Here is a 56,732-nt window from a genome sequence, read left to right as displayed (position 1 = left end):
CGACCGACCAACTGGTTAAAGACGGCGTCGATGTATTGCACACGATCGGCGGCGACGACACCAATACCGCCGCGGCCGACCTGGCAGCATTTTTGGCGAAAAACAATTACGGCCTGACCGTGATCGGCCTGCCGAAAACCGTCGATAACGATGTGTTCCCGATCAAACAATCCTTGGGCGCCTGGACCGCCGCCGAACAAGGCGCGCGCTATTTCTTGAACGTGGTCGCGGAAAACAATTCCAACCCACGCATGCTGATCGTGCACGAAGTAATGGGACGTAGCTGCGGCTGGCTGACCGCCGCGACCGCTTTGGAATACCGCAAACTGCTCGACCGCTCCGAATGGCTCCCGGACCTCGGTCTTAGCCGCGACACCTACGAAGTACACGGCATTTTCGTGCCGGAAATGGATGTCGATCTGGCTGCCGAAGCGGCTCGTCTGCGCGCGGTGATGGACAAGGTCGACTGCGTAAACATTTTCGTTTCCGAGGGTGCCGGCGTCGAGGCGATCGTCGCCGAAATGCAATCGAAAGGCCAGGAAGTACCGCGCGATGCGTTCGGCCATATCAAGCTGGATGCTGTGAATCCCGGCAAGTGGTTCGGCGAGCAATTCGCGCAGATGATCGGCGCGGAAAAAACGCTGGTGCAAAAATCCGGCTATTTCGCGCGCGCCGCTGCCGCAAATGCCGAAGACATCCGCCTGATCAAATCCTGCGCCGACCTGGCGGTCGAATGCGCGATGCGCCGCGAACCGGGCGTGATCGGCCATGACGAAGACAACGGCAACGTGCTGCGCGCGATCGAATTCCCGCGCATCAAGGGCGGCAAGCCTTTCGACATCGACGCGCCTTGGTTCGAAAAGGCACTGGGTGAAATCGGTCAGGCTAAAGGCAAGAAAGTCACTACCGCGCATTAAAGCGGACAGGAAAAGGCGAGCACGGGTCCTTTGTGCCCGCCTGATCTGCCGGTCCTTAAATCCGGCCCCAAAAAAGCCGCTCAATCCCTTCGAATTGAGCGGCTTTTTTTATTCCTCGGCCGGGTTAAGACGACATTTCTTCTATTTCAGCGCGGCGCCCAAATACCCCTGCTGCCGCCAAGCTTCATACAACACCACCGCAACCGTATTCGACAAATTCAAACTGCGGCTTTGCGTCCGCATCGGCAGATACAGGGAACGCTCCGCCCCCACCTCGGCCAGCACGCTAGCCGGCAAGCCGCGCGTCTCGGGACCGAACAGCAGCGCATCGCCGGATCGGAATTCGACCTCGCTGAATAGCGCCTTTCCTTTCGTACTCAGCGCGAAAATGCGCTCTGGCCGCACGCTTTCGAAGAACTCGGCCAATGCCGGATAGACCTTCACATCGGCCCATTCATGATAATCGAGTCCTGCACGGCGTAGTTTCTTGTCTTCCAGCTCAAACCCCAAAGGCTCGATCAAATGCAGCTTTGCGCCGGTATTGGCGCAAAGCCGAATGATGTTGCCGGTATTCGCGGGAATTTCCGGCTCATACATCACGATATGAAACATCGGGCTCGGTCAGTCCTTTGCAGAAACCGGCGTCAGTTTCCAGATCTCATTGTTATAGTCGGCAATCGTTCTGTCGGTCGAGAATTTGCCGCTGGCGGCACAGTTCAGAATACTCATTCGTGTCCAGTGCTCCTTGTCCTGATAAGCTTTATCGACGCGGCGCTGCGCATCGATGAAGCTGCGAAAATCGGCAATTGTCATCCACGGATCGTGTGGGCTTTTCAGCGACGCGATGATAGGGTCGAAAATTTCAGGTTCGAAAGAATTGAAATATTTCAACTCGAGCAGATTCATCACCCGTTTCAGATCTTCGTCGGATTCGATGATTGCGACCGGATCGTAGTTGTGTCGCCGCGCCTCGACTTCTTGCTCGGTCAGACCAAACAGAAAGAAATTTTCGTCGCCGACTTCTTCGCGAATTTCGATATTCGCACCGTCGAGAGTACCGATCGTCAATGAGCCGTTCATCATGAACTTCATGTTGCCGGTGCCGGAAGCTTCCTTGCCGGCGGTTGAAATTTGTTCGGACAAATCGGTGCCCGGACAGATCTTTTCCATCGCCGACACCCGATAATTGGGCAAAAACACCAGTTTCAGCTTATCGCCGACTGCAGGATCGTTGTTGATGACATCGGCCACATTGTTGACCAGCTTGATGATCCGCTTTGCCATGAAATAGCCCGGCGCCGCCTTGCCGCCGATCAGCACGCAGCGATTGGTCCAATTGGCGGTGTCGCCGCGCTTGATCCGGTCGTACAGATGAATCACATGCAGTACGTTCAACAGTTGGCGCTTGTACTCGTGAATCCGCTTGACCTGCACGTCGAACAACGCGTCCAGGTTGATATCGATGTCATGCTCTACTTTCTTGAAATCGACCAGGCGCTTCTTTGCATTCAGACGCACTTGCTGCCAACGCTTCTGGAACTTCTTGTCGTCGGCGAATTTTTCGAGCTTCTTGAGCTGCGTCAGATCGGTCAGCCAACCGTCGCCGATGGTTTCGGTGATCAGCTCGGCCAGCTCCGGATTGCAAGATGCCAGCCAGCGGCGCGGCGTAACGCCGTTCGTCTTGTTGTTGAATTTCTCGGGCCAGAGCTCGTAAAAATCACGGAACAGGCCTTGTTGCAGCAGCTTAGAATGCAACTCCGCAACACCATTCACCGAAAAACTGCCGACGATCGCAAGATAAGCCATGCGCACATGCTGCTCGTGGCCTTCCTCGATCAGCGACATGCGCGCCAGACGGTCGACGTCGCCGGGCCAGCGAGCCGATACTTCGGTGAGGAAATCCGCGTTGATTTGGAATATGATTTCGAGCAAACGCGGCAGCAAACTCCTGAACAATGAAACCGACCATCTTTCCAGCGCTTCCGGCAGCAGCGTATGGTTTGTGTAGGCCATGGTCTCGCGCGTAATCAGCCATGCTTCATACCATTCGAGACCGTGTTCGTCGATCAGCAGCCGCATCAGTTCGGCGACCGCAATACTCGGGTGCGTATCGTTCAATTGAAAGCAATTTTTCGCGGCGAACTCGCTGAAATCGTTGCCGTGGCGGCCGACCCATTTTTCTATCACATCCTGCAAACTGGCAGACGCCAACAAATATTGTTGCTTTAAACGCAAGGCCTTGCCGTTTTCATTCGCATCATTCGGATACAAGACCATCGTGATGTTTTCGGCGGTATTCTTTGCGGCAACCGATTCGGCATAATCGCCGGCATTGAATTCGTCGAGATTGAACTCTTCCGTCGCGGTCGCTTTCCATAAACGCAAGGTATTGACCGTACCATTCTGATAACCGGGGATCGGCGTGTCGAACGGTACTGCCAGTACATCATGCGTATCGACCCATGTCACCCGTTTCTTGCCGAATTCATCGATATGTACCTCGGTGCGGCCGCCGAATTTGATCCTTTGCTTGTATTCGAGGCGTTCGATTTCCCAGACATTGCCGTTGCGCAGCCAATGGTCAGGCTTTTCGACCTGCTCGCCGCTGACGATCAACTGCGTGAACATGCCGTATTCATAACGCAGTCCATAACCGGTGACTGGCAGTTGCAGCGTTGCGCAACTGTCGATGAAGCAGGCCGCCAAACGACCGAGGCCGCCATTGCCGAGTCCCGCGTCGGGTTCGTTCTCGACCAGTTCCTCCATTTCCAGGCCTAACTCGTATAAAGCGCTTTTGGCCGTATCGTTCACACCCAGATTGAGCATCGCATTGCTCAGCGTGCGTCCCATAAGAAATTCCATCGACAGATAGTAGGCGCTCTTGCTATCGGCCTGCTTATAGGCGTTATAGGTTTTTTTCCACCGCTCGACCAAACGGTCGCTGATCGCCAATGAAAACGCTTCGTAGGCATAATGCAACGAACAGCAGTTTTCATCACGGCCCAACCGATGTCCGTAATAACGCTTGAAATCGTCCTTTAGCCCATTTGTGTCCATCCCCAAGTCAGGCAGTTTCGTAATGTCGTTTTTTGGTTGACTCTTTTTGAATTGTCTCTTAGGCATTGGTCAATTTGCGGTAAGTTATAAAAAGATGACGGCTATTTTAGGCGTTTTGAATAAAAGTTTCAGCTAAGTTTTCGGATTTTCGCCGATCTTCGGTAAATTTTCACCAACAGGGCCATTTTGGGGCGAAAAACGTCAATCCGAAACGCATACTTTGCCAAGATGCAACTTGATCCGCATCAAAGCCGTTGCTTTGGAAAAATTATGCAACTAGCGTGCCGCAAGATTAGGAATCAACAGCCGATGCGATCCGTTTAAGATTGGACATTACAATTTTGTCGATAACCGGGTAGAATACTAGAGATATTGCCGGGAGAATGACATATAATTTGCGGTTCTTCGATGCGTTTTTAACGAATCGGGATTGACCATGCGGCAAAACACAAAGCCGGACCGCCGGTTTGAGAACATTTCAGGTGAACGAGGTATTGGGGTGGAGTTAAGCGGCGCACAAATATTGGTGCAGAGTCTTAAAGACGAAGGCGTTGAATATATTTTCGGCTATCCTGGCGGCGCGGTGCTGCATTTGTATGACGCACTGTTCCAGCAGCAGGACATCAAGCACATTCTGGTGCGGCACGAGCAGGGCGCGACCCATGCGGCCGACGGTTATGCGCGCGCGACCGGTAATCCCGGCGTCGTGCTGGTCACCTCCGGTCCCGGTGCGACCAATGCGATCACCGGTATCGCTACCGCCTATATGGACTCCATTCCGCTGGTCGTGATTTCAGGGCAAGTCTCGATGCCGGTGATCGGCAGCGACGCATTCCAGGAAGTCGACATGGTCGGCATCAGCCGCCCCTGCGTGAAGCATAATTTCCTGGTCAAGGATGTCAACAAGATCGCCGAAACGGTCAAGAAGGCGTTTTATATCGCAACCACAGGCCGCCCCGGCCCCGTCGTGGTCGATATTCCGAAGGATATTACCGATCCCAGAATCAAGGTGCCGTATCACTACCCGAAAAAGGTATCGATCCGCTCCTACAATCCGACTGTGGTCGGCCATAAAGGCCAGATCAAGAAAGCGGTCGATTTGCTCTTAACCGCCGAACGCCCGGTCATTTATTCCGGCGGCGGCGTCGTGCTTGGTGAGGCAAGCCACGAGCTGACCGAATTCACTCGCCTGCTCGGCTATCCGATTACGAATACCTTGATGGGCCTCGGCGCCTATCCGGCCACCGACAAGCAATTCATCGGCATGCTCGGCATGCACGGCACCTACGAAGCGAACATGGCGATGCACGAAAGCGATTTGATCATCGCTATCGGCGCGCGTTTCGACGACCGGGTGACCGGCAAGCTGGACAGGTTTTGTCCGCACGCGAAGATCATCCATATCGACGTCGATCCCGCCTCGATTTCGAAGACCGTCAAGGTCGATATTCCAATCGTCGGCGAAGTGAAGCCGGTGCTGGAGCAAATGATCGAGTTGATCAAGGAACACAAAAAGAAGCCGGGCAAAAAGGCACTGGAGGCGTGGTGGGAGCAAATCGGCCGATGGCAATCGCTGAAATGTCTGGAATACGACCGTAATAGTCCATTGATCAAGCCGCAATATGTCATCGAACAACTTTACGAAGTCACGAAGGGCGACGCATATGTTACCTCCGATGTCGGCCAGCACCAAATGTGGGCTGCGCAATATTACCGTTTCGACAAGCCGCGCCGCTGGATCAACTCCGGCGGACTCGGCACGATGGGCTTCGGCATGCCGGCCGCGATCGGCGTCAAGCTCGGTTTTCCTGACGCCGATGTCGCCTGCGTAACCGGCGAAGCCAGCATCCAGATGTGCATTCAGGAATTATCGACCGCGTTGCAATACAACACGCCGATCAAGATTATCAACCTAAACAACCGCTACATGGGCATGGTGCGGCAGTGGCAGGAATTTACCTACGAAAGCCGCTATTCGCATTCGTACATGGACACGATTCCGGACTTCGTCAAACTCGCGGAAGCCTACGGCCATGTCGGCATGTACATCGACAAGCCGGAAGACGTCCGACCGGCGCTTGAAAAGGCATTTGCAATGAAAGATCGCACCGTCTTTTTGGACATCATCACCGACCGCACCGAAAACGTGTATCCGATGATCGAAGCAGGCAAAGCCCATAATGACATGAAACTCAGGGTTGCCGCCGGCTCCGCAACAGACGACAGGGAATTGGCCTAATGAGACACATCATCTCCATTTTGATGGAAAACGAATCCGGCGCGTTGTCGCGCGTCGCGGGCCTGTTTTCGGCGCGCGGCTATAATATCGAATCCTTGACCGTCGCGCCGACCGAAGATCCGACGCTGTCGCGAATGACGATCGTGACGCGCGGCAGCGACGACATCATCGAACAAATCACCAAGCAGTTGAACAAACTGATCGACGTAGTCAAATTACTCGATCTGTCCGATGTCGGCGCGCATATCGAACGCGAACTGATGCTGATCAAGATCAGCACCACCGAACAGAACCGGCTCGAAATCAGAAGCATTGCAGATATTTTCCGCGGCAAGATCATCGACGTGACGGCAAGCACTTATGTCGTCGAAATGACCGGCCCGTCCGAAAAGCTCGATGCCTTCGTCGCCGCGATCGCGCCGGAATCGATCATCGAAGTCGTGCGTTCCGGCCCGACCGGCATTTCGCGCGGCGAAGCCGGACTGCACTTATAAGCCGGACACACAGTTTCATTTTCTAAATTAAAAGCAACAACAGGTACAACAATGCAAGTTTATTACGACAAAGATGCGGATCTTTCGATCATCAAATCCAAAAAAGTCGCGATCATCGGCTACGGTTCCCAAGGCCATGCGCATGCGAACAATTTAAAAGACTCAGGCGTCGATGTGGTAGTGGGTTTGCGGCCGAATTCAGCCTCAGTCGCGAAGGCGCAAGGCTCCGGCCTGACCGTCAAGGACGTTGCCCAAGCCGTTGCCGGCGCCGATGTGGTGATGATTTTGACGCCTGACGAGTTTCAAGCGCAGTTGTATAAAACCGAAATCGAGCCGAATATCAAACAAGGCGCGACTCTGGCATTTGCGCACGGTTTTTCGATCCTGTTCAACCAGGTCGTGCCGCGCGCCGACCTCGACGTGGTGATGATCGCCCCAAAAGCGCCCGGCCACACGGTCCGCTCCGAATTCGTCCGCGGCGGCGGCGTACCCGATCTGATCGCGGTACACAAAAACGTTTCCGGCAGCGCGAAGGACTTGTGCCTGTCTTACGCTTCCGCGATCGGCGGCGGCCGTTCCGGTATCATCGAAACCACCTTCCGCGATGAAGCCGAAACCGATTTGTTCGGCGAACAGGCGGTACTCTGCGGCGGTGCGGTCGAATTGATCAAGGCCGGTTTCGAAACCTTGGTCGAAGCCGGTTATGCTCCGGAAATGGCTTATTTCGAATGTTTGCACGAACTGAAACTGATCGTCGATCTGATGTACGAAGGCGGCATCGCTAACATGAACTATTCGATCTCAAACAACGCAGAATACGGCGAATACGTAACCGGCCCACGCGTGATCAACGACGAAAGCCGCCGTGCGATGAAAGAAGCGCTCAATAACATCAGAAACGGCGAATACGCGAAACGCTTCATTCTGGAAGGCGCGACCAACTATCCGGAGATGACCGCGCGCCGCCGCCTGAACGCCGAACACCCGATCGAAGTCGTCGGCGAAAAGCTGCGCGCGATGATGCCTTGGATCAAGGCGAACAAAATCGTCGACAAAGCCAAAAACTGATCCGTTGAATTCGGTTCCGAAAAAAGCCCGTCCCTTGACGGGCTTTTTTTTGCTTTAAAAAATCAGCACTTTTCCATGTAGAGCCCTTCCCTGCCCCACAAGCGAATCACCGAATTTGAACTTTACCTCGAGTCCTGAATTTACCCGCCGATCTTATGGTCAAATTAGGTAAAAGGGTAAGATACCGGCATCGAAATTTTTCGCTTGCTGCCATACCCCCTTCTCATTGATGTCCAGCGGATATCGAGAACGGCGGACAAATCAAGATCCATGTGATCAGGAGTGTAATACCATGAAAATTCTAGTCACCGGCGGCACCGGCTTTATCGGCAAGGCCTTGGTCAAAACCCTGATTGGAAGGGGTCATCAAGTGGCCGTATTGAGCCGGACGCCGAAAAGCGTGGAGCAACAGTGCGGGCCGGAAGCGATAGCGCTCGGCCATTTGAGTTTGCTCGCGCCGGAGATGCCGATCGATGTGATCATCAATTTAGCCGGCGCGCCAATCTTCGACGTGCGCTGGACCGAGGCGCGCAAACAGTTGATCAGAGCCAGCCGGATCGGTTTGACCGAACAACTGAACGATTGCATCGAGCGAATGGCCGACAAACCGAAGTTGCTGATCAGCGGTTCCGCGATCGGCTATTATGGCGATCAGGGCGATGCCGAGTTGACCGAGGAGTCGCCCGTCCGCCCCGACTTTTCGCAGCAGCTGTGCGCCGATTGGGAAGCAGCGGCCACTCGCGCTTCTACATTCGGGGTTCGTGTCTGCTTGATTCGCACCGGTCTGGTGATTGCCGAAGGCGGCGGATTATTGCAGCGGATGCTGCTGCCTTTCCGTCTCGGATTCGGCGGGCGGCTGGGCAATGGCAGGCAATGGATGTCGTGGATTCATCGGCAGGACTGGATCAATATTGTATTGACAATGATCGCGGATGAGTCGATGCAGGGCGCGTACAATGCAACCGCGCCGAATCCGGTCACGAATCAGGAATTTACCTGCACATTGGCGCGCCACCTGCACCGTCCGGCGCTGTTTCCGGCACCTGCTTTCGCATTGAAACTGTTGCTCGGCGAGATGTCCGAACTGGTATTAGGCAGCCAGCGAGTATTGCCGACACGCTTGTTGAAGCACGGTTTCAAGTTTCAATATCCGGATTTGGACGGAGCGCTACGAGCGGCATTGGCGGCAAAAGTGGGATAGGAGGCGCCTCAAACCACCGAGGATATAAAAGCTGCAAGTGGTTCTAGCGCTTTTTACGGGTTCTAAATATCACGAACTTCGGGTTTGCCGCGACAACACGATGTCCGCCAAACAGCCGGTCCAACTCGACATGATAATGAAGATGCCGGTTGCCGATCACCCAGAGTTCGCCATTTTGGCGTAGCACGCGCTTGGCATCCCTGAATAGGCTAACCGCAATCTGGTCGCCTTGCAGATATTGTTGATGAAAAGGCGGATTACACAGGATCAAATCGGCCGATTCGGCTTCGAATGCCTTCAAACCATCGCCAACTTGAAAGCTTGCCTTACGTTCCGTGCCGAAGGCGGCTTCGAAATTTTCCTGTGCCGAGGCGACCGCCATGTACGATTCATCGACAAAATGCACCATCGCTTCCGGATTGCGCTGAGCCGCGATCAGACCGACCACGCCGTTGCCGCAACCTAGATCGACGATCCCGGATGGACCCAGTCCGGAAGGAAGGTGTTCGAGGAAAAACCTTGTGCCGATGTCCAGGCTGTCTCGCGAAAACACATTTGCATGATTGCTGATCCAGAAATCGGTATGCTCCAGCCGATAACGCACCGGATACGGATTCGGCGGCGGGTTTTCGAACGGTATTTCCTTCGCGAAGATCAGCTTGGCTTTTTTGCGCGCCAGGGACGTCGTGGTCGGACCAAGCAGACGCTCGACCGTCTGCCAAACCGAGGCCGGCAGCGTCTTGACCATGCCGGCCAGGACGATTTGGGCATCCGGCTGTAAATGGCCGCGCAGGCTGATCAGCTGGTGCTCCAAGAGGCCGAGCGTCTTCGGAACCTTGATCAGCACCAGATCGTAAGCCTCCGGCAGCGTTTCAAAGCTGTGCAGCAGCCTGACCGCATCCTGGGCCTTGCCGTTTCGCTCCAGATTGATTTGGGTCGCCTGCCGTGACAGGAAGGAGTCCGACAACGCAGCGGGGCGGCGGTCGCTCAAGGCGACCGCGAGCGTCCCGAAGCTGTCGTTCATGATCAAAACCCGGCTATCGGGCTGCGGCAGCCCCTGCTCGGCAAGATGAGCCAACAGATACTCGTCCGCCGCATCGAAAGGCTGCAATAGTTCATTGCTGCGCAGCGGCAGACGGATCAGCTCGAAAACGCCCTGGGGGGCTGTAAACTGCATGAGGGTTCCAGGCTCAAGCGCGCGACATGAATTTTCCGGTTTCGGTATTCACCTTGATCGATTCGCCGGTTTCGATGTATTCGGGCACCTGCACTTCAAGACCGGTATGCAGTTTCGCGGTCTTGGTCCGGCTCGACGCGGTCGCTCCCTTGATCGCGGGCGGCGTCTCGATGATCGTAAACACGACCGATGACGGCAATTCAATGCCGATCAGTTCGTCATCGACCAATAGCGCCACGATGCCTTCCAGACCGTCGGTCAGATATTCGACCTTGCCTTCCAGATCGTCGCTGTTCAGGCTGTATTGGCTGTAGTCTTCCTGATTCATGAAGATGAAATTGTCGCCGTCCTGATAAGAAAACTGCACCTTCGCGCGCACGCAATCGGCGTCCTTGAAAAAATCGTCCCCTTTCAGCGTTTCGTCGAGCTTTTGCCCGGTCTTCAGGTTGTTGAAGCGGACCTTGTACAGGGTCGAAGCGCCGCGCGACGACGGGTTTCTGACATCCACCTGTTTGACCACATGCGGGGCGCCGTTGATCTCGACGACCATGCCTTTTTTTAATTCACTGGCCTTCGCCACGTTTATTCTCCTTTGTCATTGCTTGCCGGAAACGGCGGGTGTTAAAAATTTGGGTCAGATTTCGACGGCGTCAGGTATCCGAATCGCGAGCAAATCGCAGAGCGTATGGTGCAGCACGCCGTTCGCGGTCGAGCCCAATAGCAAGGCCAGGCCGTGCCGGCCGTGCGATCCGACCACGATCAGATCGGCCGCGATCGCTTCGGCGAGGCGCACGATTTCGTCTTGCGGCACGCCCCAAATCAGCCATAGATCGGATTGATCGACGCCGAGTTCCGCACCCAAGGCGATCAGCTTGCCGCGTTCGGCTTCCAGGAGATCATACTCGGACGGCGTGTCGACCGGAATGAGGGTGCCGTAAGCGGTGTCCGGCATCGGAATGTCGTCGAGCACGCGCAGGAGGCTCATTTTAGCGCCAAAGACGCGGGCCAGGGACTTCGCGCGAGCGGCGATCGTGTCGCCGGTTTCCGAAAAATCCGCGGTCAAAAGAATGTGGCGATAGGCCGTCATGGTGGCGTCATTTGATCAATATGAGGGATCGGCTATTTTAGCAAATTAATACCCGGAATTGGGCAACCGAACTTTTACAAAAGTTTAACCATGCTCGTTAGAATTTTTGCGAGGATCAAAGTAATATACCGAATACAAGATCACTCCTTTGAGGAATCCTCATGAACCGTTTCGTCTGGCTATGCTTCATCGCATTTCTTGGTTTTTCTTCGGCCCATGCACTGCCATTGTCGCCGGCGAGTGCACCCGAGCCGCTAAAGCCCTGGATAGACTGGGCTCTACACGACAATCCCGAACATGGCTGCCCCTTCGTGTACAACAGTTACGACGAAAAGCATTGCGGCTGGCCGAGCGAACTGACGCTGGATCTAAACGCTCAACGCGGCGCGTTTTCGATGCGTGTTTCGGTGTTTCAGGATACTTGGCTGACCTTGCCCGGCGACGAAAAACACTGGCCGCTGGCGGTAACCTTGAACGACAGTCCCGCCCAGGTACTCAACAGAAACGGCTGGCCAGCGCTCAAATTGAGCAAAGGATCAGAATCGAAGGCTTATCAAGTCAAGGGTGAATTTTTGTGGGACAGCGTCCCGGAAACATTGAGCGTGCCGGCCGACACCGGACTGTTGAGCCTGAGCGTGAACGGCAGCCCGGTGCCCACGCCGGTGTTAAAGGACGGCCAGCTCTGGATCAAGGCCGCGGAACTGCGTCCGGGCAAGCCGGAAGGCATCGAAAACAAGGTCACCTTGCAAGTGTTTCGCCGTATCGTCGACGAGGTGCCGTTGCAGATGATCACCCGGCTGGTGCTGGACGTGTCCGGCGAACAGCGCGAGCTGAAGCTGGCCGTGCCGTCGCCCGAAGGCTTCATTCCTCTGCTGCTCTCCAGTGCGCTTCCGGCCAGACTGGAGGATGACGGCCGCTTGTTGATCCAGTTGCGACCCGGCCGCTGGCAAATCGACATCACCGGCAGAAGCGGTGGGGCGGTCGAGGCTTTGCCCTTGACAGCCGCTCCTGTCGCAGATAAACAGGAAGTCGCCTGGCCGGCCTCCGAAGTCTGGATCTTCGAGGCGCGTCCGGCGCTGCGTGTCGTCGAAGTCGAGCAGGTCAGCGCGGTCGATGCGAACCTGACCAATCTGCCGGATGACTGGAAAGGCTGGCCTGCCTATCAGGTCGAATCCGGACAGGGGATGCGCTTCAAGGTGATCCGGCGCGGCGACCCGGAACCCGAGCCGAGCCAACTGAATCTGACGCGCAGATTGTGGCTCGATTTCGACGGCGGGGGTTACACGGTCAACGACAAGATCACCGGCAAAATGACGCGCGGCTGGCGGCTGAACGCCTTGCCCGAGATCAAGCTCGGCAAGGTCACACTGGACGGGGCCAATCAGCTGGTCACGCGCCTCGAAGGCTCCGGCAAGGAAGGCGTCGAAGTTCGGCGCGGGATCATCTCTCTGGAGGCCGACAGCCGTTTTGCCGGCGCTATCGGCGAATTGAGCGCGTCCGGCTGGGAGCAAAGTTTTCAACAGGTCAGCGCCGAACTGAATCTGCCGCCGGGCTGGCGCCTGTTCGCGGCGACCGGCGTCGATAATGTGCCGGACAGCTGGGTCGCGCGTTGGACCTTGCTCGATTTCTTTTTGGTGCTGATTTCGTCGTATGCAACCTACAAGCTGTGGACGCGGCTTTGGGGCCTGTTCGCGCTGATCACCCTGGCGCTGATCTGGCACGAAGCCGGCGCGCCGCATTACATCTGGCTGCACATCCTGGCTGCCACCGCGTTGATCCGGGTGCTGCCGGAAGGCCGCTTTCTGAATTTCATGAACTGGTACCGGCGCGCTGCTTGGCTAGGTTTGATCCTGGTCGCGGTGCCGTTCATAATCGATCAGGTGCGCATCGGGCTCTATCCGCAACTGGAACGTCCCTGGCAGAATATCATTGCGCCATCTTATCCTGTCGCCGCGCAAATGCCGGTGGCGCCTGAATCGATCGCAATGAAAGAGGAAATGGCGCCTAGGCAGATGTTGTCCAAATCGAAAATGGCGGATATGGCGGGCAGTGTCGCCGAAAGCATGGGTTATCTCGAAAACAAGCCGGCCGATTTCGAGCGTCTCGATCCGAATGCGAAGATTCAGACCGGGCCAGGCCTTCCCGACTGGCAATGGCATAAAGTACTGCTGAGCTGGAACGGCTCGGTCGACCCGGGGCAGCCCCTGCGGCTTTGGTATCTGCCGCCCGCCTTGACCTTGCTGTTGAATTTCCTGCGCGTCGCGTTGGTTGCGGTGCTGGCGTTGTTGATGTTCGGCGTCGCCGAAGTCTTGACTTTCCGCTTCAAGGCCTCGCCGGCGCTGATGGTCTGGTGCCTGCTGGCGCCGATGCTGTCGCTGCCGGCGCAAAAGGTCCATGCGGATTTTCCGAGTCAGGCCATGCTCGATCAATTGAAAGCCCGCCTGCTCGAAGCGCCCGACTGCCTGCCGGCTTGCGCCGAAATCGCGACGATGCAGGCGAACCTTGGGGACAAGGACCTGTTGATCACCTTGGAAATTCATGCCCAGCAGGGCGTCGCGGTGCCGTTGCCTGCCGATTCCGAGCAGTGGTTTCCGAATCTGCTGACTGTCGACGGCGCCCCCGCGCCAGGTCTCTTCCGTGCCGGCAATAGCCTCTGGCTGCATCTCGGTCAGGGCCGGCATCAAGTCACGATGCGAGGCGTCTTGCCGCAGGTCGCCAAATTTACCGTGCCGCTGCCGTTGAAACCGCATCGGGTGACCGCGGGCGGCAGCGGCTGGGAAGTGATCGGCATCCAGGAAAACGGCATTCCGGGCGAGCAGTTGCAATTCGAGCGCGTGCAGAAGGCCGAGGACAAGGCGCAGGCGGCGGCCTTGACGCCCGGCGTGCTGCCCGCGTTCGTGCAGATCGAACGTACCCTGCAACTGGGTCTGGACTGGCATGTCTCCACCCGGATCATCCGGGTGTCCGAACCGAACTCGCCGGTGCTGCTGGCGGTGCCGCTGTTGCCTGGCGAGGCGGTCACCACGCCCGGTGTCCGGGTCAGGGACGGCAAGGCGGAGGTGAACATGGCGGCCGGGCAAACGGTGATGGTGTGGTCATCGACGCTCGAAAAAAAGGACAGGATCGAACTGGCCGCCGCAAAGACCGAACAATGGGTCGAAATTTTCAAGGCCGATGTGAGTCCGGTCTGGCACATCGAAACCACCGGCATCGCGATGATGTATCTGAACCACGAACAGCGCTGGCTGCCCGAATGGCGGCCCTGGCCCGGCGAAAAAGTCCTGTTGACGGTCTCGCGCCCCGAAGCGGTCGAAGGCCAGACCTTGACGATCGACGAAAGCCGTCTGGCGATCACGCCTGGCAAGCGCACCCGCGATGCGGAACTCGCGTTCAGCATCCGCAGTTCGCAGGGCGGCCAGCATACGCTGATCCTGCCGGAGGGCGCGGAACTGCAAACGGTCGCGATCGACGGGCGTCCGCAACCGCTGCGCCAGGAAGGGCGCAAGCTGGCGCTGCCGATCAGGCCGGGGGCGCAGAGTGTCGCGCTGCACTGGCTCGAATCGCAGCCGGTCAGCGCCAAGGTCACCACACCGGAGGTCGATTTGGGTGCGGACAGCGTGAATGCGAGTCTGAACATCAGTCTCGGCGAAGACCGCTGGGTATTATGGGTGCACGGTCTGAAAATGGGACCGGCGGTGTTGTTTTGGGGCGTGTTGATCGTGATCGTGCTGCTGTCATGGGGCCTCGGCAAAATACCACTGACCCCACTGAAACCTTGGCAATGGTTTTTGTTGCTGATAGGGCTCAGTCAAATTCCGCTCGCGACCGCGCTGATCGTGATCGCCTGGCTGATGCTGCTCGGTTGGCGCGGCGGTAAATCGGCCGCCGACATACGTTACTTCAATGGCATGCAAGTCCTGCTCAGCGGACTGACCCTGTTATCGCTGGCCATCTTGTTCTTCGCGGTCTCGCACGGTCTGCTGAACAGGCCGGACATGATGATCACCGGCAATCAGTCCTCGCCGTACTCGCTGAACTGGTACCAGGACAGAAGCGCCGCGCTATTGCCACAAGCGACCGTCATTTCGGTACCGCTGAAGGTTTACCGTCTGCTGATGCTGGGCTGGTCGCTGTGGCTGGCGGTTGCCTTATTGAACTGGCTGAAGTGGGGCTGGGGCTGTTTTGCCGGAAACGGGCTATGGCATAAAAAGCCCGCGAAAATTGAACCGGATACACTTGAAGAAAAATAAATGCGGCAGTTGCAAGAGAAACTCTTTCGCTGGAAGGTCGGGCAATAAAAAGCGTTTGTCCGACCAATAGCTCGGTTATTTTGTATTAGCGGGCGCTTTCAAATCCGAGTACATCATAATAAGAATCAACTGGAATATAGTGGAAGACCGTAATTTTGGCTCGAACTTTGGCCACGCTGCTTTAGGGTAAAACAGCAGCGCGAGTCCAGTTTATGAGCTGTTAAAATCAGAAAAAGTCAGCTGAGCAGCCAGAGTCAAGAGTGACAGTTTGTTAGGCATGCACCTTACCGGAGCCATCCAGCAGGATAATCAGTTTATCAGGCAATGCTTTGGTGGAAATATTCGCAATAATACAATCGCGATAGCTTGAACCATCCGCCCAAAGCGGCAGGTATTGAGCGATGCAGCCTCCGCATCGGAGATTACGACAATGGTTGCAATAAACAATGCGGAAAGTGTCTTTCCTGCATTATTGAAATCATTTATTGCTCCGTTGGGCATTATGATCAGATTCAGTAGTGCGTAGATCAAAGGCGCGTTTTTGCAAAAATGCGTTTAGACTCAATTCTGATATCGACAATTAATCAAGACGGTACCTACGGTCAGGTGAACGGTCTGTAACTCTGTTGGCGGCGAAGCTAAATGCAAGAGTCGATCGATCATCGTAATCGCGTCATAATTTGGAACGAATGAATTTTGCGGGTAATGAATGCCTGGATTTGCGACGGATGAAAAGCGCAAAGGCCGGAGTAAAACTAAATTTTCAGGCCTGTCTATTATTGGCAATGCGCTCATTTTGAAATTTATGCCGGCTTTTCGTTTTCAGCAATTTGCCATATCCCAGGAACAGGCGGCGATGAAAATCTGCACGGACAGCCTTCTGTTCGGTACGATGATGCCGGTCAAGCCGAAGGACAAGGTATTGGACATCGGCGCGGGAACAGGCTTGCTTTCGCTAATCGCGGCCCAATTCGGAGCCGGCAGTGTCACAGGCGTGGAATTGATGGAAGATGCTTGCCGGGAAGCGGCGGAAAATTTTGAACGCAGTCCATGGTCCGATCGGCTGAAGGCCGTTCGGCAGAGCATCCAGAATTTCGCTGACGAGGAAACCGGTCGCTACAACCTGATTGTCAGCAATCCGCCCTTTTTCGAAAATCATTTACATGCCAAGGAGCCGATGCGCAACGCCGCAAGGCATGATGGCCATCTGAAGCATGCCGAACTCATCAAAATCGCCGAGCAGTTGCTCGCGGGGGAAGGATCGTTTTATGTCTTGCTGCCCATACAGTCGGTCTCGGGGTTTATCCGGATGTGTTTGCAGTCCGGTTTATATTTGCGGCGCCAAACCGCTTTACGGGGCTATGCGCATAGCGCGATCAAGGTGACCGCATTGACGTTCGGCCGCATGCGGACGGATCAGCCGGTATTCGAAACGATGACTATTTATGATGCGCAGGGCGTTTATTCCGCAGCCAGCCGGGCTTATTTGGCGGACTTTCTGTTGCGCTTTGCGGCACATGAAAACCCTAAGGTCTGCGGGTGAAGAGGATAAAGCGCTGAACAAACACTTCCTTGTGCTTGCTCAAAACCATCGCTAGTTAGTTGACCACGCGGTGTCCGCGGTTTCGCATGCAGTTCGAATAAGAACGCTTGAACTCGTCCTCGGAGCTGAAGCCTTGTTTGGCGCCGCCGCCGAAACCGCCAGCCGCCGCGCCGATTGCCGCGCCGGTGCCGGGATTGCCTGCAAAGGCGCCGACGATTGCGCCGCCTGCAGCGCCTATCAAAGCACCAGTGCCTGCGCCGATCGCGGTTTCCTTGGTCGTGCCTCCGGAGGCTTGTTGTGCGAGTTGCTTACATTCCGCTGTATCCTGATTGATTCGATAAGCATTCGGGTCGTTGTAAGGGTCGACGGTCGGCTGCCAACCGCCATAGCTGTAACAACCGGTCAGCAGGATGCTGCCGATGACGACCATGCTTAAAGATGATTTTTTCATGTGATAACCTTTAGTGTTGTATCCAAGTGATGAAGAGTGTAGCTGATCTTTGATGAATAAATAATGAATGAGTTGATCTTAAACCGATAAAATTATATTTCTCTTAACACCCGTAACGGCGGTTTGTTGATCACCCGCCGCAGCCCCCAGAGACCCGCCACGACGACGACCGCTGCGCTCGCCAAGGGTGCTGTCAACCATAACTCGCGATGAAGATGGGACGGGATGTGCATTACCTGTCGGTAGAGTGCGTAGCTCAGCGATTCGGCGATCAATACGCCGATAAACCCTGAGATTGCACCGAGACAAAAAAATTCAATGGCTTGCGTTTTTCTAAGCAAGCGGCGCGAGGCACCGAACGTCCTAAGCAACGCGCTTTCATGGATGCGGTGATCTAGAGTACTGTACACCGCCGCGAACAAGACCGTCAATGCTGCCAGCGAGGCCAGGTAAAACAGATAATTGACGGCCTGAGTCAACTGCTCGAACAGCGTCTGCAATTGCCGCAGGATCCGGTCGACTTCGAGGATGGACATGGCCGGAAATTCTTTCGCCAGAGCGCTCAACGCGTCTTTATTCGCTTCCGGCAGGTAAAAACTGGTCATCAGCGTATAGGGAAAGGCTTCGAGGGTGCCGGGCGAGAAAATCATGTAAAAGTTCGGCTTCATCGATTCCCAGCGCAGCGTCCGTAAATTGGCGACCGTCGCCTCAAACTGCCGGCCACCGCTGTTGAAGACTAGACGGTCGCCCAATTTGACTTTCAGGCTGTCCGCAAGCTTCTGCTCGACCGACACCAAACCCGGTTCGGCGTGATTCCACCACGATCCGGCCGAGAGTGTGTTTTCTTCCGGCACATCCCGGCTCCAGGTCAGGCTCAGTTCGCGATGCGTGGCGCTGTCGCCCTGCGAGCCCTTGGTTACGATTTGTTGCACCGGCGTTTGGTTGATATGCGTCAGCCTGCCCCTAACGATCGGATAAAACGGGCTGCTCTTTATGCCTTTGTCTTGCAGCGATTGTTCAAACGGCGTCAATTGATCCGGAAAAATATTCAGCGCAAAATGATTCGGCGCATTTTCCGGGAGTTGCTGTCGCCAAGTGTCGATCAATTCATTGCGGATCATCAAGCTCAATAAAATCGCCGCCAGCGTGATACCGAACGCGAGAATTTGGCCTATGCTCGCGCGCCGATGGCGCAAAATACCCTGCCAGGCAAAACGCCAGCTCAAAGGCATTCGGGGCAGGACTTTACGAATGGCGGTCAGGAAGCCAAAAATCAGCAAGGCAAGCAACAGCAACGCGGCGAGCGTGATGCCGGCGACGATCGCGGTCATTTTGGCGTCGCCCGTGTAGCGCCAGACCAAGGCGCAGATGATCGTAAGCGCCAACCCGTAAACCAGCCAGGCGCTGCTCGGCAAAGGTTCCAATTCATGACGCAAAACCCTGAGCGGCGGCGCTCGTTTCAGGCGCAGGATCGGCGGCAGGGCGAAGCCGAACAGAATAGTCAGTCCGGTGCTGATCCCGAACGTGATCGAGGCGATGCCCGGCCCTGCCGATTGCGCGGGCAGCAACGAGCGTAGCAACAGGAATAAACCTTCCTGCAGCAGCCAGCCGAAGCCGCAGCCAAAGGCGCCGGCCACCAGACCAAGTATCGCGAATTGCGTGCAATACAGCCGGAAAATTTCGCCCTGAGTGCAGCCGAGGCATCTGAGCAGCGCCGACGCATCGAAATGGCGTTCGCTATAGCGCCGCGCGGCCATTGCGATCGCGACGCCGGCGATGATTACCACGATGATGCTCGACAAGCCCAGAAATTGTTCCGCGCGCGTTAAAGCCGAGCCCAATTCGGGCCGGTCCTCGTGGATGTCCAGGAGGCGCTGCGACGGATTCAGTTGTGGTTTCACGAAGCCCCGGAACGCTGACAAGGCGTCTTCATTGCCGCTGAATTGAAAGAAACGATGCACATGGCTGCCGGGCTGGATCACTTGCGTCGCTTCGAGGTCGCCCGCATTGATCATCACGCGCGGCGAAAAACTGTAAAATCCGCCTTGCTGATCCGGCTCATAGGTCAGAATTTGGCTAATCGTGAGTTTTTTCTCGCCGACTGTCAATTGCTCGCCGAATTTCAATTTCAACGCAGACAGGATGCGCCGCTCTAGCCACACTGTTCCGATGGCCGGACCATGGCTGACGACGGTTTCGGCTGGATGTTCGGCATCGTTGATTTTCAATTGGCCGCGCAACGGATAGGCAGAACTGACTGCCTTGACGCTGGCCAGCAGCAGCTCATTGTTTTCGATCAACATGCTCGAAAATTCGGTCGTTTGTGCATCTTTCAGACCGAGATGCCGGGCTTTAGCCAGCCAATCGGCAGGAACCGGATCGGCGCTTTCGATAACCAGATCGGCCGCCAGAAATTCGGCCGTCTGTGTGGACATCGCGCGCTGCAGGCGATCCGCAAACAGCGACGCAGCGGTCAGGCCGGTCACCGCGATCAACAGCGCCAGAGTCAGTAGCGTCAATTCGCCGGAGCGGCTTTCGCGCCGCAACAGACGCAGCGCAAGTCTCAGTCGGTGCATAGTTGTCTCCCAGCGGCGAGCCGGATCGCACGCTCGCAGCGCCCCGCCAGCGCCGCGTCGTGGGTGACCAAAAGCAGTGTGGTGCGGTTTTCCCTGTTAAGATCAAACAACAGATCGATCACTGTCGCGCCGGTTTGACTGTCGAGGTTACCGGTCGGCTCGTCCGCGAACAAAATCCTAGGGCGGGTCGCAAATGCCCTTGCCAGCGCCACGCGCTGCTGTTCGCCGCCGGAAAGCTGCTTCGGCGTATGCGTTAAACGCCCGGCGAGCCCGACCCGGTCGAGCCATTCGCGGGCGTGCGTTTCGGCATGATAGTCGCCTTTCAGTTCGAGCGGCAGCATCACATTTTCGAGCGCGGTCAGGCCGGGCAGTAATTGAAACGACTGAAACATGAAGCCGATCAATTCGTTACGGACCAGGGCGCGGCCATCTTCATCCAGTTTTGTGAGAGATCGGCCGTCCAGCAGGATAGTTCCGGCACTGGGCGTGTCGAGTCCGGCCAAAAGACCGATCAGGGTCGATTTGCCGGAACCGGATTCCCCGGTGATCGCGACGCTTTCGCCTGCCTTGATCCGTAAATCGATCGACGACAGGATGTGCAAAACACCCTCGGAAGTCGTGACCGATTTGCTTAGGTTTTCTGTTACGATAATGTCCATTATTGATTCGTTGAGCGGATTTTTCATGGGGTCGAGATTGTGTTTATGGCTGGGTGTGGCATTATTTTCCATCGCTGTACAGGCCGAAACGGTCGTGGTGCTGGGTGACAGCATCAGCGCCGCTTACGGCATCGAAGTCGAACAAGGCTGGGTGCAATTGCTGGCATCCCGATTACAAAAGGCCGGCGGCAAGACCAGCATCCATAACGAAAGCATCAGCGGCGAAACCAGCGCCGGCGGCCTTGCCCGCATCGACCGCATTCTGGACGAGCAAAAGCCAGCCATCGTGATCATCGAACTCGGCGCGAATGACGGCTTGCGCGGCTTACCTCCCGCCGAGCTGAAGCGCAATCTGGCCGAAATGATACGCCGCAGTAAGGCCTCAGGCGCAAAGGTGTTATTGCTCAGCATGACCATTCCTCCGAATTACGGTAAACGCTATATCGATATGATTTATAATGTGTACGATGAATTATCCCGGGAAATGGCAGCGCCGGCGATTCCGTTCATCCTTGGCGATATCGCCCTGGTCAAGGAACTGATGCAGCCGGACGGCCTGCATCCGAATGCAAAAGCGCAGCCGCTGATTGCGGACAAAATTTGGCGGCATTTATTGCCTTTACTCAAACTATTACCTGAAAAAAGAGATTGAAGGATGCACATACTGACGTTGGAAAAAGCCAACCTGATTATACAGACTGCGATAGCGAAGGCCAGAGAATTGAAAATGGCGCCGTTGACCGTGGTGGTGCTCGACGCGGCCGGGCATTTGAAAGCGATGCAGCGGGAAGACGGCGCCAGCATGATCCGTCAGGAAATCGCGACTGCGAAGGCCTGGGGCGCGGTCAGCATGGGCGTCTCATCGAGAAGCCTGGCAGGCGTTGCGGTGCAGCGGCCGGATTTCATGAATTCATTGATCACGCTGTCACAGGGCAAAGTGATGCCGGTGCCGGGCGGCGTGCTGATTCGCGACAAGGACAATCAGTTGATCGGCGCGATCGGCATCAGCGGCGATGTGTCGGACCAGGACGAGCGCTGCGCGATCTCGGGGATCGAGGCGGCGGGATTTGTAGCCGGAGTATAAGGCTTCGGCGCAATCAGTTGCTATCCCAAAGAGATCAACCCCGCCCGAAGTTTGGTTGATCGAATTGCCAAACGGCGGTCGATACTTTGGAGGCGCGCCGGCATGCTCGCCGCGTGGCAAAGCCTGGAATCAAGAGGATGCTGATTGACACGGGATGAAAGCGACATCCGCTTCGGATTTGCCAGAAAATCGGTCAATGCGTTGATATATATCGGAACGATAAATGCAGTCAAGCTCGAATGGTAAGGGCACCGATTGCCGGCATCGTGCCGATCTTGGCCGGCACCATATGAGAGGTAATGCATCTCCCGCCTGCGCCGTAATGTATTTTCGTCCTTGAACCGATGGTTCAAGTGGAGGCTGGATCGGTAAATCAGGCTTCCCGAAAAGTACGGGCATGCTCACCATTGCCGGATGTTCGCCCCCGGGGTAAATATAGGTTCAGGAAACACCCAATACATTTCGAACGCTGCAGGAGATACAGGGCACTATTCTAGCGCGTTTATCAATTTTCCAAAACGTTTTCTATCTTTTTAACCAGGTCGGCGAGAGCCGCGCCGAAGCTCAAAGACAAGCTATCATTTTGATTTTTCAAGGTAGAAAGTTCGTGCACAAGGTTCAACGCGGCCATCACCGCGATCCGGTCGGGACCGTTGACCTTTCCCGAGTCGCGGATTAAACGCATTTGTTTGTCCAATTTCTGGGCCGAATCGATCAGGCCCTGGCGCTCCTGCGGTTCACAGGCGATTTTATATTCCTTGCCCATGATATTCAGGACAACCGCTTCCCTTTTAACCATGTTCATGAACCGTGTTCCATTGCTTTCAGGCGAGAAATCATCGCTTCGACGCGAATCCGGGCCTGCGTGGTTTTTTCGATCAGTTTGGCTTTTTCCTTGACCAAGGCTTCTTGTTTGATTTTCAACGAATGATTTTCGTTTTTGACGGCATTAAATTGTTCGATCAGCAAGTCCAGCTTTTCTTCAAGCTCTTTCAATTCCAGGGATTGATTGGTATTAGTATTCATGTCGTCTGAGCTTGGGATTAAGGGTGTTAAGAGATGTTTTACTGCCGCGCATCATCGCAAAAGGCTTTCTGCTAAAATGAACGCACATCAATTAGTTACCGTTAGCATCCTACATTATACACATATTGAGCAGGTATCGGTAAGATGGGCGCGCTTACAAAACCGGGCATTTTTTGCATTGTTGTAATGCCTCGGCAGACTCGGCGAGCAGCGCATTTATCGGCATTTTCTGATTTTCGGTGATAGCATAAAGATACTCATCCAAATTTAATCGACTCATGACCTATCAGCATATCGACAATTTCTTTACGCGCAAAGACGCGGTCAACTCGGCCGCGGAAGCGCACGGTCTGGCGGCCGGCATGTTGTGCATGAACGCACGAGCGCAAAGCAGCGCGTGGATCAAACAATTATTTGAAGGGGATGAGGAACCGAATAGCGAGCAATCGCGGATCCTTTCCCGACTGTTTGAGGAAACCAAGGAGTCTCTAGAAAGCGACGACTATGACTTTGAACCGTTCCTGCCCGAGGATGACGCGCCGCTCCGCGAGCAGATCATCGCCCTAATCGACTGGTGCCAGGGCTTCCTGTTCGGTGTCGGCGCCCTGAATCAGGGCGCCGAACAATCCGGCCAAGCCACTGAAATTCTCCGGGACATCGCCGAATTCACCAAACTGGACCCGGAAGCCGAGGGTGAGGAAGACGAAGCGGCGCTCATCGAAATCACCGAATATTTACGCACCGCGGTATTATTGTTGCGCGCCGAATTCAGCTCGAATGGGCGCACCAGAATTCATTAACAGGCAAACCGAGCATGAAACAAAGTGAATTTAAAAAGCGGCGCAAGCAATTAATGCAGCGCATCGGCAAAGGCAATATCGCGCTGATCGGCAGCGCAGCGGAGAGCGTCCGCAACCGCGACGTCCACTACCCGTACCGGCAGGATAGCGATTTTTATTACCTGACCGGTTTCAATGAACCCGAAGCGCTGGCGGTATTCATCCCCGGCCGCGAACAGGGCGAATACATCCTGTTCTGCCGAGAGTACGACGAGACCAAGGCCTTGTGGGAAGGCGCGCACGCGGGACTCGAAGGCGCAGTCGGGCATTACGAGGCCGACGACTCGTTTCCGATCGACGATCTCGATGAAATCCTGCCCGGCATGCTCGAAAACAAAGGCAAGGTGTTTTACCCGATGGGCCGCAACCCCGAACTCGATCATAGCCTGCTGGAATGGATCAATCATCTGCGCGATCAGTCCCGCAGAGGTGTCAGTGCGCCGGGCGAGTTGGTGACGCTCGAACATATTCTGCACGAGATGCGCCTGTTCAAAAGCCCGGCCGAACTCAAACTGATGCGGCGAGCGGCCGAAGTGTCCGCGCATGCGCATAGGAAGGCAATGCAGGTCTGCAAGCCAGGTATGCACGAGTATCAGATCGAGGCGGAATTGCTGTACCAGTTTTACCAGGACGGTTTGCGCCACGTCGCCTACCCGAGCATAGTCGCCGGCGGCAAGAACGCCTGCGTGCTGCATTACACCGAAAACAAGGATGTGCTGAAGAGCGGCGATTTGCTGCTGATCGATGCGGGCGCGGAGTGCGATCATTACGCGGCCGACATCACCCGTACCTTTCCGGTATCGGGGCGTTTCAGCGAACCGCAAAAACAGCTTTATCAACTGGTGCTCGATGCGCAGGCAGCCGCTCTCGAACAGATCAAGCCCGGCCTGCCCTGGAACGCAGCGCACGACGCGTCGGTCGAAATGATAACCAAAGGTCTGGTAGAACTCGGCCTATTGAAGGGCAAGGTCAAAAAACTGATCAAGGACGAAAAATACAAGCCGTTTTTCATGCACCGGATCGGTCACTGGCTCGGCATGGACGTGCACGATGTCGGCGATTACAAGGTCGATCAGGAATGGCGATTGCTGGAGCCGGGCATGGTGCTGACCGTCGAGCCGGGGATTTACATTCCCGCCGATTACGATAAGGTCGAGGAAAAATGGCGCGGCATCGGCATCCGCATTGAAGACGACATCCTGGTCACCGCCGGCGGTTATGAATGCCTGACCTCCGCGGTGCCGAAATCGATCGCCGAGATCGAAGCCTTGATGCAGGCCGCCTGATGCAGCAGGAATACGATCTGCTGATCGCCGGCGGCGGGCTGGCGGGTAATTGTCTGGCGCTGGCGCTACAGGGTTCGGGCCTGAGGCTCGCGATCATCGAGGCGAACACGCGCACGCAGCAACAGGCGTCCGCCGCCGGCGACCGCGCGCTGGCGCTGGCGGCCGGCACGGTCACGATGCTCGACGCATTGGGCGCCTGGCAAGGCATCAAACAGGCCGCGACGCCGATCAAAACGATTCATGTCTCCGATCGCGGCCATTTCGGCAAAGCCCGGCTGTCGGCCGAACAGGAAAACGTCAAAGCCCTGGGTTATGTGATTACCGCGCGCGATCTGGAAGGCCATGTCGCCGAACGCGTAGAAGCCCTGAACATCGAGCGGTTTTGTCCGGCGCGGGTCGCGGGGCTGCATTCCGGAACGCAGGAGATCGGCGTCAGCCTGAAACTCGGCGACGCGCCGGCGACCGTTTCCGCAAGGCTTTTGGTAGGAGCCGACGGCGGCCTGTCCTCGGTGCGCAAACTGCTCGACATCGAGCAGCGGGTGAGCGACTACGGCCAGACCGCGCTGGTCACCACGGTCCAATCCTCACTGCCCAATCATTTGACCGCCTATGAGCGCTTTACCGCGTCGGGGCCGTTGGCCCTGTTACCGATCGGCGAACGACATTCCGCGGTGGTCTGGACGCGCTGCAAGGAAGACGCCGAGTCTCTGCTTTCGGCGAACGAGGCCGATTTCATCGCCGAATTGCAAAACTGTTTCGGCTACCGGCTCGGCGAATTGGCCCTGTCCGCGCCGCGCCGGGCATTCCCGCTTACATTGATTCGCGCCGAGCGGATGACCGAAGGGCGCGCGGTGATCATCGGCAATGCGGCGCATCAATTGCATCCGGTCGCAGGACAAGGTTTCAATCTCGGTTTGCGCGATGTTACGGCGCTGGCCGAAACGTTGATCGGGCAACACGCGCAAGGCGGAGACATCGGCGATGCGGCGCTGTTGAATGCCTATGCCGAGTCTCGGCGTCAGGATCATGACCGCACGATCCGCTTTACCGATCAACTGATCCACATATTCTCGAACGAATGGCTGCCGCTTGCGGCAGCCAGAAACGCCGGTTTATGCCTGCTTGATCAAATTCCGGCGGCCAAATCATTGCTATCCCGGCATGCGATGGGGCTGTCCACCCGTTTGCCTCGCCTCGGCGCGCGGAGGTAACCCGATGAACGAACGTTTCGAAGTGATCGTGGTCGGCGGCGGCATGGTCGGCGCGGCCGTGGCCTGCGCGCTCGGACATGGCGGCGTCCGGGTGGCGTTGCTCGACAAAGCCGAGCCGGCACGCCAGTGGCCGCCGGTGCCGCTCGACATTCGCGTATCCGCCTTGACCCGCGCCTCCCGGCTAATGTTGGAACAGCTCGGCGCTTGGCCCGGCATGGCGCGGCGCGACGTTTCGGCTTACCGTGAAATGCGCGTGTTTGATGCGCGTGGAGGCGGCGAACTGCATTTCGACTGCGCGGACACCGAGTATAACGAGCTTGGGCATATCGTCGAAAACCGGGTTACGGTCGCAGCGTTATGGGACGTGCTCTCTACCCTGGATAGCGTAGTGTGTATTACGCCGGCCAAAGTCGCCGAGATGGAGACCGATGCGGAAGGCGTGCGACTGCGTCTCGACAATGGACAAATTTTTGCAGCCGACCTGGTCATCGCGGCCGACGGCCACGATTCGGCGTTGCGTGCGTTGGCAGGCATCGGCGTAACCGGCTGGGACTATGGACAGCACGGCTTGGTCGCGACGGTATCCACCGAACTGAGTCATCGCGCGACCGCCTGGCAACGCTTTCTGGATGAAGGACCTTTGGCATTTTTGCCGCTCGCGAACGGCCAATGTTCGATCGTCTGGACCTTGCGCTCGGATACGGCCAAGGTGTATCTGGCCTTGTCCGACGCTGACTTTTTAGCAGTGCTGGAGCAGGCATCGGCTGGCTTGCTCGGCGATATGCTCGCGGTCGGTCCGCGCGCGGCTTTTCCTCTGCGCTTCCAATACGCGAACGGCTATACCGCCGAGCACCTCGCGCTGGTCGGCGATGCGGCGCATGTGATGCATCCCTTGGCAGGACAAGGCGCGAACGCCGGGCTGCTGGATGCGGCCGCCATCGCCGAGATCATTTTGGAGACCCGGCGCGAGCAGCGATCGTTAGCGGGATGCAGCTTACTGCGCCGATACGAACGCTGGCGCAAAGGCGACAATCTGATCATGATGGGTAGCATGGATGTGTTGAACAGAACCTTTGGAATACAAAGCGCCGAACTGACCGGATTGCGTTCGGCGGGTATGAGGGTGATCAACCATACCGAATTATTGAAGAGCTACTTCAACCGTTATGCGATGGGGCTGCGTGACGATTTGCCGTCTCTCGCGAAAGGCAAGCCCTGCTGGTAGCATTCATGCAAATGAAAACGATTATTTTGGCTGTGAAGGTTTACCAGGCTGACCAGCTTCTGGTATATTCGGCAGATGGGAAAACGGCTTGCCGGAAAACCGTTGGCTCTCGATGATAATAATGATGACCGGTATATAAATTCAATAATTAGAGGGGGTTGTCCGTCATGACTGAAGGGTTGTTTATTCTTACTGTTATTTTTGTGGCTTATGTCGTTTATCAAGTAAGGAACGATAAAAAAGCCAACGTGAACGCCGCTGCCAGTGAGGCGAAGCCTGCTCCGGCCGCCGCGCATGCGCCGAAACCCGCGGCCAAACAGGAAGCCGCTCCCGCGCCCAAGCCTGCCGCTCAAGCACCGAAGCCCGTCCCCGCTGCTGCAAGCACAGCACCTGCCCCAGAAGCTCCGGCAAAGCCGGGCCTGCGCAATCCGGAGACCGGAGAGATAACCGCCGTATTCACCAACTACCGTTTCGCCAAGCGCTGGATCAAGGAAGCGCTGGTCTCTGAAGGCTTGCTCGATAAAGTCTACAAGAACAACGAACTGGACGCCGACACCGAAGCCAAAATCAAGAATGCGGTCGCAAAGTTCGAAGCGATGCCCAAATACCGAGCCTGATTTAATCGCTCTTTGCAATCGGCAGTGAAGAATGGGCTGACATGCAGCCCATTCCAGGCATTTTTCTGCTTCTCAAATTCAGATTGCGGCCCGGTTCCGGTCGGGTACTTCCTCTCTCGGCACCCGGCCGGTTGCTCTGACCTTCGAGCGGCATCTCGTTATCCGCAATTCTATTTGCGACAGCCTCCGCTTCTTATCGATGCTATTGCCCGCGCATAAAAAACTTATCCAGTTCCTGGGTCGAAAGTTCAATCCAGGTCGGGCGGCCGTGATTGCATTGGCCGCTGCGCTCGGTCTGTTCCATATCTCTCAATAACGCATTCATCTCGCTGACGGTCAAGCGCCGGTGCGCCCTGACCGAGCCGTGACAAGCCATCGTCGCCAGCACGGCATTCGCTTGCTGCTGAATCCTTTGACTCGCGCCATGTACGGACAGATCGGCCAACACATCGCGAAGCAGCGTTTCTGCGTCGGCTCCCGCCAGCAGGGCCGGCACCGAGCGCAAAACCAGCGTTTCGGGGCCGGAGCGGTTGACCTCGAGTCCTAACGCCGCAAAATAGTCATGCGACTGTTCGGCAAGATCGGCCTCGCGGGTGCTGACTTGAATCTTGATCGGCAATAGCAACGGCTGCTGCGCGACCGCGCCTTGTTCGTATTGCCGTTTCAGACGCTCGTAACTGATCCGCTCGTGTGCGGCATGCGTATCGACCAGAATCACTCCTGTCGGCGTCTCGGACAGGATGTAGATGTTGTGAAGATGCGCGACCGCATAGCCCAATGGATGAACGTCCGTTTTTTCCGGCGCCGGCATCGGTGCGGGAGAAGGCGTCGGAACCGGCGTACTGTGCAGCGCTGCATAAGCCCGGATTTCTTCCTGCACCGACAAAGGCAGGCTCGCCTGCTGCGACGGGCGCGACTGAAATGCAGGCGGCCGGCGCTCCATCTCCTGCGGCCTGATAAACGTCTCCGCCGACAATTCCGCAGTCGGGAGCGTCACGACATTTTGCTGCTGCCCAGGCCGCACTTCGGCCAACGAGCGATGCAGCGCGCTGAATAGAAAATCATGAACGAGCCGGCCTTCCCGGAAGCGCACTTCGAGCTTGGTCGGATGCGCATTCACATCGACCAGCGCCGGGTCGAGCGTCAAATACAACACGAACACCGGCTGGCGGCCGTGATACAGCACGTCCTGATAAGCCTGCTTGACAGCATGCGCGACCAGTTTGTCCTTGATCAAACGGCCGTTCACATAGAAAAACTGCATGTCCGGCTGGCTGCGCGAAAAGGTCGGCAGACCGACCCAACCGGTCAGCTCCAGCCCGGAGGAGGCAAAATCGATCTTGACGCACTGGTCGATGAAGGCCGAGCCGCAGATGCTCGCGATGCGCTTTTCCTGTTCGGCGGGCGTCTCGGCCTGTTTCAGATTCAGAATTTCTTTTTGGTTATGCGTCAGCCGGAAGCCGATATCGAAACGGCTCAATGCCATCCGTTTGACGAGCGTTTCGATATGATCGAATTCGGTTTTTTCGGACTTCAGAAATTTACGGCGCGCCGGCGTGTTGTAAAACAGATCGCGCACATCGACGGTCGTGCCCTGCGGGTGCGGATCGGGCTGCGGATCGAAGTTGCACTCGGTGCCGTCGGCATGGACCTGCCAGGCGCAGTCGGCATCGGCGGTTCGCGAGATTAGCGTCAAGCGGGCAACCGAACTGATGCTCGGCAGCGCTTCGCCGCGAAAGCCCATGCTGGCGACGTGCTCGAGATCCTGTAAGGTTGCGATTTTACTGGTTGCATGACGGGATAGCGCCAGCGGCAAATCGTCTTTGCCGATGCCACAGCCGTCGTCACGAATTTTGATCAGCCGCGCGCCGCCTTGTTCGATGTCGATGTGAATCTGCCGGGCGCCCGCATCGAAGCTGTTCTCGACCAGCTCCTTGACTACCGATGAGGGTCTTTCGACCACTTCGCCGGCCGCGATCTGATTGACAAGTTGGGTTGGGAGTAAATGAATGCGCATCCGCGTAAGCTCAAACAAAATCCTATTTTACCGTTGATCGGCCGGAAAGCGTACAACAGTCGCCCGAATCAAAGTCATACTGGTATAATTGAGCGATTTCGGGTAGTGTGCGCATTTCTATGCCCTTTGGGTATCGCACACCTTCGACATATACCTAACCCAGAAAAGGTGCGCGACGCGCACCCTTACGACTGATGAAATTAAGCAAAATCTTCGGCCTGCATGCCGTGCAATCGGCGTTGCAGTATTCGCCGCACAAAATTACCCAGGCATGGATCGACGTCCAACGGCAGGATCAGCGCCTGGCCCGGGCGATCGACGATCTGGAAGCGCTTGGCATCGTGCCCGAAAAAACCGACCGTAAGAAACTGGATCGATTTGCGGAGGGCAATCAACACCAGGGCATCGTGATCGAGATCGAGTTGCCCGGCGAGTTGCCGGAGCACAATCTGAAAACGGCGGTGCAGAATCTGGCCGCCCCTGCCCTGTTTCTGGTACTCGACCATGTACAGGACCCGCATAATTTTGGCGCCTGCCTACGCACCGCCGATGCGACCGGCGTCAATGGCGTGATCGTCACCAAGGACAATGCCGCCGGCATCACCCCGACTGTCTGCAAGGTCTCCAGCGGCGCGGCCGAAACGGTGCCCGTCTACCAGGTGACCAACTTGGCACGCACTCTGCGCTGGTTGAAGGAACAGGGCATCTGGGTATTCGGCGCGGCCGGCGAAAGTGCACAACCAGTTTACCAAGCCGATTTAAGTGTGCCGATGGCATTGGTGATTGGCGCAGAGGGCAAGGGTCTGAGGCGCTTGACCCAGGAAGCCTGCGACATGCTGGTCGCTCTGCCAATGCGGGGCAGCGTCGAAAGTCTGAATTTGTCGGTCGCGACCGGCGTGCTTCTCTATGAGGTTCTGCGTCAGCGGATGACTGCATGACGGATAAATCGATAGTGCTCGCAGGCGTTGATTTAAGCTGCATACGCGACGATCGCGTGCTGTTCGAGGAACTGAATTTTACCTTGCATGCCGGACAAGTCTTATTGCTCGAAGGCAAGAACGGCAGCGGCAAGACGTCTCTGCTGCGCATCCTGTGCGGCTTTCGCGAGGCGGATGCGGGCCAGGTGTTGTGGCTCGGCGAGCCGATCGACGACAGTCGTTATTACGCCGACATGGCTTATGTCGGCCATCTGGACGGCATCAAAAAAGAGCTGACCGTACTCGAAAACTTGAATGTGTCGCTCGCCTTGGGCCGCCCCGGACGTTTTTCGATCGACGAAGCGCTGGTGCGAGTGCATTTGAATGGCTATGACGATGTGCCGGCGCAGAGTTTGTCAGCGGGGCAGAAAAGACGCCTGTCGTTGGCGCGCCTGTTGACCACAGGCAATCGCTTATGGATTCTCGACGAGCCGTTTACCTCGCTCGACAGGGCCGGCATCGCGCTGATCGAATCGTTGATGCGCGAACACTGCGCCGACGGCGGCATGATCGTTTTAACCTCACACCACGACATCGATCTGCACGATGCGGTCGTGCAGCGTATTCATTTATCCTGATGACACTGACTCGAGCTTTTCTGGCCATCCTCCGCCGCGATCTGGTGCTGGCATTTCGGCGGCGCGCGGAGATGATCAATCCCTTGCTGTTTTTTGTGCTGGTGATTACCTTGTTTCCGCTCGGCATCGGCGCGCAGCCGCATTTATTGCAGGCGATCGCGCCGGGCGTGATCTGGGTCGCGGCGCTGCTCGCGGCGATGTTGTCGCTGGACAGCTTGTTCCGCTCCGATTTTGACGACGGCTCGCTCGAACAAATGCTGCTGAGCCCGCATCCGGCATCGCTGCTGGTGCTGGCGAAGGTGATCGCGCACTGGCTGGTGACCGGATTGCCGCTTTTGCTGGTCGCGCCGCTGCTCGCGGTATTTTTGGGGTTGCCCAGCCATGCCCTGGGCGTGTTGTTGTTGACCTTGCTGCTCGGTACGCCGGTGCTGAGTCTGATCGGCGCAATCGGCGTCGCTTTGACCGTCGGCCTTCGGCGCGGCGGCATGATCCTGTCGCTGTTGGTGCTGCCGCTTTATGTGCCGGTACTGATCTTCGCGGGCAATGCGGTGCAAATGGCCGCTGGCGGTTTGCCGGTCGATGCGCAGATCAGCATATTGCTTTCTATCCTGCTGCTGGCGCTGGTTCTGGCGCCCTGGCCGACGGCGGCGGCATTAAAAATGAGTATAAATTGATAATATCTTTTAGAATAGCCAATCAGGTTCAGAATTATTTATCCTCGTTTTCATGGCGAACGTGGCAACGATGTGGATATATTTAAGTAAGGTAGGACGGATAAGCGCCAGCGCATCCGCCTTCCCGATTTTGGCGGATGCGCTGGCGCTTATCCGCCCTACAGCTTTAACCTTGTACATTGTACCTAGTTTGTTATGTTCCTAGTTCCCGATTCCTTCGTCCGATTTTTTCATCGTATGGCTTCGCCGCCGCATTTCTATGCGTTGACCGAGCGCCTGATGCCCTGGCTGAGCGCCATTTTCATCCTGTTGACCGCTGCCGGCCTGTATGGCGGCCTGTATCTCGCGCCGCCGGATTACCAGCAGGGCGACAGCTATCGGATCATTTATATCCATGTGCCGAGCGCGTGGATGTCTCTGTTCATCTATACCATCATGGCGGTGGCGGGCGCGATCGGCCTGATTTGGAGGATCAAGCTGGCCGAGGTGGTTGCGATCAGCAGCGCGCCGGTCGGCGCCGGTTTTACCTTTGTCGCCCTGGTGACCGGTTCCTTGTGGGGCAAGCCGATGTGGGGAACCTGGTGGGTCTGGGATGCGCGGTTGACTTCGGAGCTGATCTTATTGTTCCTCTATCTCGGCGTGATCGGACTTTACGGCGCGATCGACGACAAGCGCGTCGCCTCGAAAGCGGTCGCGATTTTGGCGCTGGTCGGCGTGGTGAACATCCCGATCATTCATTATTCGGTCGAATGGTGGAACACGCTGCATCAAGGACCGACAGTCACCAAGATGGACAAACCATCGATTCATGTCAGTATGCTGATTCCGCTGCTGTTGATGGCGCTTGCCTTCAAATTCTATTACCTGATCGCGATGCTGCAACGCGCGCGCGTCGAAGTCTTGCAGCGCGAACGCTCGGCGCAATGGGTTCGCAACAAATTTTTCGGGACGGCGTCATGAGTGTAAAGGAATTTTTCGCGATGGGCGGCTACGCCTTTTATGTCTGGACCGCCTACGGCATTACCCTGGCGGTGCTCGCCGCCAACATCATGATTCCGGTCATGCAGCGCAAACAGTGGCTGCGTCGGCAACTCTCCAAAACTAAACGGAAGGAAGGATGAAACCGCATAGAAAACAGCGATTGCTGTTGATCGGCCTGATGGTCGTCGGCATCGGCGCGGCGACATTTTTCGCGCTGAAATCATTTAACGACAACCTGATGTATTTTTTCTCGACGACCGACGTCGTGGCCGGCAAGGCGCCGAAGGACGCCTTGTTCCGTTTGGGCGGCATGGTAGTCAAGGGCTCGGTGTCGCGTCCCGGCGACGGCTTGACGGTGCGCTTCACCTTGACCGACTTCAGCAAGGAAGTGGTCGTCGAATACACCGGCATCCTGCCTGACTTGTTCAGGGAAGGCCAGGGCATCGTCGCGCACGGCAAGTTGAACGACCAGGGCGTCTTCATCGCCGAGGAAGTCTTGGCCAAGCATGACGAGAACTATATGCCGCCGGAAGTGAAGGCAAGCTTGAAAAATCAGGATGCGCCAGTCGATGGTAAATAAAGGCTAGGGTGCGCATCGGGTACCCTACGGCTAAGGCCTTTTTTAATACGAATGTGTTAGTGTAATTCAATTCCATTTGAATCCTTTTTAAAGTCAACGCGCTAAGCAACGCGCATTCAGGTCAATTCCAAATGATACCCGAAATAGGACACCTCGCGCTGATTATGGCCCTATGCATGGCGGTCGTCTTGGCCACCTTGCCGATCACAGGCTCCGCGCGCGCGATAGCCGGCTGGATCGGCGTCGCCCGGCCCGCCGCTTATGCGCAGCTTTTGTTCATGGCGATCTCGTTCGGCTGCCTGACGACGAGCTTTTTGACGCACGATTTTTCGGTCGCCTATGTCGCGACCAACTCGAATACCGCGCTGCCGACCTTGTACCTGATTTCGGGTGTCTGGGGCGCGCATGAAGGCTCGCTCTTGCTCTGGGCGCTGGTGCTGTCGTGCTGGACCGGTCTGGTCGCACGCTTCAGCAAGAGCATTCCGGAGGCGACCGTCGCGCGGGTGCTCGGCGTGATGGGGCTGGTGGCGATCGGCTTTCTGCTGTTTCTGCTGCTGACCTCGAACCCGTTCGAGCGGCTGTTTCCCGCGCCAGCCGAAGGCCGCGACTTGAACCCGCTGCTGCAGGACCCTGGCCTCGCGATCCATCCGCCGATGCTGTACATGGGCTATGTCGGCTTCTCGGTCGCCTTCGCGTTCGCGATCGCGGCGCTGCTCGAAGGCCGGCTCGATGCGGCCTGGGCGCGCTGGTCACGGCCCTGGACCAATATCGCCTGGATGTTCCTGACCATCGGCATCGCGCTCGGCAGCTGGTGGGCCTATTACGAACTGGGCTGGGGCGGCTGGTGGTTCTGGGACCCGGTCGAAAACGCCTCGTTCATGCCCTGGCTGGTCGGCACCGCGTTGATCCATTCCCTGGCCGCGACCGAAAAACGCGGCGTGTTCAAGACCTGGACCGTGTTGCTCGCGATCTTCGCCTTTTCGCTGAGCCTGCTCGGCACCTTCCTGGTCCGCTCGGGCGTCCTGACATCGGTGCATGCGTTCGCGAGCGATCCGGCGCGCGGCCTGTTCATCCTGGTGTTCCTCGCGATCGTGGTCGGCGGCTCGCTGCTGCTGTATGCGGTCAGGGCGCCCACCGTCAAGAGCAGCGCGACTTTCGACTGGGTGTCGCGCGAGTCGGTGATTCTGTTGAACAACATCCTGCTGGTCGTGACCGCAGCCAGCATCCTGCTCGGCACCCTCTATCCCTTGGTGATCGATGCGTTGGGACTCGGCAAGATTTCGGTCGGGCCTCCTTATTTCAACGCGGTTTTCATCCCGTTGACCGCGCCGCTCGCGGTCGCAGTCGGCCTCGGCATGCTCTTGCGCTGGAAGCGCGACCTGTTCGGCGCGCTGGCGCTGCGCGTGCGCTGGATCGCGTTGGCCTGTGTCGTGCTGGGCCTGTTGTTGCCGCTTTCGATGCCGTTTTATTCCTGGGCGGCGGCCTTTGGCCTGAGCCTCGCGTTCTGGACCCTGGCCAGCACCGGACTGTCTTTTTACGACCGCATGGGCGCGAAGGGCTTCTCCTGGCAAAGGCTCAAAGGCATTCCTTCCGGATTCTACGGCATGACGCTCGCGCACGTGGGTATCGCGGTGTTCGTGATCGGCATCACCTTGACGACGTCCTACAGCGTCGAGAAGGACGTGCGCATGGCGCCGGGCGAGGCGCTGGACATGGCCGGCTACAGCTTTAGGTTTCACGGCGTCAAGCAGACGCAGGGCCCCAACTATGTCGCCGAGCAGGCATTCGTGACGGTCGATCATGATGACAAAAGGGTTGCCGAGATGCAGCCTCAAAAACGCGTCTATCAGGTGCAGAAGATGCCGATGACCGAGGCCGCGATCGACGCCGGCCTGTTCCGCGACCTGTTCGTCGCGATCGGCGAACCACTCGGCAACCAGGGTGCCTGGAGCCTCAGGATTTATTACAAATCGTTCATCCGCTGGATCTGGCTCGGCGCGATCTTTATGGCGGCCGGGGGCCTCTTGGCCGCGCTCGACCGGCGCTACCGGATCAACGCGAAAAACAAGGAAGGCGCCAATGCTTAAATACCTGATCCCTCTGATCATCTTCATCGTGATGGGCGTGTTTCTCGCGATCGGCCTGAAACTGAATCCGACCGAAATTCCGTCGCCGTTCATCGGCAAGCCTGCGCCGGCGTTCAGCGCGGCGAAGCTCGACAATCCCGAGCAGAAGCTGTCGCCCGAGGATTTGAAAGGCAAGGTCTGGCTGTTCAACGTCTGGGCGTCCTGGTGCGTGTCGTGCCGCGCCGAGCATCCGGTGCTGAACCAATTGGCGCAGCAGCACGCGGCGCTGATCATCGGGCTCAATTACAAGGATGCGCGCGACGATGCCTTGAACTGGCTCAACAAGCTCGGCAATCCTTACGACATGAGCGTGAGCGATCAGGAAGGGCGGATCGGCATCGACTGGGGCGTCTACGGCGTGCCGGAGACCTTCGTGGTCGACAAGAAAGGCATCATCCGCCATAAACATACCGGCCCCGTGACGCCCGAAACCGTGCAGCAAACCCTCTTGCCCCTGATCGCCAAACTGCAAGCCGAATGAAAATCCTGACCCTGATCACTTTATTGTTGTGGGCCGGCCTCGGCAGCGCCGGCGTCGAGTACCGCGAATTCAAGAATCCCGAACAGCAGGAGGCCTACGAATCGCTGACCTCGGAACTGCGCTGCCTGGTCTGCCAGAATCAGACCATCGCCGATTCGAATGCGGACCTCGCCGCCGACCTGCGCAGGCAGGTCTACGAAATGCTGGAAAAAGGCCAGTCGAAGGACGAAGTCCTGAAATTCATGACCGAGCGCTACGGCGATTTCGTGTTATACAATCCGCCGTTCAAAGTCAAAACGCTGCTGCTCTGGCTCGGCCCAGTGCTGTTTTTTCTGATCGGCGCGCTATTCGTGATCGTGTTGATCCGACGCAAACAGACCAGCCCAAAGCAGGTGCTCAGCGACGAACAACAGCAAAAGATTCGCCGCTTACTGGATGAAGGTGACCGCTCTTGAACATCGTATTTTTTCTGATCGCGGCCGCATTTATCCTGGTCGCCTTTGCGTTTGTCCTGCCTCCTTTGTGGCGCGCGCGCGAATTGCAACAGGCCGATCTCGACCATCGCAACATCGAAATCGCCAGGATTCGCCTGGCCGAACTTAAAAACAATCTGCACGCCGGCGGCATCAGCCAGGCGCAATTCGACGAACAGGTCACCGAACTGGAACTCGCGCTCAACGACGATCTTTCGATCGAAAGCCAGGTCAAGGCCGCCAATACCCAGGGCCGCTGGATGGTTTATCTGGTCGCGGTGGCGGTGCCGGTATTGGCAGGCTCCCTGTATCTTGCGCTCGGACGCTTCGACGCGGTCGAACACAACGCAGAACTCGCCCAGGCCGCGCCTGCGGGCATGCCGACTCCCGCGGACATCGAAAAAATGGTCGCGGGTCTCGCCGAGAAGATGAAGGCGAACCCCGACGACGCCGAAGGCTGGCTGATGCTCGGCAAGTCCTATAAATATCTCGAACAATTCCCGAAAGCCGCCGACGCCTTCGGGAATGCCTACCGGCTGATGGGCGACAAGCCCGACGTGATGCTGCTCTATGCCGAAGCGCTGGCCTTCGCCGCGAACAAGAATCTGGCCGGCAAGCCGTCCGAACTGATCTTCAAGGCGCTGAAACTCGAACCCGAAAACCCGAACGGCCTCTGGCTCGCCGGACTCGCCAAGGTGCAGCAAGGCGACCCGCAGGGCGCCGCGACGCTGTGGCGGAAGCTCGAATCCTTGTTGCCGGAAGGCTCAGAACCACGGAAGGAAATGCAGAACATCATCGCCGGGCTCCCGGGCCAGGCGCAGGCGGCGGCGAGCGAGCCGCAAGCCACCGAACAACCGGCCGCTGCGGCCGCTTCGATTAGCGTCGAAGTCAGTCTGTCGCCGGCACTCCAGCAAGCCGCAAGCCCCGGCGACACCTTATTCATCTATGCCCAGGCGCTGACCGGCCCAAAAATGCCGCTCGCGATCGTGCGCAAACAGGTCTCCGACCTGCCGCTCAAGGTCACGCTCGACGACACGATGGCGATGATGCCGGCGATGAAATTATCGAATTTCAGCGAGGTGAAATTGCTGGCGCGCATCTCCAAGTCGGGTCAGGCCGTCACACAACCGGGGGATTTGATCGGGACGGTAGATAACGCCGCCGTATCAGGCTCGACGGGTTATAAAATCATTATTAGTCAAATAGTTGAATAATCCGCAAAGATCTTGACCTACGTTGGAAGGGTTTTGTAAATCCAACCGCTCATTTTCTTGAAGTCTCCAGGCTGACTTGAAACGTCCAGGCCGGGGTTGCGTACCGCGGCCAGCTGGAAATATCGTTGTACTCACGCCAATTTGTGGTTCGGTATTTTGTGAGGAGCTATTTACCTCAAACACCGCACGATTACGCCGATTTAGTCAGCAAAGACCGTCAGATCAAATCCAGGCTTACATAATTTTTACTCGCCTTGCAGCGTAACAACCAGTTCCCGGCTTCCACCATGATTCCGATGCTCGCAAAGATAAATCCCCTGCCAAACCCCGAGATTCAGCTTGCCGTGAGTCACCGGAATCGTTACGCTCGAACCGAGCAGACAGTTTTTGATATGCGCAGGCATGTCATCGTCGCCTTCGTAGTCATGCAGAAAATAAGGCGCGCGTTCCGGCACGATCTCATTGAAATGGCTTTCCAAATCCTGGCGCACGGTGGGGTCGGCATTTTCGTTGATCGTTAGCGATGCGGAAGTATGCTTGATGAACAGGTGCAGCAAGCCGCACTGGATATTCTTTAGCTCGGGGATTTCACCAACAATCTCAGTCGTGATCAAATGAAATCCGCGTTTTTTCGGCGGCAACGAAAATTCTTTTTGTATCCACATCGAGGCGATCCCTCACTGAAAAAGCGCATGATAGCACGGCCTGAAACCCAAACTAATCGAATTCAGGACCGGTCGGAGGCCAATATTGGCCGATCAATTTCCGACGCCAGATTTGGCCGGTTTTCGCGCGTTGGTCTGGCGTTGCATAGGAATACCGGTATAACATCGCGCGCACAAAAATCGGCGGATGGTCCGGGAAAGGGTTCGCGCGCAACAATGCCAAGACCGGCGGGGATCCTTCCTGCAAGCGAGCCATGAACGCCGCAAACCACGAATCGAGCTTAGGTTTTTCCAGCGCCGCAAACCACAATTGCCAGTCGAGCCGGGGCTGATGCGGAATGTTCCAGCGCAAGCCGCGATTGAGATCGCCGGGTTTATAGTTGAATTCGTAAGCCTGCCAGATTTTGCCGTCATTGGAGCCTTCGATAATGATCTCATGCCGTTCGGTCGTCATCACCCCAAACGGGCCGTATTGATTGACCATTGAAAAAGACGAGGTGAATAGTACCAACGACCGCAACGGTTTCACGGCCCGGCCTTGGGTGTTATGCATCCAGGCGGTTATCGCACAGACGATCAGCACGAGAACGGTCCATGATCCCACGAAAAGATGCGCGCCGAGGCCGGGTCGCGGCTGCATTTTTTGAATCCGGGCGACCAGGCGCGCCGGCAATTGCGCAATCATATCCCGGTCGTCGAATAGCCAAAGGCACAGCAGGATAGTCAACAGATTGAAGAAATTATAATTGCCGGTCAGGATGATCGCGCTTTGCAGGCCGATAAAGCTCCACGCGGCGAACAGACGGAAAGGACGAGGTAGAAACACGAAAAACGGCACGGCCAGTTCGATAAATAAGACACCCGCCACGCACAGCTTGTGAAACCATGCCGGCAGAAAATAAGCGGTGTAAGCCAGAGGCGTGGGTAACGGTTCGGTCAGGTAATGATAATTCAGCGCGGTCAGCTTGGCCCAGGCCGGATCCCCGCTGGCCAGTTTGACCATGCCGCCCATGAACATGAAGCGCGCGATCAGCCAGCGGTACAAAAATACATTGAACCACGATCCCCAACTCAAAAAGATGCCGATAAACCCGGCTTCGAGCAAAAACACGTCCCACTGAAACGACAGGAAATCCTGCCCGGCCACGGTAATGGACAAATACAGCAGATAGCTACATATCAAGGCCGGACGTTGCAGAACATTCAATAGCAGCAGCATTGACGCGGCAATGCCCGCATAACAGGCCGATTTTAGCGCCGGATCGGAAGCATCAAGCCAGAATAGCGTCGGAAACACCCAATATTTGCCGTTGCCATAAAACCGGGCGGCTTCTGCCAGTTTCACATCGATTGGCAAGATGCCGTGTGTACCGATCAAGCCTTCGATTTGCACAGCCATCGAGGCGAAAGCAGCCAGATAAATCAACGCCAGACCACGCAGAAACAGCCAACTGATAACCGCATGCGGCAGGCGGGAGGCAATAAAGCGGGTTAACCGGTGTTTAGGCATGCCAAGAGTCTTGGTGCCGGCCATAAAATAAAATTATCATGGAGTGAACGATGCAGGGGGTAGCTCGCCACGTACGCTCGGATTTCGATAGCTGTTTTTTCATGCCTTCGCTCTTCGGTGCCAAATCATAATCGAAAGTTTGTACATCCTGGATACACTACGGATGCGTCACATTACCCTGGCGATTTTACGCAGTTCTACTATAGAATGTGAAGCTTTTCAGTGATAAAGACTAATGGCTCGCTACAACACTTTCGGCCTGCCTACGGCAAGTCCATCCGTCAGCTTTAGCGGTGCATACCCACTCGTCCGACGTTATGCGATCAGTATACAATTGCTTCGTGTAAAACCGACCGTTGTTGAACTTGAGCGGCTGGCCGATTCATGCTAATATCGATTCAAAACTATTCTGGGAGACCAAAAAGAATGAAAACCGCCAAACTGCTTCTATCCAGCACGCTCGCCGCCAGCATCGCGGCAACATTGTTTCCGTTAGGGGCACAAGCCACATCCGATGATGCGAAAAAATACCATCAGCTTTATCAGGACAATTGCGCGAGCTGCCACGGCTCCGATCACGGCGGCTTCCTGGCGCCGGCATTAAATAACGAAACACTGAAAGGCCGCAGCCCGACTGCGTTGCGCACGATCGTGATGTCCGGCAGCTTCGATACCTTAATGCCTCCGTTCTACGGAAAATTGTCGGACGACGACATTCGCGGGCTGGTCAAGCATCTGCAATCGACGCCCAAGCTGGATAATCCGGCATGGACGATCGACGACATGAAAGCGTCGCTGAAGGTGTTGGTGGCCGACGAAAGCAAATTGCCGGAAAAGCCGACCTATGCGATCGGCGACATGGACGACGTGATCGGCGTAGCGGCGCGCGGCAAATACGGCCGCGGCGAAGGTTCGAAAGCGGTATTCATCAACAGCAAAACCCATCAAAAAATCGGCGAAATCCCAACTAACGCGGCAGCGCACATCATCGACTACAACCCGGTCAATCCGCGCTGGGCCTATGTGAAGAACGACACCGCCGAAATTTTCAAGGTCGATCTGTATTCGATGCAAGTCGTGCGCAGCATCAAGACCGGTTTCAACGGGCCTGGCCTCGGCGTCTCCCGCGACGGCAAATACCTGATGGCCGGTTCCTATGTGCCGCATAACGCAGTGATCCTGAACGCCGACACCCTCGAGCCGCTGAAAACGTTTGAGCTCGAAGGTGTCGATCCGGACGGCAATCTGGTTTCGTCGGATTCGGGCATGGTAATCGGCACGCCGTATGCCGACGTTCTGGTTGTCGCTCTGGAAAATGCCGGCCAGGTTTGGGTCGTCGATTTGAAAGACGATTTCCCGGTAACCAAGATTGAAAACGTCGGCCGCCATCTGCACGATGCGTTCCTGACGCACAATGGCACCAAGCTGATGGTCGCATCGTATGACGACAGCATCGTGACCGCGATCGATCTGAAGGAACGCAAGATCATCAAGAAGCTGGATGCGGGCTGCGTGCCGCATGTCGGCGGCGGCGCGGCGGTCGAAGTCGACGGCCGCACGCTGGGCTTCGGCACCAACTTCGGCGACTGCGACAAGATGGTCGTCAGCGTTTGGGATCTGGACAAGATGGAAGTCGTCAAGCAAGTACCGGTATCCGGCGGCACCGAATCGCCAGCCGCGCATCAAAACGCGCCTTATGTCGCGGTCGACATCATTTCGAAGGACAAACGCGCGCGCACGATTCAGCTGATCGACAAGAAATCCTTGGAAGTGGTCAAGACCTTGGATGTCGGCGGCCATGCCTACTTCCCTGAATACAGCGCCGACGGCAAATACCTGTATGTCAGCGCCGGCTACAATGGCGACGAAGTGGCGGTATTCGACTCGACCTCACTCGAAAAAGTCGCCGCGATTCCGATGGAAAGCCCGGCCGGCATCTTCTCGCACGGCCGCACCAAATACATCACCCGCGGCCTGTCGCCGGAAGAATCGAAAGGAGCGAAACAATGAAAGCGCTGATCATTACCGGTGCTCTAGTTTTGGTTGCTTTCGCCGCGACAACTGCGAACGCCGCAAGCATTTATGCGGGCCAGGCGCGTGCGGCCCAGGTCTGCTCGCATTGCCACGGCCTCAGAACGCCGTCGGCCGATGCGCCGTTTCCGTCCTTGGCCGGACGTGACGTCGAGTATTTGCAGATGGCATTGAAGCAGTATCGGGACAAGACCCGCAAATCGGACATCATGAACGCTATCGCAGGATCGATGTCTGATAATGACATCGAGAATGTCGCGGCCTATTACGCCCGGCAAAAAGCCAATCCATGATCAGGAAACTGCTGCCGCTACTGCTGGTGACATTGCCGTCATGGGCAGGCGAAATTTCGGCCGAGCGGCAGCAGGCGCTCCGCGATCTTTTGAAACAGGATTGCGGAGCGTGTCATGGTCTGACCTTAAAAGGCGGCATGGGTCCTGCCCTGCTGCCGGAAACCCTGGCCGACAAATCGGATGACTTTCTGGCCGATACGATTCTGAACGGACGCCAGGGCACCGCGATGCCGCCGTGGCAGCCGTTCATAAATCGCAGCGAAGCGTTGTGGCTGGTTGGGGTTTTGCGCGGGAAGCCAAAATAAGCATGAGTTGTGTAGGATGAGTAAAGCGAAAGCGATACCCATCCTGCGCTGACCTGCCAATACCATTATTTATTGATCCTTTCATGAAAAAAATTGTTTCTTTCTTATATTTCTCAATTCCCATCAGGGGACGCTCTATGAAGGAAGCAATACTGTCAGTTTGTTTGTTTTCTAGCATTTTCTCACCGTCCTCCTTCGCAGAGCTCCGCGCCACCGGCGACCTCGGTGTCGTGATCGAACGCGAGAGCGGCAGCGCGGTGATCGTCAATACGACCGCCCATCAAGCGCTCGCCAAAGTCGAAGGCCTTGGCGACTTGTCGCATGCCTCGGTGGTGTTCTCGCGCGACCAACGTTATGCCTATGTTTTCGGCCGTGACGGCGGTTTGAGCAAGATCGACCTGCTGCAGGACAAGCTCGACAAGCGCATCGTGCAGGCCGGCAACAGCATCGGCGGCGCGATTTCCCAAGACGGCAAGCTAATCGCGGTGTCGAACTACACGCCGGGCGGGGTGAAGATTTTCTCGGCTGACACATTGGAATTGGTCGCCGACATTCCGGCAAGCTATGCCGACGGCAAGCTGTCGAAGATCGTAGGATTAACCGATGCGCCGGGACAACGCTTCGTATTCAGCCTGTTCGATGCGGGCGAAATCTGGACCGTGGATGTCAAAAATCCGCAAAAACCGGTCATTCAAAAATATCCGAACATCGGCAAGGAGCCTTATGACGCGCTGATGGCGCCTGACGGACACTATTATATTGCGGGGCTGTTCGGCGAACCCGGCCTGGCCTTGCTCGATTTGTGGCAGCCGGAACTCGGCGTCAAGCGCATCCTGCCCGATTACGGCAAGCACGACGAGAAATTGCCGGTCTACAAGATGCCGCATCTGGAAGGCTGGGCAATGGCCGGCGATTACTTATTAGCGCCCGCGATCGGCCGGCATGAAGTGTTGGTAATCGATAAAAAATCCTGGAAATTGATCCAGGCGATCCCGGTGCCGGGTCAGCCGGTGTTCGTGATGGCCCGGCCCGACGCGCGGCAAATCTGGGTCAATTTCGCGTTTCCGGACAACAATCAACTTCTGGTGATCGACGCGAAGGATTTGTCGCTGACCAAACTGTTGACGCCGGGTAAGGGCGTATTGCACATGGAATTCACACCGCGTGGCGAACAGGTCTGGGTCGCATTGCGCGACGACAATCAGGTCGTCGTGTATGATACCGAGACCTTGCAGGAAGTCACTCGCCTGCCGGTGCAAAAACCGAACGGCATTTTTTTCAGCGCCAGAGCCCACAAAATCGGTTTATAAGCATGCTGACCAACCTGCATAAACACCTGTTGAATGATTTTCAACGCGATTTTCCGCTGGTCGAACGCCCTTATCTCGAAATCGCGAATCAACTCGGCGTCAGCGAAGATGAAGTGCTGTCCGCGTTGTCCGAATTACGCGACAGTCAGCTGATCAGCCGCGTCGGCCCGATCATTCCGCCGAACCAGATCGGCGTCAGCATGCTGGTCGCGATGGCGGTTCCGGAGAGCGAACTGCAACGCGCGGCGGACATTATCAGCCATTATCCGGAAGTCAATCATAATTACGAACGCGAGAACCGCTTCAATCTCTGGTTTGTCGCTGTCGCCCCCACGGCCGAGCAGTTGGCGCGGGTTCTCGACGCGATCGAACGGGAAACCGGTTACCCGACGCAGCGCCTGCCGTTGATTAACGATTTTCACATCGATTTGGGCTTCCGCCTGGACCTGAGCCATGCTTGATGCGCGCGATTTTGAATTGCTGACCGAGATCCAGTCGGGTCTGCCGATCAGTCCAAGGCCATACCATGAGATCGGGCAAACGCTCGGCATGCCCGAAGCGGAAGTGATCGAGCGCCTGACATTTCTGAAACAGACCGGCCTGATCAAACGGCTCGGCGTAATCGTCAAACACCGTCAACTCGGCTACCGCGCGAATGCGATGATCGTCTGGAACATTCCTGATGCACTGGTCAAAACGCTCGGCGGCCGGATCAGCCGCTCGACTTTCGTCACGTTGTGTTATCAGCGCCCGCGCACGACCGAATGGCCCTATAATCTCTATTGCATGATTCACGGCAAAGATAGGGATACCGTGCTCGCGCAGCTCGAGCAGCTGAGTGTCGATTGCAATTTAGATCAGTTCGACAGGGAAATTCTGTTCAGCAGGCGCTGTTTCAAACAGCGCGGCGCGCTTTACCGCCCAGTTGTTGCACCCGCTAAACCCCCTGAATTCGCGCATGGATGAAATCGACCGCCGGATCATCAACGCCCTGCAAACAGGTTTTCCGATTTCAGAGCGCCCCTATCTTGAAACCGCTCGGGCTTTAGGACTATCCGAGCAGGAACTGCTCGATCGCCTCGATCGACTGTTAAAGGACCAGACCTTATCCCGTTTCGGGCCGCTGTATGACGCGGAAGCGATGGGGGGCGCGTTGACGCTCGCCGCGATACGGGTGCCTGACGAACGCTTCGAGGAAGTCACCAACATCGTGAACGCATTTCCCGAAGTCGCGCACAATTATGCGCGCAACCACGTTCTGAACATGTGGTTTGTGCTTGCCACAGAAACGCCCGCGCAATTGCAGCAAGCGCTGATCAGCATTGAAAACCAAACCGGTCTGACCGTATACAACATGCCGAAGATCACCGAATATTTCGTCGGTCTGAAACTGGAAGCCTGATGTCGAATCTGGATGAAATCGATTTGAAAATCATGCGCGCGACGCAGTCGGGCCTGCCGTTGACGCCCCTGCCCTACCACGCCGTCGCGGAACAGTTGGAATTATCGGCGGATATCGTGATCGAAAGGATGCGACGAATGCAGGAGCTCGGCGTGATCCGGCGCATCGGCGCGGTGCCGAATCATTACCAGCTGGGCTATCGATTCAACGGGATGACGGTCTGGAACGTCCCGGACGAAAAAATCGACGCGCTAGGAAAAAAGATCGGCAACCTCGACTTTGTCAGCCATTGCTACCACCGGCCACGGCATTTGCCGTTGTGGCCTTACAATCTGTTTGCCATGGTACACGGCAAAAGCCAGAAAGATGTCGATCAACAGATCAAACAGATCGCGGAAATTTTAGGCTCGGATAATCGCGGTTCGGACGTACTCTATAGCACCCGAATCTTGAAAAAGACCGGATTCCGAAGTAAATGAAAGCCCAAAAAGGTACGCAATACCCTTAAAGGGCATAAATGCGTACCTACACCATTTAAAAACGACGATGTTCAGACTCAGCCATTTCATGCGGGAACTGCTCGCTCCGACACCGATCAAACCCGCGCGCAAACCGGCCGCGCCGGTCGTGATCTGGAATCTAATCCGCCGTTGCAACCTGGCCTGCAAGCATTGCTATACGACATCGGCCGACATCGATTTTCCGGGCGAATTGAGCACACAAGAAATCTATACGGTGATGGACGACTTGAGGGCGTTTAAAGTGCCTGTATTAATTCTATCCGGCGGAGAACCGCTGCTGCGCCCGGACATCTTCGACATTTCCCGGCGCGCGAAAGCAATGGGCTTTTATGTCGCGCTGTCGAGCAACGGCACCCGCATTTCGGAACAGAACATCGACGAAATCGCCGACATCGATTATCAATACATCGGCGTCAGCCTCGACGGCATCAAAGAAACGCACGACGATTTCCGCCGCATGCCCGGCTCGTTCGACGAAGCCTTGCACGGCGTCGAATTGTGCCTAAACAAAGGCATCAAGGTCGGCATTCGCTTCACCTTGACCCAGGACAACGCGCACGATTTTCGGGCCCTGTTGCGGTTGATGGACGACTACGACATCGACAAATTTTATCTGTCGCACCTGAATTACGGCGGCCGCGGTAACCGCAACCGCAAGGACGACGCGCACTTCCAGATGACGCGCGAGGCGATGGATTTGATGTTCGACACATGTTATCGGTGGATGCAGGAAGGCAAGGACCGCGAGTTCGTGACCGGCAACAACGACGCCGACGGGGTGTATTTCCTGCACTGGGTCAGAAAGCGTTTCCCAGGGCAAGCCGACCACATCCAGGCCAAACTCGAACAATGGGGCGGTAATGCCTCCGGCGTCAATGTCGCGAATATCGACAATCTCGGCACCGTGCATCCGGATACGTTCTGGTGGCATTACGATCTGGGCAATGTCCGGCAGCGCCCGTTTTCGGAAATCTGGATGGACCGCAGCGATCCGTTGATGGACGGATTGAAGCAAACGCCGCGTCCGCTCGAAGGCCGCTGCGCGACCTGCCATTATCAGGCGATCTGCAACGGCAATACCCGTGTCAGGGCCGCGCAAACGACCGGCAATTTTTGGGCCGAGGATCCGGGGTGCTATTTGACCGATGCCGAAATTACTGCATCGGCGTAATTTGAAAATCGAAATAACAGCCGGTACGCGATGCGTACCCGGTCAAACCGATCATTTCGCTTTCAGCGACAAGCGAGAAACGATCTCCTGCCCTTCCCGCTCCGGGTTGATCGCGGTATCGAGAATGAACACCCGCTCCGGCACAATGCCACCCTGCTTCACGACATACTTCGCAATGGCCTGGGCTCTTTTCGCGGCCAGGTCTTTCAAGCGTTCTTCTTCCGGCTTGATGATCGTGAACAGTTTTTGCTTGGCGACCTCGTAAAAATCACCTTCCTTAGCATCCTTCAGGCGCGGCTTCCCAAACAACGAGCGTTCCGCGAGCAGCGGAAATTTCTCGATGAACATCTGCGCCAGATAGTCCTTATATTCGTCGTCCGAAAGTTCGACATATTCCGCGCGCACTTTTTTACCGCCTTTCTTCGCGGTCGCTGCCACTTTCAAATTTTTCAACTGATCGTAGAGCGCCGCATCCTTCAATGCCGGCCAGTCCTGCTCCTCGTAGGCAGAACCCTTGATTTCAAGGCTCAACGCCGACCGTTCTTTCAAGGCCTTCGCCAAACCGTCCAGTTTGTCCGTTTGCGCTTTATCCAGTTCGGCCTTGCCCGGTTTGAAATCGATATGATCCAAGTCTTCTCCGCCATCGAACAGCGAAGCGATCGCCCTGAAGGGTGAGGTGACGACCTTGTTCAGCACATTCAACAGCGCATCGGCGACGATTGCCCTAATGCTGAATTTAGGATCGTCCAGGCTGCCGGTGACCGGCACGTCCAATTTGATTTGGCCATCGCCATCCTTCAACAAGGCGACCGCCAATTCCAGCGGCAACGACACCGCATTCGGGTTTTCGACCTTCTCGCCAAGTTCGAACTGATCGATCAGAATCGTGTTCGATGAGGTCAGAACGCCCTGCTCGACTTTATATTTCAAATCCAGATTCAATTTTCCTTTTTCGACTTTATAGCCGGCAAATTGCACCATGTAGGGGCTGATCAGCGGCATCGGCAAGCCGTGGAAACTCACCTCCACGTCATACGCGCCGCGGTAAGGGCTCACTTCGCCGCTGACATTGACCGGCGCCAGATCGTAGGCACTGCCTTTCAACGACACTTTGACCTTCGCTTTTTTTTCCGATGAGATGCCTGAGGCACCGCCGTTCAGTTCCTTGATTTCGGCCGCGAAAGGCAAAATCAGCGACAGATCGGCAAAATCTGACGAACCGTCATGCACAATCACTTGATCCAGCTTGAAGAACAACTGCGCACCGGTGTCATCCTGTTTCTTGGCCGTTGCGGCTACAACGGGCTTTTTGCTACCGGCTTTACCGGTCGATAACACGTCATTCATATTGACCGTTTTATCTTTTTTGATCACGACCCGGGCATACGGCTTTTCGATCAAAAGGCGCTTGGCGGTATATCGGCTCGCTCCGAGGTCAGCGTCGATATCGCTCAACGTCAGTTTTTGCCATTTGATAAAATCCTTGTTCTGAAGTTGGTCGCGGGTGATCAATTCATCGACGCCTGCAAGTCCCCGAAATTTGATGTCGGGTTTCCCTGGGTCATCAAGAAGCACATCCAGCTTACCATTGACGAAGAAACCGCCGTCGACCACATCCAGGCGGGCAAACTGATAGACATAGGCTTGAAATTTATCGAGACCGATGTCCCGAACAGCGACATTCAGCCGAGCAGTGAAAGGAGCGATTACGATGTCGCCGTCCAGTTTGATGCGCCCGTCCTGATTGAAATCCGCACTCATCTGCACAGGCAGTTTCGCGCCGGTTTTATTGGTAAAATCGCGCAGTGTGAAATCGATCGGCTTGACCTCTACCGCGACCGGCTTGGCCAGGGTCCGGTCTTCGAAATGCAAACCGAAAGCGGTCAATGCCGCCGACTTGACCGCAAGCGCCCACGGCTCCGAAGTTTTTTCGGCAGGATTCGCCTTTACGGTTGTTGATGGTTTTTCGTTCACCGGCAACAGCGCCTGATAATTGAGCTTTCCTTCTTTGGTGAGCCAGGCTTGAACATCGGCATTTTCTGATTTGATCGCATTTGCGGAAAATGACCGCTGCAATAGATTCAGAGCAAGCCCCTCTCCCGCCAGTCGGCCGATTTTGACCAATGGCTTAACCTGCAATCCATCCGAAAATTCGCTGCCGTTGACCGTCACTTGCCCATCCCGAACGGTAAAGTTGAATGGGCCATCGGCATTGCCGGTATTACAGGCCGCGGTCAACACAATTTCAGGAACTTTCAAAGACGCCCCTGCCAGACCAAAGCCTGCCAGGGCAAGATCACGCATCTTGACCTCGGCTTTCCCTGCCTCTACCTGCCATTTTTGCCCTGCCTGGGTGATTTTATAATCGGCCTCCAGCGTGATCGCGGATGATTTGGCCGCCAGGCTGTGCGGTTCGGTCGCGTAACCAAAATCCTTCAGTTCAAAGCGGCTTTTAGGAATCTCCAGTTCCAGGCCCTTTGCCGAGGAATAATGCAAGCGGTAATCCGCCTCCAGCAACTCACTGCCCTGCAAATCGAAACTCGCCGCATCCTGAAGCGCGATAGCACTCAGGTTCTGCAACTTAAGCTGTTCCAGTTTGATGCGGCCTTGCGAAAATAGCGGATCGATGCCGGCTTCACCCTCCCAATCCAGGGCTCCGCCCGACTTTAGCGCCATCGTCAAATGCAGCGGAAAAGGCTGATTTTGCGCCAGCGAAAAATGTTCCACGGTCAAATCGATCGGATCGATTTCCTCGCTGACCGGCTTTTTGAGATGTTCGTCTTCCCAAAGCAATTTGCCGCCGGACAGTGACAAACGGCCGATCTGTACCGGGAGTAATTTGCTTTCGCTTTTAGGAGGTTCTTGCGCAGCGGGCAAGAGATCGCTGAAATTGAATTGGCCGTTTTGGATTTTGGCCAGATGCACGGATGGTTTAATCAACTGCACGTCATCGAGGGTCAGCGCGGATTCCTTCAGCGACCGCCAAAGCTCGATGTCAGCCGCAAAACGCTCGAAACTGACGAAGGGTCGCCCGTTCGCTTCCTGCATCGAAAAACCCTGAATCGCGAACCGGAACAAAAATGGGTTCAACTCGAACGTCCCGATCGCCGCCTGCCGGCCTGTCAGTTCCTTGAGCATAGCCGGCGCCCTCGACTTCACGAGATAAGGCAGACCATAAAAGCCGGCCAGCGCATAAAAAAGCAGCATGCATCCTGCCACGCCAAATCCTTTCAAAACTTTGATCAATAGCGTTCGAGCCTTCATAAGATTCCTTGAGCCACTCACACGTTTTAGCATAACGCTTCCCAATAAAAAAGGCGACTTGGAAGTCGCCTTTTTATGTTGCCGAAATGCAGCCAGGCCTATAAGTTGACGTAGCCGGTTTCTTCGTGCAGGACCTGATCCAATCCCTGTACTTCTTCATCGGCGGTTACGCGCAGACCGACAAACTTGTCTATCAACTTCAACATCACAAAACTGAAAAATGCGCTCCAGGCTGCTGTGACCACAATCGCCAACGCCTGTACGCCAACTTGACTGCCGATCGTCGCGCCTTCGGCCAACCCCAAACCACCCAAGCTGCTCGAAGCAAAAACGCCGGTCAACAACGAACCGGTGACGCCGCCGACGCCATGCACCGGAAAGACATCCAGCGAATCGTCGATCTTCAACGTGCGCTTGACATATTGTGTCGCAAAGAAACAAATCGCGCCGGCCACTACGCCGATCGCCAACGCCCCGATCGGCCCAACATAACCCGAAGCCGGCGTGATCGTGCCAAGACCCGCAACCATGCCGGTCACGATACCCAACACGCTCGGCTTACCGAAACGGAGCCATTCAATCACCATCCAGGTCAATGCGCCGGCTGCCGCGCCAATATGGGTCGCCAACAGCGCCATCCCTGCGCGTCCATCAGCGGTCAGTGCGCTGCCGCCATTAAAACCGAACCAGCCGACCCAAAGCATGCCCGCTCCGGTCACCGCCATGGTCATATTGTGCGGCGGCATCGGCGTGGTTGGAAACCCTTTTCTACGGCCTATCACTAACGCCGCAACCAAAGACGCGATACCCGCGTTTACATGAATCACTATGCCGCCCGCGAAATCCAGCACACCCAAATCGGCCAGCCAACCGCCGCCCCAGATCCAGTGGCATACCGGCACATAAACCAGACAGAGCCACAGCCCGCTGAACCAAAGCATTGCGGAGAATTTCATCCGTTCTGCGAAACTGCCGACGATCAGCGCCGGAGTGATGATCGCAAAGGTCATCTGAAACATAAAATAAACGGCTTCGGGCAAATCGCCGACCTGCGAGGCGGTGCCGATACTAGGCAAAAACGCTTTCGAAAATCCACCGATCAGTTTCTGCCAGTCGCCGCCATCGACGAAGATCAGGCTATAGACGCCGGCAAGCCACAAAATCGACACCAGACAGGTAATCGCAAAACACTGCATCAACACCGACAGCACGTTTTTGCTGCGTACCAAGCCTCCGTAAAACAACGACAAGCCCGGCAGCGTCATAAACAGGACCAGACCGGTCGAAGTTAACATCCAAGCAGTATTGGCTTGATTGACGGTGTCTGCCTCTGCCGCGAAAGGCAAGAGCAACAGGCTAAAAAAAAATCGTTTGGATGGCATGATGGTCTCTATATTCTTAATTTTAATTAAATGGCGTCTTCGCCAGTTTCACCCGTCCTTATTCGGATGATTTGTTCAAGATTGGTCACAAAAATCTTACCGTCACCAATCTTGCCGGTATTTGCGGCCTTCACGATCGTTTCGACCGCCTTGTCCAGAATATCGTCGGAAACTGCAATTTCGAGCTTGACCTTCGGCAAAAAATCGACCACATATTCCGCGCCCCGATACAGTTCGGTATGGCCTTTTTGGCGGCCAAAACCTTTTACCTCGGTCGCGGTAACGCCGGCAACCCCGATCTCGGACAAGGCCTCCCTGACATCATCCAGTTTGAATGGTTTTATTATTGCTGTTATTAATTTCATAATGTCTCTCTGCCGCAAGTAACGAAAAAAAAATGACTCGTAAATCCTGCAATCATACACAATCTCTATCGATTTACAATTCCCGCATGAATACAAAACAGCCTCATGCAAAGGGCTAACAAAAAAACGGGATCGCCATTTCGAGCCCCTAAACCTGAAGCCATACGTATCATTTCGTGAATCACTACCCGGCAAATATCATTCACCTGTTGAAAAAAATCGCACGCTGGCCAACCAATGGGATCGCACCATCCGGTTGGCCGGCTTGTGAAAGTAACTCTTCTATACCTTATATATGGTATGCCGTTTCACCGTGGCTCGATACATCCAGACCCACACGCTCGGATTCTTCGCTGACTCTGAGACCGACCAGCATATTGACGAACTTGTAGGCAACGAAAGAGACGACGCCCGACCACACGATCGTAATCGCGACGCCTTCAGCCTGGACCAGCAACTGCTTGGCGATCGAAAAATCCTCTGCGCCCGTGCCGCCGAGAGCGGGAGAGGTAAACACGCCGGTCAACAGCGCACCCAAAATACCGCCGACGCCATGCACCCCGAACACATCGAGCGAGTCGTCGGCGCCAAGCAGGTGCTTGAGCCCGTTGACGCCCCACAAGCAAAGAAGACCCGCGCTCAGACCGATGATGATTCCGCCCATCGGTCCGACCGAGCCGCAAGCCGGCGTGATCGCAACCAGACCGGCTACGGCGCCGGAGGCCGCACCCAACATCGAAGCCTTGCCCTTGATCACCGCTTCGCCGGCGGACCAGGACAACACCGCCCCGGAGGTGGCCAATAGGGTGTTGATGAAGGCGAGGGTCGCGCCGCCGTTGGATTCGAGATTAGAACCGGCATTGAATCCAAACCAGCCCACCCACAGCAGCGAAGCGCCGACCATCGTCAACGTCAGGCTGTGCGGCGCCATGTATTCCTTACCGTAGCCGATGCGCTTGCCGACCAGAAAAGCGCCGACGAGGCCGGCCATCGCCGCATTGATGTGCACCACGGTGCCGCCCGCAAAATCCAGCGCGCCCTTGCCCAGCAGATAACCGCCGGCGCCCCAGACCATGTGCGCGATCGGCACATAGCTGAAGGTAAACCAGATCGCGCAGAAAATCAGCACCGCGCTGAATTTGATACGCTCGGCAAACGAGCCGATAATCAGCGCGCAGGTAATTCCGGCGAAGGTCGACTGGAAGGCAACGAAGATAAATTCGGGAATCTTCACATTGTCGGTAAACGTATCGGCCAGCGAAGCCGTAGTGATGCCTTTCAGGAACACTTTGTCGAAGCCACCGATGATCAGGCCCTCGCCGCCAAACGCGAGACTATAACCGTAAATCCCCCACAGTACGCAAATCAGCGAAAACACCACCATCACCTGCATCAGCACCGACAGCATATTCTTGCTGCGCACCAAGCCGCCGTAAAACAGGCCCAGGCCCGGCACCACCATCATGACGACCAGCACGGTCGAAACCATCATCCAGGCCGTATCGCCCTTATCGGTCGTGGGCTGGGCGCCGGCCGTTGTTTCTGAGCTGGCTGCCGGGGCCGCGGCGGGGATTTCAACCGTCACGGGTTTAACCGGATCCGCAAGAGTCTGCGTTTCGACCGCCGCGATTACGGTTTCTGCTGCCGAAAGCCCGGCAAAGCCCAGCAGGGTAAAAAAAGCCAAAGTCGTTATAATGTGTTTCATAATTCCGTCCTTACTTAAATGCTTAGAGTGCTTCATCGCCGGTTTCTCCGGTACGAATCCGGATTACTTGCTCCAAATTGGTCACAAAAATTTTACCGTCTCCAATTTTTCCGGTCCCTGCCGCCTTGGCGATTGCCTCGAGCGCCTGATCGAGCAACGGACTGGAAATAGCCACTTCCACTTTGGTTTTCGGCAAAAAATCGACGACATATTCAGCGCCGCGATATAACTCGGTATGCCCTTTCTGGCGGCCGAACCCCTTGACTTCAGTAACGGTAACGCCGGTAACCCCGATTTCTGAAAGCGCCTCGCGGACATCATCCAGTTTAAAGGGTTTAACGATAGCAGTGATCAGTTTCATAAGTTGCCTCTTGCTGAATAAAAAAACGATTCCACAATCGAGGAAAGCAATGATTATGCCAATAAAAACAACCAGCCCTGCAAGCTTTTGATAGACGCAGCGATACCGGCGAAATCATCACTCGAACCGGCATCGGCGCTGCTTGAAAAGTCAGGAATATCGACACAGACAATATCTTCAACGCCGCTTCCGCCGAAACGCCTTTTTTACCGAAAAATTTCAAGCTTCCGGCGACATTCCGCGGTTTCAGCAAGCAACCGGAGTAAAAATCGTCAACCTTGAAATCCAAGCGCTTAGAGTTGGCCATTCAATACAACGTATTAGCGCACCACTTCAGTTCGTTTTGCCGATTACCGGTCAATTTTGGTGCATTCATTGGAATTCAAGCGCGCCAATTCTGATGCGCCAATTTCAATGACAGATACTCGCAAAACATCGGCGCTGACCCAGACAGGCAAAATTGTCCGCAAGGCAACCGGGCTGGGTGCGTTTTTTTGCCGGTAAAGCACATCGCGAGCCCGGCAAAGACTATCGCCGTAATTGATGGCGAAGCGTGATGGATTTGTCGGGCCGGCAGCAAAAACAAAATGCGCCCTAAGGCGCATTTTGGCAAAGCGTCAACGATTGTATAATGATTTAAAAGCTGACCGTGAAGTCCGTCGAAAACAGGAATTGATCCAGTTTGCCGGTCGTTGTGCTGTCGCCGCCGAAAGGGCGAGCACCATCAGCCCAATCATAGCGCACGTTCGGACGCAAATTCAGCCATTTGACCGGCTTCCAGTTGATGCCCGCAGTCACCGCATAATAGCTGGACGGCGCGCTGGTCGCGCCAAAATTGCCCGCCGCGGCAAAACTGCTGCCGCTGCCGTCGGTGGCAGCCCCTACCCGTCCGGGAGCAAAAACCCGAAATCCGTTTTGATCTCGGAACCATTCGCCGCGGACGCCTGCGGTCAACGTATCGCTGATGTCATAATACAGATGGGTATTGATACCGTACCATTGTGCATCTTCGATACCATTCGCAGTTAAGACGCCATTCGCATAACCATGATCATGTTGCAGGACCCAATGGGTCTTGTCGCCGATATTCTGCTTCAACACGACGCTATACATGCCCCAGGCTTTGCTGCTTTGCTCTGAAGTGCCGCCGTAAGTACCGGTCACGTTCAAAGACGTTCCCGTATCCGCGTTGGTCCAGGTCGCGCCGGCAAGGCCCGCCCAATTGCCCAACTGCTTATCCCAGCCACCGTCCCAACCGCCGGTCGCGCTGCCGGTCACGACACCGCCGATCACGGACCAATGATCATCAACCGTATAACTGCCGAGGATACCGGTATGGGTGAACGGCTCGCCGTATTGCATCGTATAGGCGTGCGTGTAGAAGAAATTATCCGGCGCCGGTACCGTTTCGTATCCGATCGGCGTATAGAAATGACCGGCCTTGATATTGATACCGTTGCCGATCGGCAGATAGGCTTCCAGATAGGCTTGCGGCATTGCCAGATCGTAAAAACGGTTGTCGTTGCTGCCCAGCAGATTGAGGTCCCAGTGATTTCGATTCAACGGCACGCCCGAATTTACGTCAAATGCCGGCACACCGTAGGCTTGCGTGAAGATCGCATCGGTGCCGAACATCACGTCGAAACGAAAGCCTAAATCGAAATTGTCGCCTTCGGCCGCGACCGCGCGTTGTAAGAATAAATTCAATTGATTCAATTGAAATTCCCCCGACCGGTCGCCAAACGTAACCGGCCCGTTGAAATTGTTTTGCGGGCTGATCGAATTGTAGGTAATGCCGGCGTTCGTCCAGCCGCCGACCGTCAAGCCCAAATTTTTCATAACCTTGCTGCCGTTCGGGTCCCCCAATGCTTCAAGTAAGCGATCCGCGTTGGCAAACGTAGCGGCCTGAGTTGCGTTTGCTGCCGAATCCGCTTCACTCAGTTCAGCGGCCTGTGTTACGCCGGCAGCCGAAAAAAGCACCACTCCTAAAGCCAATGGTTTGAAATTGGCGCGATCATTGCTTTGATATTTTTTCATGGTGATAGCCCTGCATTAGATTATCTTGATTTCGAAATACGAACATAATGCCTAAACTACCCGACAACCCGACATTGGGTCGATCAATAGCGCATCATGCACCTGCAAAGAGACAAGCAATATTAATGCCAGTTGCTTTACCGCAATTCTGTTTGCAATAATGCAACAGAAATTCATTATATTGGCGTCTGATGCTTATCACCCCAAAAGCATACCGCACCAATATTGTGCGTTTTTACACCATTATTGCACCAAAAACAAACAAACATTCATACTAAATACCTCTTATTCAAAGATAAGCC

General features: G+C 55.9%; 53 protein-coding genes and 1 other RNA gene (1 of these 54 only partly in view). 33 read left to right on the top strand and 21 right to left on the bottom strand.

The window, feature by feature from the left end; all coding sequences use genetic code 11:
• Positions 1 to 917: the 3' portion of a pyrophosphate--fructose-6-phosphate 1-phosphotransferase gene (locus U2W12_RS17560; protein WP_326501990.1), read on the top strand. 313 nt of this gene lie to the left of the window's left edge; 917 of the gene's 1,230 nt are visible here — the last part of the coding sequence; its start codon lies off the left edge, out of view; the stop codon is at positions 915 to 917.
• Positions 918 to 1,058: 141 nt separating this feature from the next.
• Here the strand turns inward: U2W12_RS17560 and trmL are convergent, their stop codons facing one another.
• Both trmL and U2W12_RS17550 read right to left on the bottom strand, forming a co-directional pair.
• Positions 1,059 to 1,529, bottom strand: coding sequence for a tRNA (uridine(34)/cytosine(34)/5-carboxymethylaminomethyluridine(34)-2'-O)-methyltransferase TrmL (gene trmL, locus U2W12_RS17555; RefSeq protein WP_326501989.1), 471 nt, complete (start codon positions 1,527 to 1,529; stop codon positions 1,059 to 1,061).
• 9 nt (positions 1,530 to 1,538) lie between these two features.
• Positions 1,539 to 4,040, bottom strand: coding sequence for a glycogen/starch/alpha-glucan phosphorylase (locus U2W12_RS17550; protein ID WP_326501988.1), 2,502 nt, complete (start codon positions 4,038 to 4,040; stop codon positions 1,539 to 1,541).
• A gap of 433 nt (positions 4,041 to 4,473) precedes the next feature.
• Here U2W12_RS17550 and U2W12_RS17545 point away from each other — a divergent pair, with 433 nt between their 5' ends.
• The 4 genes from U2W12_RS17545 to U2W12_RS17530 all read left to right on the top strand — a co-directional run bounded on the left by U2W12_RS17545 (position 4,474) and on the right by U2W12_RS17530 (position 8,976).
• Positions 4,474 to 6,213 carry an acetolactate synthase 3 large subunit gene (locus U2W12_RS17545; RefSeq protein ID WP_326502053.1) on the top strand — a complete coding sequence of 580 codons (1,740 nt, stop codon included), beginning with the start codon at positions 4,474 to 4,476 and terminating at the stop codon, positions 6,211 to 6,213.
• On the top strand, positions 6,213 to 6,707 hold the full coding sequence (gene ilvN, locus U2W12_RS17540; RefSeq protein ID WP_326501987.1) for an acetolactate synthase small subunit: 495 nt from the start codon (positions 6,213 to 6,215) through the stop codon (positions 6,705 to 6,707). The genes U2W12_RS17545 and ilvN overlap by 1 nt, the downstream gene beginning before the upstream one ends.
• A 51-nt stretch (positions 6,708 to 6,758) precedes the next feature.
• Complete coding sequence (gene ilvC, locus U2W12_RS17535; RefSeq protein ID WP_326501986.1) at positions 6,759 to 7,775, top strand: ketol-acid reductoisomerase; 1,017 nt, start codon at positions 6,759 to 6,761, stop codon at positions 7,773 to 7,775.
• Positions 7,776 to 8,067: 292 nt separating this feature from the next.
• Positions 8,068 to 8,976, top strand: a complete 909-nt coding sequence (locus U2W12_RS17530; RefSeq protein WP_326501985.1) for a TIGR01777 family oxidoreductase — start codon at positions 8,068 to 8,070, stop codon at positions 8,974 to 8,976.
• 43 nt (positions 8,977 to 9,019) lie between these two features.
• On the opposite strand, the gene U2W12_RS17525 is transcribed toward U2W12_RS17530, so the two are convergent.
• From U2W12_RS17525 to U2W12_RS17515, 3 genes are read right to left on the bottom strand one after another with little or no spacing between them, the layout of a single operon-like run.
• The gene (locus U2W12_RS17525; RefSeq protein WP_326501984.1) at positions 9,020 to 10,153 is read right to left on the bottom strand and encodes a methyltransferase; all 1,134 of its coding nucleotides are present in this window, start codon (positions 10,151 to 10,153) and stop codon (positions 9,020 to 9,022) included.
• Positions 10,154 to 10,166: 13 nt separating this feature from the next.
• Complete coding sequence (gene yeiP, locus U2W12_RS17520; protein WP_326501983.1) at positions 10,167 to 10,733, bottom strand: elongation factor P-like protein YeiP; 567 nt, start codon at positions 10,731 to 10,733, stop codon at positions 10,167 to 10,169.
• A gap of 54 nt (positions 10,734 to 10,787) precedes the next feature.
• Positions 10,788 to 11,240: a universal stress protein gene (locus tag U2W12_RS17515; RefSeq protein ID WP_326501982.1), complete on the bottom strand. Its 453-nt coding sequence runs from the start codon at positions 11,238 to 11,240 to the stop codon at positions 10,788 to 10,790.
• 161 nt (positions 11,241 to 11,401) lie between these two features.
• Between U2W12_RS17515 and U2W12_RS17510 the strand changes: the two genes are divergently transcribed.
• Positions 11,402 to 15,490: a hypothetical protein gene (locus U2W12_RS17510; RefSeq protein ID WP_326501981.1), complete on the top strand. Its 4,089-nt coding sequence runs from the start codon at positions 11,402 to 11,404 to the stop codon at positions 15,488 to 15,490.
• 856 nt (positions 15,491 to 16,346) lie between these two features.
• Positions 16,347 to 17,033, top strand: a complete 687-nt coding sequence (locus U2W12_RS17505) for a methyltransferase (protein ID WP_326501980.1) — start codon at positions 16,347 to 16,349, stop codon at positions 17,031 to 17,033.
• Between the two features lie 55 nt (positions 17,034 to 17,088).
• Here the strand turns inward: U2W12_RS17505 and U2W12_RS17500 are convergent, their stop codons facing one another.
• The 3 genes from U2W12_RS17500 to U2W12_RS17490 all read right to left on the bottom strand — a co-directional run bounded on the left by U2W12_RS17500 (position 17,089) and on the right by U2W12_RS17490 (position 20,719).
• Positions 17,089 to 17,484: a glycine zipper family protein gene (locus U2W12_RS17500; RefSeq protein WP_326501979.1), complete on the bottom strand. Its 396-nt coding sequence runs from the start codon at positions 17,482 to 17,484 to the stop codon at positions 17,089 to 17,091.
• Positions 17,485 to 17,576: 92 nt separating this feature from the next.
• Positions 17,577 to 20,060, bottom strand: a complete 2,484-nt coding sequence (locus tag U2W12_RS17495) for an FtsX-like permease family protein (RefSeq protein WP_326501978.1) — start codon at positions 20,058 to 20,060, stop codon at positions 17,577 to 17,579.
• Complete coding sequence (locus U2W12_RS17490) at positions 20,048 to 20,719, bottom strand: ABC transporter ATP-binding protein (protein WP_326501977.1); 672 nt, start codon at positions 20,717 to 20,719, stop codon at positions 20,048 to 20,050. Before U2W12_RS17490 ends, U2W12_RS17495 begins: the two co-directional genes overlap by 13 nt.
• 25 nt (positions 20,720 to 20,744) lie before the next feature.
• Between U2W12_RS17490 and U2W12_RS17485 the strand changes: the two genes are divergently transcribed.
• On the top strand, positions 20,745 to 21,371 hold the full coding sequence (locus U2W12_RS17485) for an arylesterase (RefSeq protein ID WP_326501976.1): 627 nt from the start codon (positions 20,745 to 20,747) through the stop codon (positions 21,369 to 21,371).
• A 3-nt stretch (positions 21,372 to 21,374) separates the two neighbouring features.
• Positions 21,375 to 21,803 (top strand): heme-binding protein, encoded by a 429-nt coding sequence (locus U2W12_RS17480; protein ID WP_326501975.1) that lies wholly within the window; start codon positions 21,375 to 21,377, stop codon positions 21,801 to 21,803.
• A gap of 301 nt (positions 21,804 to 22,104) precedes the next feature.
• Here U2W12_RS17480 and ssrS read toward each other — a convergent pair.
• From ssrS to U2W12_RS17465, 3 genes are all read right to left on the bottom strand, one after another.
• A non-coding RNA gene (ssrS, locus tag U2W12_RS17475) (6S RNA) lies at positions 22,105 to 22,284 on the bottom strand.
• Positions 22,285 to 22,308: 24 nt separating this feature from the next.
• The gene (locus U2W12_RS17470) at positions 22,309 to 22,608 is read right to left on the bottom strand and encodes a cell division protein ZapA (RefSeq protein ID WP_326501974.1); all 300 of its coding nucleotides are present in this window, start codon (positions 22,606 to 22,608) and stop codon (positions 22,309 to 22,311) included.
• Positions 22,605 to 22,829: a TIGR02449 family protein gene (locus tag U2W12_RS17465; RefSeq protein ID WP_326501973.1), complete on the bottom strand. Its 225-nt coding sequence runs from the start codon at positions 22,827 to 22,829 to the stop codon at positions 22,605 to 22,607. The genes U2W12_RS17470 and U2W12_RS17465 overlap by 4 nt, the downstream gene beginning before the upstream one ends.
• Positions 22,830 to 23,107: 278 nt before the next feature.
• Here U2W12_RS17465 and U2W12_RS17460 point away from each other — a divergent pair, with 278 nt between their 5' ends.
• The 5 genes from U2W12_RS17460 to U2W12_RS17440 all read left to right on the top strand — a co-directional run bounded on the left by U2W12_RS17460 (position 23,108) and on the right by U2W12_RS17440 (position 28,007).
• Complete coding sequence (locus U2W12_RS17460; protein ID WP_326501972.1) at positions 23,108 to 23,629, top strand: UPF0149 family protein; 522 nt, start codon at positions 23,108 to 23,110, stop codon at positions 23,627 to 23,629.
• Positions 23,630 to 23,643: 14 nt separating this feature from the next.
• Positions 23,644 to 24,954 (top strand): Xaa-Pro aminopeptidase, encoded by a 1,311-nt coding sequence (gene pepP, locus U2W12_RS17455; protein WP_326501971.1) that lies wholly within the window; start codon positions 23,644 to 23,646, stop codon positions 24,952 to 24,954.
• On the top strand, positions 24,954 to 26,165 hold the full coding sequence (ubiH, locus tag U2W12_RS17450) for a 2-octaprenyl-6-methoxyphenyl hydroxylase (RefSeq protein ID WP_326502052.1): 1,212 nt from the start codon (positions 24,954 to 24,956) through the stop codon (positions 26,163 to 26,165). The genes pepP and ubiH overlap by 1 nt, the downstream gene beginning before the upstream one ends.
• 4 nt (positions 26,166 to 26,169) lie before the next feature.
• Positions 26,170 to 27,390: a UbiH/UbiF/VisC/COQ6 family ubiquinone biosynthesis hydroxylase gene (locus U2W12_RS17445; RefSeq protein WP_326501970.1), complete on the top strand. Its 1,221-nt coding sequence runs from the start codon at positions 26,170 to 26,172 to the stop codon at positions 27,388 to 27,390.
• Between the two features lie 167 nt (positions 27,391 to 27,557).
• Complete coding sequence (locus U2W12_RS17440; RefSeq protein WP_326501969.1) at positions 27,558 to 28,007, top strand: hypothetical protein; 450 nt, start codon at positions 27,558 to 27,560, stop codon at positions 28,005 to 28,007.
• A 202-nt stretch (positions 28,008 to 28,209) separates the two neighbouring features.
• Here the strand turns inward: U2W12_RS17440 and mutL are convergent, their stop codons facing one another.
• Positions 28,210 to 30,024, bottom strand: coding sequence for a DNA mismatch repair endonuclease MutL (gene mutL / locus U2W12_RS17435; protein ID WP_326501968.1), 1,815 nt, complete (start codon positions 30,022 to 30,024; stop codon positions 28,210 to 28,212).
• Positions 30,025 to 30,218: 194 nt separating this feature from the next.
• On the opposite strand from mutL, the gene rlmB reads away from it, so the two are divergent.
• The 10 genes from rlmB (at position 30,219) to ccmI (ending at position 38,108) form a co-directional block, all read left to right on the top strand.
• Positions 30,219 to 30,962, top strand: coding sequence for a 23S rRNA (guanosine(2251)-2'-O)-methyltransferase RlmB (rlmB, locus tag U2W12_RS17430; protein WP_326501967.1), 744 nt, complete (start codon positions 30,219 to 30,221; stop codon positions 30,960 to 30,962).
• Positions 30,959 to 31,579 carry a cytochrome c biogenesis heme-transporting ATPase CcmA gene (ccmA, locus tag U2W12_RS17425; protein WP_326501966.1) on the top strand — a complete coding sequence of 207 codons (621 nt, stop codon included), beginning with the start codon at positions 30,959 to 30,961 and terminating at the stop codon, positions 31,577 to 31,579. The genes rlmB and ccmA overlap by 4 nt, the downstream gene beginning before the upstream one ends.
• Positions 31,579 to 32,253: a heme exporter protein CcmB gene (ccmB, locus tag U2W12_RS17420; protein WP_326501965.1), complete on the top strand. Its 675-nt coding sequence runs from the start codon at positions 31,579 to 31,581 to the stop codon at positions 32,251 to 32,253. The genes ccmA and ccmB overlap by 1 nt, the downstream gene beginning before the upstream one ends.
• A 195-nt stretch (positions 32,254 to 32,448) precedes the next feature.
• Positions 32,449 to 33,213: a heme ABC transporter permease gene (locus tag U2W12_RS17415; protein WP_326501964.1), complete on the top strand. Its 765-nt coding sequence runs from the start codon at positions 32,449 to 32,451 to the stop codon at positions 33,211 to 33,213.
• Positions 33,210 to 33,374 carry a heme exporter protein CcmD gene (ccmD, locus tag U2W12_RS17410; protein WP_326501963.1) on the top strand — a complete coding sequence of 55 codons (165 nt, stop codon included), beginning with the start codon at positions 33,210 to 33,212 and terminating at the stop codon, positions 33,372 to 33,374. The genes U2W12_RS17415 and ccmD overlap by 4 nt, the downstream gene beginning before the upstream one ends.
• Positions 33,371 to 33,814: a cytochrome c maturation protein CcmE gene (ccmE, locus tag U2W12_RS17405; protein WP_326501962.1), complete on the top strand. Its 444-nt coding sequence runs from the start codon at positions 33,371 to 33,373 to the stop codon at positions 33,812 to 33,814. Before ccmD ends, ccmE begins: the two co-directional genes overlap by 4 nt.
• A gap of 131 nt (positions 33,815 to 33,945) precedes the next feature.
• Complete coding sequence (locus U2W12_RS17400; RefSeq protein ID WP_326501961.1) at positions 33,946 to 35,901, top strand: heme lyase CcmF/NrfE family subunit; 1,956 nt, start codon at positions 33,946 to 33,948, stop codon at positions 35,899 to 35,901.
• Entirely contained in the window at positions 35,894 to 36,421 is a 528-nt protein-coding gene (locus U2W12_RS17395) for a DsbE family thiol:disulfide interchange protein (protein ID WP_326501960.1), read from the top strand. The genes U2W12_RS17400 and U2W12_RS17395 overlap by 8 nt, the downstream gene beginning before the upstream one ends.
• Complete coding sequence (locus U2W12_RS17390) at positions 36,418 to 36,876, top strand: cytochrome c-type biogenesis protein (protein ID WP_326501959.1); 459 nt, start codon at positions 36,418 to 36,420, stop codon at positions 36,874 to 36,876. The genes U2W12_RS17395 and U2W12_RS17390 overlap by 4 nt, the downstream gene beginning before the upstream one ends.
• A complete protein-coding gene (gene ccmI, locus U2W12_RS17385) occupies positions 36,873 to 38,108 on the top strand; it encodes a c-type cytochrome biogenesis protein CcmI (protein ID WP_326501958.1) in 1,236 nt (411 codons plus the stop codon). Before U2W12_RS17390 ends, ccmI begins: the two co-directional genes overlap by 4 nt.
• A gap of 245 nt (positions 38,109 to 38,353) precedes the next feature.
• Here ccmI and U2W12_RS17380 read toward each other — a convergent pair whose 3' ends face one another.
• A complete protein-coding gene (locus U2W12_RS17380; RefSeq protein WP_326501957.1) occupies positions 38,354 to 38,773 on the bottom strand; it encodes a secondary thiamine-phosphate synthase enzyme YjbQ in 420 nt (139 codons plus the stop codon).
• 52 nt (positions 38,774 to 38,825) lie between these two features.
• Positions 38,826 to 40,307: a lipase maturation factor family protein gene (locus U2W12_RS17375; protein WP_326501956.1), complete on the bottom strand. Its 1,482-nt coding sequence runs from the start codon at positions 40,305 to 40,307 to the stop codon at positions 38,826 to 38,828.
• A 402-nt stretch (positions 40,308 to 40,709) separates the two neighbouring features.
• On the opposite strand from U2W12_RS17375, the gene U2W12_RS17370 reads away from it, so the two are divergent.
• From U2W12_RS17370 to nirJ, 9 genes are all read left to right on the top strand, one after another.
• Positions 40,710 to 42,293 (top strand): cytochrome D1 domain-containing protein, encoded by a 1,584-nt coding sequence (locus tag U2W12_RS17370; RefSeq protein WP_326501955.1) that lies wholly within the window; start codon positions 40,710 to 40,712, stop codon positions 42,291 to 42,293.
• Positions 42,290 to 42,607 carry a cytochrome c gene (locus tag U2W12_RS17365; RefSeq protein WP_326501954.1) on the top strand — a complete coding sequence of 106 codons (318 nt, stop codon included), beginning with the start codon at positions 42,290 to 42,292 and terminating at the stop codon, positions 42,605 to 42,607. The genes U2W12_RS17370 and U2W12_RS17365 overlap by 4 nt, the downstream gene beginning before the upstream one ends.
• A complete protein-coding gene (locus U2W12_RS17360) occupies positions 42,604 to 42,912 on the top strand; it encodes a cytochrome c (RefSeq protein ID WP_326501953.1) in 309 nt (102 codons plus the stop codon). The genes U2W12_RS17365 and U2W12_RS17360 overlap by 4 nt, the downstream gene beginning before the upstream one ends.
• A 137-nt stretch (positions 42,913 to 43,049) precedes the next feature.
• A complete protein-coding gene (locus U2W12_RS17355; RefSeq protein WP_326501952.1) occupies positions 43,050 to 44,222 on the top strand; it encodes a cytochrome D1 domain-containing protein in 1,173 nt (390 codons plus the stop codon).
• A 2-nt stretch (positions 44,223 to 44,224) separates the two neighbouring features.
• On the top strand, positions 44,225 to 44,683 hold the full coding sequence (locus tag U2W12_RS17350; RefSeq protein WP_326501951.1) for an Lrp/AsnC family transcriptional regulator: 459 nt from the start codon (positions 44,225 to 44,227) through the stop codon (positions 44,681 to 44,683).
• Complete coding sequence (locus U2W12_RS17345) at positions 44,676 to 45,188, top strand: AsnC family protein (RefSeq protein ID WP_326501950.1); 513 nt, start codon at positions 44,676 to 44,678, stop codon at positions 45,186 to 45,188. Before U2W12_RS17350 ends, U2W12_RS17345 begins: the two co-directional genes overlap by 8 nt.
• The gene (locus tag U2W12_RS17340; RefSeq protein ID WP_326501949.1) at positions 45,181 to 45,624 is read left to right on the top strand and encodes an AsnC family transcriptional regulator; all 444 of its coding nucleotides are present in this window, start codon (positions 45,181 to 45,183) and stop codon (positions 45,622 to 45,624) included. Before U2W12_RS17345 ends, U2W12_RS17340 begins: the two co-directional genes overlap by 8 nt.
• Positions 45,624 to 46,103: an AsnC family transcriptional regulator gene (locus U2W12_RS17335; protein ID WP_326501948.1), complete on the top strand. Its 480-nt coding sequence runs from the start codon at positions 45,624 to 45,626 to the stop codon at positions 46,101 to 46,103. Before U2W12_RS17340 ends, U2W12_RS17335 begins: the two co-directional genes overlap by 1 nt.
• A gap of 67 nt (positions 46,104 to 46,170) precedes the next feature.
• Positions 46,171 to 47,316: a heme d1 biosynthesis radical SAM protein NirJ gene (gene nirJ / locus U2W12_RS17330; RefSeq protein ID WP_326501947.1), complete on the top strand. Its 1,146-nt coding sequence runs from the start codon at positions 46,171 to 46,173 to the stop codon at positions 47,314 to 47,316.
• A 51-nt stretch (positions 47,317 to 47,367) separates the two neighbouring features.
• Here the strand turns inward: nirJ and U2W12_RS17325 are convergent, their stop codons facing one another.
• The 7 genes from U2W12_RS17325 to U2W12_RS17295 all read right to left on the bottom strand — a co-directional run bounded on the left by U2W12_RS17325 (position 47,368) and on the right by U2W12_RS17295 (position 56,430).
• Entirely contained in the window at positions 47,368 to 50,580 is a 3,213-nt protein-coding gene (locus U2W12_RS17325) for a DUF748 domain-containing protein (protein ID WP_326501946.1), read from the bottom strand.
• A gap of 98 nt (positions 50,581 to 50,678) precedes the next feature.
• Positions 50,679 to 51,962 (bottom strand): ammonium transporter, encoded by a 1,284-nt coding sequence (locus U2W12_RS17320; protein WP_326501945.1) that lies wholly within the window; start codon positions 51,960 to 51,962, stop codon positions 50,679 to 50,681.
• Positions 51,963 to 51,988: 26 nt separating this feature from the next.
• The gene (glnK, locus tag U2W12_RS17315; RefSeq protein WP_005372330.1) at positions 51,989 to 52,327 is read right to left on the bottom strand and encodes a P-II family nitrogen regulator; all 339 of its coding nucleotides are present in this window, start codon (positions 52,325 to 52,327) and stop codon (positions 51,989 to 51,991) included.
• Positions 52,328 to 52,616: 289 nt separating this feature from the next.
• Positions 52,617 to 54,032, bottom strand: coding sequence for an ammonium transporter (gene amt / locus U2W12_RS17310; protein WP_326501944.1), 1,416 nt, complete (start codon positions 54,030 to 54,032; stop codon positions 52,617 to 52,619).
• 22 nt (positions 54,033 to 54,054) lie between these two features.
• Complete coding sequence (locus U2W12_RS17305; RefSeq protein WP_326501943.1) at positions 54,055 to 54,393, bottom strand: P-II family nitrogen regulator; 339 nt, start codon at positions 54,391 to 54,393, stop codon at positions 54,055 to 54,057.
• Complete coding sequence (locus U2W12_RS17300; protein ID WP_326501942.1) at positions 54,368 to 54,682, bottom strand: hypothetical protein; 315 nt, start codon at positions 54,680 to 54,682, stop codon at positions 54,368 to 54,370. The genes U2W12_RS17305 and U2W12_RS17300 overlap by 26 nt, the downstream gene beginning before the upstream one ends.
• Before the next feature lie 347 nt (positions 54,683 to 55,029).
• A complete protein-coding gene (locus U2W12_RS17295) occupies positions 55,030 to 56,430 on the bottom strand; it encodes a porin (protein WP_326501941.1) in 1,401 nt (466 codons plus the stop codon).
• Positions 56,431 to 56,732: the final 302 nt, after the last annotated feature.

This window comes from Methylomicrobium sp. Wu6, from assembly GCF_035916875.1.
In the GTDB taxonomy this organism is placed as follows: domain Bacteria; phylum Pseudomonadota; class Gammaproteobacteria; order Methylococcales; family Methylomonadaceae; genus Methylomicrobium.
Note: the sequence above shows the minus strand (reverse complement) of the source record. Positions and strands in the feature narration are given on the sequence as shown.

What these genes read in the sequence shown, in the direction of transcription:
- amt (WP_326501944.1), bottom strand. Translation starts at nt 54,032, where the DNA reads ATGAAACACATTATAACGACTTTGGCTTTTTTTACCCTGCTGGGCTTT.
- ccmA (WP_326501966.1), top strand. Translation starts at nt 30,959, where the DNA reads ATGACGGATAAATCGATAGTGCTCGCAGGCGTTGATTTAAGCTGCATA.
- U2W12_RS17380 (WP_326501957.1), bottom strand. Translation starts at nt 38,773, where the DNA reads ATGTGGATACAAAAAGAATTTTCGTTGCCGCCGAAAAAACGCGGATTT.
- U2W12_RS17320 (WP_326501945.1), bottom strand. Translation starts at nt 51,962, where the DNA reads ATGCCATCCAAACGATTTTTTTTTAGCCTGTTGCTCTTGCCTTTCGCG.
- U2W12_RS17525 (WP_326501984.1), bottom strand. Translation starts at nt 10,153, where the DNA reads ATGCAGTTTACAGCCCCCCAGGGCGTTTTCGAGCTGATCCGTCTGCCG.
- mutL (WP_326501968.1), bottom strand. Translation starts at nt 30,024, where the DNA reads ATGCGCATTCATTTACTCCCAACCCAACTTGTCAATCAGATCGCGGCC.
- trmL (WP_326501989.1), bottom strand. Translation starts at nt 1,529, where the DNA reads ATGTTTCATATCGTGATGTATGAGCCGGAAATTCCCGCGAATACCGGC.
- U2W12_RS17340 (WP_326501949.1), top strand. Translation starts at nt 45,181, where the DNA reads ATGGATGAAATCGACCGCCGGATCATCAACGCCCTGCAAACAGGTTTT.
- U2W12_RS17355 (WP_326501952.1), top strand. Translation starts at nt 43,050, where the DNA reads ATGAAGGAAGCAATACTGTCAGTTTGTTTGTTTTCTAGCATTTTCTCA.
- ccmE (WP_326501962.1), top strand. Translation starts at nt 33,371, where the DNA reads ATGAAACCGCATAGAAAACAGCGATTGCTGTTGATCGGCCTGATGGTC.
- U2W12_RS17295 (WP_326501941.1), bottom strand. Translation starts at nt 56,430, where the DNA reads ATGAAAAAATATCAAAGCAATGATCGCGCCAATTTCAAACCATTGGCT.
- U2W12_RS17505 (WP_326501980.1), top strand. Translation starts at nt 16,347, where the DNA reads ATGAAAATCTGCACGGACAGCCTTCTGTTCGGTACGATGATGCCGGTC.
- U2W12_RS17370 (WP_326501955.1), top strand. Translation starts at nt 40,710, where the DNA reads ATGAAAACCGCCAAACTGCTTCTATCCAGCACGCTCGCCGCCAGCATC.
- U2W12_RS17445 (WP_326501970.1), top strand. Translation starts at nt 26,170, where the DNA reads ATGAACGAACGTTTCGAAGTGATCGTGGTCGGCGGCGGCATGGTCGGC.
- U2W12_RS17460 (WP_326501972.1), top strand. Translation starts at nt 23,108, where the DNA reads ATGACCTATCAGCATATCGACAATTTCTTTACGCGCAAAGACGCGGTC.
- U2W12_RS17390 (WP_326501959.1), top strand. Translation starts at nt 36,418, where the DNA reads ATGAAAATCCTGACCCTGATCACTTTATTGTTGTGGGCCGGCCTCGGC.
- U2W12_RS17305 (WP_326501943.1), bottom strand. Translation starts at nt 54,393, where the DNA reads ATGAAACTGATCACTGCTATCGTTAAACCCTTTAAACTGGATGATGTC.
- U2W12_RS17375 (WP_326501956.1), bottom strand. Translation starts at nt 40,307, where the DNA reads ATGGCCGGCACCAAGACTCTTGGCATGCCTAAACACCGGTTAACCCGC.
- U2W12_RS17335 (WP_326501948.1), top strand. Translation starts at nt 45,624, where the DNA reads ATGTCGAATCTGGATGAAATCGATTTGAAAATCATGCGCGCGACGCAG.
- U2W12_RS17415 (WP_326501964.1), top strand. Translation starts at nt 32,449, where the DNA reads ATGTTCCTAGTTCCCGATTCCTTCGTCCGATTTTTTCATCGTATGGCT.
- U2W12_RS17550 (WP_326501988.1), bottom strand. Translation starts at nt 4,040, where the DNA reads ATGCCTAAGAGACAATTCAAAAAGAGTCAACCAAAAAACGACATTACG.
- U2W12_RS17395 (WP_326501960.1), top strand. Translation starts at nt 35,894, where the DNA reads ATGCTTAAATACCTGATCCCTCTGATCATCTTCATCGTGATGGGCGTG.
- U2W12_RS17360 (WP_326501953.1), top strand. Translation starts at nt 42,604, where the DNA reads ATGATCAGGAAACTGCTGCCGCTACTGCTGGTGACATTGCCGTCATGG.
- U2W12_RS17400 (WP_326501961.1), top strand. Translation starts at nt 33,946, where the DNA reads ATGATACCCGAAATAGGACACCTCGCGCTGATTATGGCCCTATGCATG.
- U2W12_RS17530 (WP_326501985.1), top strand. Translation starts at nt 8,068, where the DNA reads ATGAAAATTCTAGTCACCGGCGGCACCGGCTTTATCGGCAAGGCCTTG.
- U2W12_RS17325 (WP_326501946.1), bottom strand. Translation starts at nt 50,580, where the DNA reads ATGAAGGCTCGAACGCTATTGATCAAAGTTTTGAAAGGATTTGGCGTG.
- U2W12_RS17465 (WP_326501973.1), bottom strand. Translation starts at nt 22,829, where the DNA reads ATGAATACTAATACCAATCAATCCCTGGAATTGAAAGAGCTTGAAGAA.
- U2W12_RS17500 (WP_326501979.1), bottom strand. Translation starts at nt 17,484, where the DNA reads ATGAAAAAATCATCTTTAAGCATGGTCGTCATCGGCAGCATCCTGCTG.
- U2W12_RS17510 (WP_326501981.1), top strand. Translation starts at nt 11,402, where the DNA reads ATGAACCGTTTCGTCTGGCTATGCTTCATCGCATTTCTTGGTTTTTCT.
- nirJ (WP_326501947.1), top strand. Translation starts at nt 46,171, where the DNA reads ATGTTCAGACTCAGCCATTTCATGCGGGAACTGCTCGCTCCGACACCG.
- glnK (WP_005372330.1), bottom strand. Translation starts at nt 52,327, where the DNA reads ATGAAATTAATAACAGCAATAATAAAACCATTCAAACTGGATGATGTC.
- U2W12_RS17495 (WP_326501978.1), bottom strand. Translation starts at nt 20,060, where the DNA reads ATGCACCGACTGAGACTTGCGCTGCGTCTGTTGCGGCGCGAAAGCCGC.
- ccmB (WP_326501965.1), top strand. Translation starts at nt 31,579, where the DNA reads ATGACACTGACTCGAGCTTTTCTGGCCATCCTCCGCCGCGATCTGGTG.
- U2W12_RS17345 (WP_326501950.1), top strand. Translation starts at nt 44,676, where the DNA reads ATGCTTGATGCGCGCGATTTTGAATTGCTGACCGAGATCCAGTCGGGT.
- U2W12_RS17350 (WP_326501951.1), top strand. Translation starts at nt 44,225, where the DNA reads ATGCTGACCAACCTGCATAAACACCTGTTGAATGATTTTCAACGCGAT.
- U2W12_RS17365 (WP_326501954.1), top strand. Translation starts at nt 42,290, where the DNA reads ATGAAAGCGCTGATCATTACCGGTGCTCTAGTTTTGGTTGCTTTCGCC.
- U2W12_RS17480 (WP_326501975.1), top strand. Translation starts at nt 21,375, where the DNA reads ATGCACATACTGACGTTGGAAAAAGCCAACCTGATTATACAGACTGCG.
- U2W12_RS17440 (WP_326501969.1), top strand. Translation starts at nt 27,558, where the DNA reads ATGACTGAAGGGTTGTTTATTCTTACTGTTATTTTTGTGGCTTATGTC.
- U2W12_RS17515 (WP_326501982.1), bottom strand. Translation starts at nt 11,240, where the DNA reads ATGACGGCCTATCGCCACATTCTTTTGACCGCGGATTTTTCGGAAACC.
- ilvC (WP_326501986.1), top strand. Translation starts at nt 6,759, where the DNA reads ATGCAAGTTTATTACGACAAAGATGCGGATCTTTCGATCATCAAATCC.
- ccmD (WP_326501963.1), top strand. Translation starts at nt 33,210, where the DNA reads ATGAGTGTAAAGGAATTTTTCGCGATGGGCGGCTACGCCTTTTATGTC.
- U2W12_RS17470 (WP_326501974.1), bottom strand. Translation starts at nt 22,608, where the DNA reads ATGAACATGGTTAAAAGGGAAGCGGTTGTCCTGAATATCATGGGCAAG.
- U2W12_RS17485 (WP_326501976.1), top strand. Translation starts at nt 20,745, where the DNA reads ATGGGGTCGAGATTGTGTTTATGGCTGGGTGTGGCATTATTTTCCATC.
- pepP (WP_326501971.1), top strand. Translation starts at nt 23,644, where the DNA reads ATGAAACAAAGTGAATTTAAAAAGCGGCGCAAGCAATTAATGCAGCGC.
- ubiH (WP_326502052.1), top strand. Translation starts at nt 24,954, where the DNA reads ATGCAGCAGGAATACGATCTGCTGATCGCCGGCGGCGGGCTGGCGGGT.
- rlmB (WP_326501967.1), top strand. Translation starts at nt 30,219, where the DNA reads ATGAAATTAAGCAAAATCTTCGGCCTGCATGCCGTGCAATCGGCGTTG.
- U2W12_RS17490 (WP_326501977.1), bottom strand. Translation starts at nt 20,719, where the DNA reads ATGGACATTATCGTAACAGAAAACCTAAGCAAATCGGTCACGACTTCC.
- ilvN (WP_326501987.1), top strand. Translation starts at nt 6,213, where the DNA reads ATGAGACACATCATCTCCATTTTGATGGAAAACGAATCCGGCGCGTTG.